Raw genomic sequence first — 56,912 nt, 5'->3', positions numbered from 1 at the left:
CCCGCAGCCGGGCGGCGAAGCCGGGGTCGGTGGAGCGGGCGATCACCACGCCTATCCGCTCGTAGGAGGCGACCACGGTGCCGCCGGCCGCCCTGATCTCGCGCTCGGCCTTCTGGGTCTGGCCGTGGTTGGCCCTGGTGTTGACGACGTAGCTGAGCAGTGGTCCGTCGGCGGTCGCCGCGGCCGCGCCGGCGGTGGGCAGGGCCAGTGCTCCGGCCGTGGCGAGCGCGAGACAGGCCGCGGTGAGTGCGGAACGGCGGATCCGGGGAACGCTCATAGGGGTTGACCCTCCCGAGTGTCGGCGGCGCGATCGTGGGTGATCGATGGCGTCCGAATGGCCGGGAGACTATTCAGCACATATGACAAAAATCAAGAGGGAGTAAAACAATCTCCTCAGAACGGGCGAGTGCCCGGTCCGCTGTCGGTCGGACCGGGCACTCGCGCTCGGGTGACGGCTCGTCAGCCGCCAGGTCGCTCCGCCGACGGCCCGTCAGCCGCCGAACAGCTCGCCGTAGGTCGCCATCGCCGTGGCGATGTCGGCCTGCGCCCAGAACCGGTGGTACGTGAAGGTCGGCGCGGCACCGCCGTTCAGGTACGCCTGGACCTTGGCGAACGACGGGTCGTTCCGGTAGAAGGACCGGATCGACAGGAAGGTGGAGGCGCTGTTGACCGGGTCCCCGTTGGGCATGGTGCCGGTCCAGCCGCTCGGCACCGAGACCGGCTCGTTGAAGCGGCTGTAGTCGGTGCGGGTCTCCGGCACCGAGACGCCCAGCGCGTCCTGGTTGTTGGCCCACATGCCGTCGAGCAGCTTCTGCGCGGCGCCCTTGGCCGCCGCGTTGCCGGACTTGGCCGCGTAGTAGGCCAGCAGCTTGGCGTAGGAGCCGGCCACCCCGACGTCGTTGGTGTAGTCGACCACGCTCACGTGCAGGCCGGTGTTGGCGCCCGGGGAGGCGGCGTTCCAGGTGTCCGGCTTGCCGCTCCAGGCCAGCGTGGACGGGATCTTGTAGCTGCCGTCCGCGGCGAAGGTGGTCTTGGACAGCGCCCAGGTCACCCACTTGTCCAGGATCGCCTTGGCCTTCGGGTCGCCGCTGGAGTAGTAGTACTCGGCCATCCGCTCCAGGCCCCAGGCCTGGAAGCCGAACCACTGGTTGGAGGCCGGGTCGTGGTAGACCGGCGCCTCGTCGTAGAACATCCCGTAGAAGGTCGGGGTGCCGGCCGGCGGGGTCCCGTAGTCGCCCTCCCAGCTGTTGGTCGCGCCGCCCGCGATCGCGCCCTCGCTGGACTGCAGCCACTGGGTGAACTCGACCTGGCGGCCCATCGAGGTGGTCCAGTCGGACTTGCCGGTGGCCGACTTGGGGGCCATCGCCGGGTCGTTGACCAGCGCGTACGCGGCCATCGGGTTCTGGTAGCCGCCGTGCGCCGCGCTGTCGCCGATCCGCCAGGACCAGCCGGCCGAGGTGTCGGTGGCGCCGCCCCAGGCGTAGTACCAGGAGAGCAGGTAGTGCTCGGAGCTCTTGCCGCTGCCGGCCGCGCAGCTGTTCGGGCCGACGCAGTTGCCGATCTGCTTGAAGTACTTGTCGAAGAACGAGTACCGCAGGTAGTCGCCCATCTTGCCGGCCTTGGCCACCGTGGTGGCCACCTTCGCGCCGTTGCCCTGCGCCTTGGCCCAGGTGTCGGCCCAGTACGCGGCCTGGACGGCGCGCGCGTCGGCGTCCGGCGCGTCGGTGTACTTCCACTGCTTGGCGTAGGAGTTGTCCTTGACGAACAGGTCCAGGTACCCGTTCTTGCCGCCGTACCTGAAGTTGTCGCAGGTGGGCTGCGGGATGGTCTCCCACACCGACTCCTGCGCGCCGCGCTGGTAGGTGTTGATGAACGACGGGCCGGTGTCGCTCGGGCCGGCCTCGCACTTGCCGGGCGCGTTGCCGTAGCCGTAGACGTTGTCCACGTCCTGCAGCCAGTGCATGCCGTAGACGTCGTCGGTGCCGTAGGCGCTCTTCAGCTCGCCGGCGATCGGGTCGGCGCCCGCGGTGACCGAGGTGTCCAGCGCCGCCGGGTAGTCGCTCGGCAGCGGACGCTCGGGCGCGTAGGTGGCCGGCTTGGACGCGTTGTAGAACGCGTTGGTCGGCTGGTCGGCGTGGCCCGGGATCATGTACGTCTCCATGAGCGTCCACGCCGCGTTGAACTTCGACCAGTCCTGGGTGACCCGCCCGTACTGGGCCTCCAGCCAGAGCAGGTACGAGTACGCCTCCGAGGTGGTCTCGTGGCCCTGGTCGGGGGCCTCGACCAGCAGGGTCTCCACCGAGTGGTAGGGGATGCCCTCCGGCGAGAAGTAGCCGTTCGCCGGGTCCTTGATCTTGTTGTAGAGCTGGAGGAACCGGTCGTTGTACACGCCCGAGGCGGCGGCCAGCTCGGTCACCGTGACCGCCGAGGAGGTGTACCCGGTGGCGGTGGAGGTGAAGGTCGCCGAGCCGGTGGAGGAGGCGTCGGCGGTGAGCGTGACGGTCTGCGCCGTCGACCAGTTGGCCGGGGTGAAGGTCAGCGTCGCGCCGGAGCTGACGGACAGTCCGGTGTTGCCCGCGGTCCGGGTGGTGGTGACGGTGACGTTGGCGCTCGGCTGGCTGCTGAGCTTGACCGCGAAGCCGCCGGTCTTGCCCTGGTTGACCGAGAGGGTCAGCGGGGTGGCGGTGATCGCCGGGCCGGCCGCCACCGTGATGCCCGCCGGGGTCGACTCGCCGCTCGCGCCCAGGCTGTCGTACGCCTTGGCGTAGATCGAGTGGCTGCCGCTGGCCGCGCCCGTCCAGGTGAAGGCGTACGGGGCACTGGTGGCGGTGCCGATCAGCGTGGTGTTGTCGTAGAACTCGACCTTGCTGATGCTCGCGCCGTCCGCCGCCGCGGCCGTCGCCGCGAGCGGGACGGCCGCCCCCGCCTGGTAGGTGGCACCGGGGGCGGGGCTGGTCAGGGTGGTGGTCGGGGCCGCGTGGGCGCCGGTGCAGCTGGTGCCGTTGACCGCGAAGGCGGTCGGGGCCGCGTTGGTGCCGCTGTAGGAGAAGTTGGCGCCCGCGGTGGCCGAGCCGCCCGCCGGGATGGTGGCCGCCCAGGCCGGGGCGGCGACGGTGACGTTCTTGCCGGACTGGCTCCAGGTGCCGTTCCAGCCGCTGCCCGAGAGCGTCTGGTTGCCGGTGTAGGAGTAGGTCAGCGTCCAGCCGTTGAGCGCCGCGGCGCCCCGGTTGGTGATCGCCACGTTGGCCGTGAAGCCGCTGCCCCAGTCGTTCGTCGTGTAGTCGACGGAGCACTGGACGGCGGCGGCGGAGGCCGGGACGGCGACCGCGGTCGACAGGCCGGCGGCGAGCAGCGTGAGGGCGGCGGTGAGCGCCGGGACCCGGTTGCGGGGGGTGCGAGGTGGAGACATGACGGCTCCTCGGAGGGGGTGGGTGGGGGAGTCCGAAGACGGTCGTCCGCGGGGCGGATCCGCCGGGCCGTTCTGTGGGAGCGCTCCCAAATATCGGGAGGGCCATCCGCACTGTCAAGAGAGTGAGCGCAGCCGGAACGTGTTGGCAACTCCCTTGCCCCTGGCTATGGTTCGGGGCGGGCCTGTGGGAGCGCGCCCATTTTTCCCCTCCTCCGAGGAGTCGGACATGACCGTCCGCACCACCACCACGGCGCTGGTCGCGGCGCTGGCCGCGACCGCTGCGGCCACCCTCGCGCTCACCGGCGCCGGCCCGGCGGCCGCCGCCGGCGTCCGGTGTTCCGTCGACTACACGACGAACGACTGGGGCAGCGGCTTCACCGCGAACGTGAAACTTACCAACGCCGGCACCGCCCCGATCGACAACTGGAGCGTCGGCTATTCCTACACCGGCAACCAGACCCTCTCCGGCTCCGGCTGGAACGGCACCTGGAGCCAGTCCGGCAAGAACGTCACCGTCGCCGCCCCCGCCTGGGCGACCACCCTCGCGGTCGGCGGCTCGATCAGCGCGGGCGCCAACTTCTCCTACAGTGGCACCAACGCGGCCCCGACCTCGTTCACCGTCAACGGCGTGGCCTGCGACGGGGCGGCGAGCCCGTCGCCGTCGCCGTCCGCTTCGGCGTCCCCCTCGTCGTCGCCGTCCCCCTCCCCCTCGCCCTCGTCGTCGCCGTCCCCCTCGTCGCCGCCGTCGCCGTCGCCGTCGGGGAGCACCGGTACCGGTGGCGGCAAGGCCCCGGCGCTGCGCGTCTCCGGCAACCGGCTGGTGGACGCCAACGGCGCGCAGGTGGTGCTGCGCGGCGTGAACCGCTCCGGCATGGAGTTCATGTGCGTCCAGGGCTACGGCTTCGCCGACGGCCCGGTGGACGCCGCCTCGATCGCCGCGATCAAGAGCTGGAAGGCCAACGCCGTCCGCGTCCCGGTCAACGAGGACTGCTGGAACGGCTACGCCAACGTCAAGCCGGAGTACGCGGGTGAGAACTACCGCACCGCGGTGAAGAACTTCGTCTCCGCGCTGCGGGACGCCGGACTCACCCCGATCATCGACCTGCACTGGACGCAGGGCCTCTACACCGGCAACTCCTCGGGCTGCTCGGACACCAACTCGACCTGCCAGAAGCCGATGCCGGGCGCGGGTGCGGCGACCTTCTGGTCCTCCGTCGCCACCGCCTTCAAGAACGACCCGTCGGTGGTCTTCGACCTGTTCAACGAGCCTTACGCGGACCGCGCCGTCTCCGGCCTCGACCAGGCGTGGAACTGCTGGCGGGACGGCGGCAGCGCCTGCCCCGGCATCGGCTACCCGGTCAGCGGCATGCAGACCCTGGTGAACGCGGTCCGCACCGCGGGCGCGAACAACGTCATCCTGCTCGGCGGCCTGGCCTACTCCAACGACCTCGGCCAGTGGCTGGCCCACAAGCCGACCGACCCGGCGGGCAACCTGGCCGCGGCCTGGCACGTGTACAACTTCAACACCTGCTCCAACCAGTCCTGCTGGAACTCGACCGTGGCGCCGCTGGCCGCGCAGGTGCCGGTGGTGATCGGCGAGATCGGCGAGAACGACTGCGCCCACTCCTTCATCGACCAGGTGATGTCCTGGGCCGACGCCGCCAAGGTCTCCTACCTGGGCTGGACCTGGAACACCTGGGACTGCGGCCAGGGCCCGTCGCTGATCTCCGGCTTCGACGGCACCCCGACCGCGTTCGGCCAGGGCCTCAAGAACCACCTGGCCGCCGTGAACTGACCCCGACCCGATCCCGCGCGGCCGCCCGGCTCCCCCCGGGCGGCCGCGCCGTCCCCGGGAGGCGCTTCCCGGAGGGTCGACCCCGGGCCAGGACGACCGGGACGCGGGAGAGGGGCGACCGACAGGTTCCGGCCCGTCGGCGGCAGGACCGCGAGGAGGGGTGCGGCGTGGTGCGGCGCGCGGCTCGGAGTCGGGTGGGGCCGCCGTGGCGGGCGAAGAACTGCTCGGCGAACAGGGCGAACAGGACCACGTCCCGGTGTTCGCCCGCGACGAAGAAGTGCCGGCCCAGTCGGCCCTCCTCGACGAGGCCGAGCCGCCGCTGGAGGGCCGGCGAGGGCGCGTTGCGGGCGAACACCCGGGCGGTGGCCTTGTGGTGGCGGCGCTCCTCGAACCGGTGGCGCAGCACCAGCCGGACGGCCTCGGTCGCGTAGCCCCGGCGGCGGTGCTCGGCGCCGACGGTGGTGCCGTACTCGAACAGCCCGCTGCGGCTGTCGGCCCGGTGCACGGCGATCGTGCCGACCGCGGTACCGGCCGCGCCGCCGTCGGGGAGCGACTCGATGATCAGCCGGTGGGTGCCGGCGGTCGGGTCGGCGGCGGCCTTCTCCCCGGCCAGCGCCGTCCGGCCCTCGGCGGAGCGCGGCGGGTCGAGCGCGTCCCCGAGCCGCTCCTCCTGCGCGGAGAGCCGGGCCGGCAGCGGTCCGCCCTCCGGCTCGACCGCGCGCAGCCGTACCCGTCGGCCCGTCCAGCAGCTCGTCATCGGATCTTCGTACCACGCCCGGCGTCCCGTCGTCCGCCGGGTCTCCCGGCCCGTTCCGGGGCCGCCGCCTACAATCGGTTCGCCCGGCGCGGGCCGAGCACCATCCGGGCGCCCCGGACCGGCGAACCGACCGACTGACGGGCCGTCGGGGCGGCCGACCGGTCGGTCGACGGGCCCGGCGAGGGTGAGGGGTGGAGCGGGTGGCGGCCGAGGAGATACCCGGGGCGCGGGCCGAGCTGCGGCGGCGCGGGGAGCGGCTGTACGCCGAATTCGCGGCTTTACTGGAGGAGTTGGCGCCGGGGCGGGCTCCGGTGGCGGAGTTCCCGGCGTACCCGGACGTCGTCAGCGGGGGCCGTCCGCTCAGCTTCGGGTACTACCGGCAGGTCTCCTTCGCCGATCCGCCGAACCGGCCCGGACTGCGGGAGCGGGCCGAAGTACTGCTCTCCGCCTGGGAGTTGACGGTGAGTCGGAGCGATTCCGGGTCGGTGGTGCTGCACGCCCGGCGGGCGGACGCCAGGATCCGGCTGCACTTCCACCCGCGGCGCGGCCTGACCCTGTGCCGGGCCGACACCGAGCCGATGGCGATCCACCGCCCGGAGGAGCCCGGCGTCGCGGAGCCGGTGGCGCCGCCCGGGCGGCGCTCCTCCGGCGCGGGCCGGGGCGGGGGTCAGTAGCGGTAGCGGACGGCTTCGACGATCTCCTCGGGGGTGCGGTCGGCGAAGCGGGCGATCTCGGCCTCCCGGACGTCGATGACGGCCTGCCAGAGCTGCTCGCCCATGGCGGCCCGCAGCACCGGCGAGGCGCGCAGTGCGGCGACGGCGTGGCCGAGGGTGGCGGGGAGGCGTTCGGCCGTGCCGTCGGGGTCGCCGGTGGTCTCGGGGGGCAGGCGGAGGGCGGCGTCGAGGCCGGCCAGGCCGGCGGCCAGGACGCCGCCGACGGCGAGGTAGGGGTTGGCGGCGGCGTCGAAGCACTTGATCTCGGCGTTGGCCTGCTCGGGGGCGGAGCCGGTGATCAGGCGGAGCGCGGCCTCCCGGTTCTCCAGGCCCCAGCAGCGGTGCGGGCCGGACCAGCGGCCGGGGACCAGGCGCAGGTAGCTGGCGACGGACGGGGCGCCGAGGGCGAGCAGGGCGGGCAGTTCGGCGAGCACCCCGGCCAGGAACGCCTCGGCCTCCCGGGTGAGCCCGTGCGGGCCGGTGCCGCCGTGGCCGAGGTTGCGACCGTCGCGCCACAGGCTGAGGTGCAGGTGGCCGCCGTTGCCGACGCCGTCGGGGGCGGTGACGGGGGCGAAGCTGGCCCGCAGGCCGTGCCGGAGCGAGACGGCCTGCACGGTGTGCCGGACCAGCAGGGCGGTGTCGGCGGCCTCGACCGGGCCCTCGGGGGCGACGGACAGCTCGTACTGGCCCTCGGTGTACTCGGGGTGCAGCTGGAGGACGGTCATCCGCTGCTCGCGCAGGGCGCGCAGCAGGTCGCGCAGGTAGTCGCTGTTGCCGATCAGGCGGCGCATGCCGTACGCGGGCCCGGGTTCGCCGCCGTCGACGATCCACTCGACCTCGATGCCGGCCCGGACGGTCAGGCCGTGTCCGGCGAGCGCCTCGGCGGTGCGGCGGGCGAACTGCCGCTGGCAGCCGGGGTGCGGTTCGCCCTGCTGGGTGCGCCGGTCGCCGGGGGCCCAGGCCCAGCCGGGCTGGGCGGCGAGGCGGTGCAGCGCGGTGAGGTCGGGGACCAGGCGCAGGTCGCCGACGGGGCCGCCGGAGGGGGCGAGCGAGTCGTCGACCAGGAAGGCGTCGAAGCAGGGCGCGGCGCCGACGCCCCAGCGGGCGGCGGACTCCAGGCCGCGGACCGGGACGGCCTTGACCCGGGTGACGCCCGCGTTGTCGACCCAGCCGACGACGACCCCGTCGACGCCCTCGGCCTCGATCCGGGTGGCGGCCGTCCGGGCCTCGGCGGCGTGGTCGGCGGGCGGCGCGGTGATCCTCATGGGCCCATCCTGACCAGGGCCTTCCGGCCGATCGGGGGAACGCGCCGGGAGGTCACCCGTCCGTGGCCGCACCGATGTGACGCAGGTCACATCGGATGGTGAAATTTCCGGGGACGGATTCCCCGTTTAGACATCTGTCCGCAACGAAACGGGGAGATGATCCCCGTATCGGAAACCGCGCCGGAGTCCGCCCGAGGGGCGGTTCCCGGACCCGCCGCCGCTCGAAGGGAGCGCACATGACCGTCGTCGCCGCCGCTCCCGTCCGCCGCGCGGACGCGGCCCGCAACCGGGCCCGCATCGTCTCCGCGGCCCGGGAGGCGTTCGTCGAGTACGGGGCGATGGCCCCGCTGGACGAGATCGCCCGCCGGGCGGGCGTCGGCAACGCCACGCTGTACCGGAACTTCGCCGACCGCCGCGCCCTGATCCACCAGGTGTCGATCGCCGTGATGGAGCGGATCGTGGCGCACGCGCACGCGGCCACCGCGCAGGAGCCCGACTCCTTCGCCGCGTTCAGCCGCTTCGTGCACGCCGCGGCCGAGGAGCGGATCGGCGCGCTCTGCCCCCTGCTGTCCGACCCGATCGACCTGAACGACCCCGAACTCGCCGAAGCCCGCGCCGAGATGAAGCAGGTCACCGAGGACCTCATCGCGCGGGCCCAGGCCGACGGCCTGCTCCGCACCGACGTCGGAGCCGGCGACATCGTCGTCGCCATGGCCCAGCTCACCCGACCGCTCCCCGGCTTCGGCTGCCTCGACCTGGACCCCCACGTCCGGCGTCACCTGCAGTTGCTGCTGGACGGCCTGCGGGCTCCCGCGCCGTCCGTGCTGCCCGGCCGTGCCGCGACCCTGGAGGACCTCACGCCCCGCGTCTGACCCCCCTCGGTCCCGCCCGCGGGCCGACCGGCCTCGCACGCCCCCCGCAAACCTCCCGCAGGAACCGCCCCTCGACGGCGCGACGCCCCTGCACCCCTCCGTACGCTCTCGCACACACAAGTGGGTACCTCCATGTCTGACACCCTCCAGCCGGACCCTCGCCGGTGGAAGGCGCTCGTCTTCATCGCCCTGGCGCAACTGATGGTCGTGCTGGACGCGACCGTGGTGAACATCGCGCTCCCGCACGCGAAGGAAGACCTCGGCTTCGCCGACAGCACCACCCAGTGGGTGATCACCGCCTACGCGCTGGCCTTCGGCAGCCTGCTGCTGTTCGGCGGCCGGGTCGCCGACCTGTGGGGCCGCCGCCGGACCTTCATGGTCGGCCTGGTCGGCTTCGCCGCGGCCTCCGCGCTCGGCGGCGCCGCCGCCAACACCAGCATGCTGCTCGGCGCCCGCGCCCTGCAGGGCGTGTTCGGCGCGCTGCTGGCGCCCGCCGCGCTGTCCCTGCTGGCCGTGATGTTCACCGACGGCAAGGAGCGCGCCAAGGCGTTCGGCATCTACGGTGCGGTGGCCGGCGGTGGCGGCGCGATCGGCCTGATCCTGGGCGGCGCCCTCACCGAGTACCTGAACTGGCGCTGGACCTTCTACGTCAACATCCCGTTCGCCCTGGTCGCCATCGCGGGCGCGGTGCTGGTCATCAGCGAGCCGGCCGTCGGCCACAACCGCAACCGCCTCGACATCCCGGGCGTGCTGCTGGTCACCACCGGCCTGGTCTCCCTGGTGTACGGCTTCACCCGGGCCGAGCAGGAGGGCTGGGGCGACAGCAGCACCATCGGCCTGTTCGTCGCCGCCGCCGTGCTGCTCGCCGCGTTCGCGGTGGTCGAGGGCCGGGTCAAGGCCCCGCTGCTGCCGCTGCGCGTGGTCACCGACCGCAACCGCGGCGGTGTCTACCTCTCGCTCGGCATGGCCGTGATCGGCATGTTCGGCCTGTTCCTCTTCCTCACCCTCTACATGCAGGGCGTGCTGGGCTACAAGCCGCTGGTCAACGGCTTCGCCTTCCTCCCGATGGTGGCCGGCATGATCACCGGCTCCACCCAGATCGGCGCCCGCCTGATGACCCGGGTCCCGGCCCGCTACCTGATGGCGCCCGGCTTCCTGGTCGCCTCGCTCGGCCTGCTGATCCTCACCCAGATCGACGTCGGCACCTCGTACTGGCAGATCCTGCCCGGCCTGATCCTGATGGGCCTCGGCATGGGCACCGCGTTCATGCCCGCGATGAGCCTGGCCACCTACGGCGTGCAGCCGCGGGACGCCGGTGTCGCCTCCGCGATGGTCAACACCTCCCAGCAGGTCGGCGGCGCGATCGGCACCGCCCTGCTGAGCACCGTCGCCCACAGCGCCGGCACCTCCTGGGCCAAGGCCCACGCGGCCACCGCCACCGACCAGCAGCTGTTCCAGCTCCAGGCCCAGGTGCACTCGTACTCGGTGGCCATCTGGTGGGCCTTCGGCATCCTGGTCCTGGCCGGCGTCACCGCCTTCGCCCTGATCAACGCCGGCAAGCCCGAGCACCACACCGAGGGCGCCCCGGCCGAGGACGCCGTCCCGGTCATGGCGCACTGACCCTCCCCGCAGCGCCCACCACGACGGCCCGCCCGGAACCCTCCGGGCGGGCCGTCCGGCGTCTCAGCGGCTGAACTCCTCGAGCTCCTCGGTGTCGAGGCTGACGTTCACCGGCTCCGGCAGCTCCACGACGTGCCCGTAGGTCAGCGTCACGACACTGCGGTAGCGCCCGTCCTCCGGCTCGCTGTGCACCGAGACCGAACCCGCGTCGCGGTCCACCAGCAGGAACACCGGGATACCGGTCTCCGCGTAGGCCCTCGGCTTCTCGACCCGGTCGCGCCGGTCGGCGTCGGCGTCGTACGAGGTCACCTCGACCACCATGAGGACCCCGGCCGGATCGGCCCACTCCCCCTGGCCCGCGAAGTTCCGCCGCGGCGCGAGCGAACCGTCCGGCTTGGCCAGCCCGTTGCGGTGGTTCGCCACCTGCAGGCCCTGCTCGGGGTAGAGCCGGAGATCCGGGCGCTGGGCCAGGCAGCGTTCCAGCAGCCACATGACGATCTCGCCGTGGTCGCCGTCGGGCACCGGCTTGACTCCGATCCTGCCGTTGACGAACTCGAGCACCACGTCTTCCCGCTCGGCCGCTACGGCGATCTCCCTGAACTGCTCGAGTTCCATCTGCGGACGCTCAGTCGTCATGACAGCCGTGGTGTCCTCCTTCGGCAGCTGCGGCCACAGGATGGGCCGGTGCGCGGGGCCGGCGTGCCGCTTCCCCTCTTCCTACCCGTCGGTAGCTGGGCTACAGTGTCGGCACGCGTCAGCGCCGGGCTTCGGGAGCCGCACCGGCAGGGCGCCTTCGCACCGCACCGTGTGCGTGTCGGCGTCGCTTCATGATCTGGCGGAGCGCCTGAGCACCACGGCACCACCCCTCGACGGAACCGGAGCGGACCGGTCCGTACCGCGGGGCGCCGCTGTTCTTCTTCCGTTCCCGTTTCTCCCGCGCCGTCGGCGCACCCTCCCCCGTCACACCCTCCGTCCGGGTTCGCGCTGTCGCGGCCGGGCGGTGGCGGGGGCCGCGGCGCGGGGCCCTGACCAAGGAGTATGGACAATGGAGCGTCCCTTCCCCACTGTCGCCGTCGTCGGCCTGGGCACCATGGGTGCCGGGGTGGCCGTGGCCCTCGCCCGCAGCGGCCGCCGGGTGATCGGCGTGGAGGCCGGTCCGACACAGGCGCTGCGGGCGCTGGACCGGATCGAGGCGTCCACCGCGCGGGCGGTGGAGCGCGAGCGGCTGACCGCCGCGGAGCGGACGGCGCTGCTGGAGCTGATCGAGGTCGGCGACGACCTGGCCGCGGCGGCCGGGGCCGACCTGGTGGTCGAGGAGGTCCCGGAGGACCTGGAGCTCAAGCGCGCGCTGTTCGCCGAGCTGGACCGGATCTGCCCGCCGGAGACGGTGCTGGCGACCGGCACCACCGCGCTGAGCGTGACCCGGATCGCGGCGGCCACCGGCCGCCCGGAGCGGGTGCTGGGCGTGCACTTCTTCAACCCGGTGCACAGCATGCGCCTGGTGGAGGTGGTCCGCACCGTGCTGACCTCCCCCCGGGCGGCCGAGCAGGTCGCCGAGTTGGCCCGCGACCTGGACAAGGAGCCGGTGGCGGCGGGCGACCGGGCCGGGTTCATCGCCAACGGCCTGCTGTTCGCGTACCTGAACCAGGCGGCGGCGATGTTCGAGTCCCGGTACGCGACCCGGGAGGACATCGACGCGGCGATGCGGCTGGGCTGCGGCCTGCCGATGGGCCCGCTGGCGCTGCTGGACCTGATCGGCGTGGACACCGCCCGCACCGTGCTGGAGGCGATGTACGCGCAGTCCCAGGACCGGCTGCACGCCCCGGCGCCGATCCTGGGCCAGCTGGTCGCGGCGGGCCTGCTGGGCCGCAAGTCGGGCCGCGGCTTCTACACCTACGAGGCCCCGGGCTCGTCCAGGGTGGTCGCCGAGGAGACCGCGGCGGCGGAGGCCCGGCCGGCCGGGCGCGCGGTGCGCAGCATCGCGGTGTGCGGCAGCGGGACGATGGCGACCGGCATCGTGGAGGTGTTCGCCAAGGCGGGCTTCCCGGTGCTGCTGGCGGCCCGCAGCCGGGAGAAGGCGGAGCTGGCGAAGGCCCGGCTGGCGGGGTCGCTGGAGCGTTCGGTGGCCAAGGGGCGGCTGACCGGGGAGCAGCGGGACGCGGCGCTGGCGCTGGTCGTCCCGACCGGCTCGTACCGGGACCTGGCGGACGCCGACCTGGTGGTGGAGGCGGTGGCCGAGGACCTGGCGGTCAAGCGCGAGCTGTTCACCGTGCTGGACGGGATCGTCAAGCCGGGCGCGGTGCTGGCCACCACCACCTCCTCGCTGCCGGTGATCTCCTGCGCGACGGCCACCTCGCGGCCGCGGGACGTGGTCGGGATGCACTTCTTCAACCCGGCGCCGGCCATGAAGCTGGTCGAGGTGGTCTCCACGGTGCTGACCGCGGAGGACGTCACGGCGACCGTGCTGGAGCTGTGCGCGAAGGTGCGCAAGCACCCGGTGGAGTGCGGCGACCGGGCCGGGTTCATCGTGAACGCGCTGCTGTTCCCGTACCTGAACGACGCGGTGCGGATGCTCCAGGAGCACTACGCGACGGTGGACGACATCGACACCGCGATGAAGCTGGGCTGCGGCTACCCGATGGGCCCGTTCGAACTGCTGGACGTGGTGGGCCTGGACGTGTCGCTGACCATCGAGCAGGTGCTGCACCACGAGTTCCGCGAGCCGGGGCTGGCGGCGGCGCCGCTGCTGGAGCACCTGGTGGCGGCGGGCTGCCTGGGGCGCAAGACGGGGCGTGGTTTCCGTGACCACGCACGGCGATGACCGGCCGTCCGGTGCCCGCTCCGGGGGGCCGTCCGGTGCCCGGCGGGGGCGTCAACCCGCTTGCGGCGAAGCCTCCTTGGGGCCCGGGCGCGGTCTCCTCGCGGTGGCCGCGGCCCGCCGTGGCGCCGCCCGCGGCCCCGGTGCGCCGGGGCAGGCCGGCCGGGGCCGGGGCGGGTGCGTGTAGCGTTCCGAACATGGATCGCCAGACCTCGCCCCCCCAGCAGCAGCCGCCGGCCGCCGGGCCCGATCAGCCGCGGGCGGGGGTGGAGTCCGGGCCGGGCAGCCGCCGGGCCGCCGCCCAGCGGCTGCAGATGCGCCAGGACCTCACCGCCGCGGCGATGGAGCTGTTCGCCACCCAGGGGTACGAGGAGACGACGGTCGATCAGATCGCGGCCGCCGCCGGGGTCGCCCGGCGGACCTTCTTCCGGTACTTCCGGTCGAAGGAGGAGGCGATCTTCCCGGACCACGACGACACCCTGGTGCGGGTGGCGGACCTGCTGGCCAGCGCCGACGCCGAGGAGCACCCGCTGGACGTGGTGTGCCGCGGCATCAAGGAGGTGCTGCGGATGTACGCCTCCACGCCGGAGATGTCGGTGGCCCGCTACCAGCTGATCCGGCAGGTCCCGGCGCTGCGCGAGCGGGAGATCGCGGTGGTCTCCCGCTACGAGCGGCTGTTCACCCGCTACCTGCTGGGCCGGTTCGACGCGGCCGAGCAGACCCCACCGGGCTGGCAGCGCGGCGGGGACGACGACTCGATGCTGGCCGAGGTGTCGGCGGCGGCGGTGGTCGCGGCGCACAACCACGTGCTGCGGCGCTGGCTGCGGGCCGGCGGCCACGGGGACGTGGAGGCGCAGCTCGACCACTCCTTCGGGGTGATCCGGGGGACGTTCTGGCCGACCCCGCCGAGCGGTGCCCGCCGCCGCGGCACCACGCTGGCACCCGGTGCCAGTGGTGACGGAGCGTCACCGGAGGAGCCCGGGGCGGTGAGCGCACTGAGTGCCAGTCCGAGCGGTGAGGTACTGATCACAGTCGCCCGGACGGACGCACCGCTGGAGGCGGTGGTGGATTCGATCAGAGCCGCCCTGGCCGGGAGAACTCCCGCGTAATCCAGGCGGTTTTCGCAGATCACCGGCACATTCGAAGGCCCGTTCCCGGTTTCGGGGACGGGCCTTCGGCGTTCCCCGACCGGCCGGGCACGGCGTGTCCTGGCTCACGCCACGACTTGGCACCGCGTGTCTTTACGAGTGGCACAGGGTGCCATTACCGTGTTCCCACCGGCTGCGGCGCCGCGGCTCCCCACCTCGGCGCGCCGTCTTCCGGCGTCCCCCACCGAGGGGACGAGCACCAGCACCACCCACGCGACACCACCCACCCGTCGCACCAGCCAAGCACCACCCTCAGACCCCTCAACGCGAAGCCGGTGTCCGCTCCCGGCTCCCCCAGACGCCCTGTGTCCCTCGCACAGGTACGCCTTCGGAGGCAGCCATGCAGGAAATTCTCGACGCGATCCTCAGCGGCGACGCCACGTCCGCCGACTACGCCACCCTGGCGCTGCCCGAGTCCTACCGGGCGGTGACGCTCCACAAGGACGAGGAGCAGATGTTCGCCGGGCTGGCCAGCCGGGACAAGGACCCGCGCAAGTCGCTCCACCTGGATGACGTCCCGCTGCCCGAACTCGGCCCGGGCGAAGCCCTGGTGGCCGTGATGGCCAGCTCGGTCAACTACAACACCGTGTGGAGCTCGATCTTCGAGCCGGTCTCCACCTTCGGTTTCCTGGAGCGCTACGGCCGCCTCTCGCCGCTGACCGCGCGCCACGACCTGCCGTACCACGTGCTCGGCTCCGACCTGGCGGGCGTGGTGCTGCGCACCGGCGCCGGCGTCAACGCCTGGAAGCCCGGCGACGAGGTCGTCGCGCACTGCCTGTCGGTCGAACTCGAGTCCCCCGACGGCCACAACGACACCATGATGGACCCGGAGCAGCGGATCTGGGGCTTCGAGACCAACTTCGGCGGCCTGGCCCAGCTCGCCCTGGTGAAGACCAACCAGCTGCTCCCCAAGCCCAAGCACCTGACCTGGGAGGAGGCCGCCTCCCCGGGCCTGGTCAACTCCACCGCCTACCGCCAGCTGGTCTCCCGCAACGGCGCCGGCATGAAGCAGGGCGACAACGTGCTGATCTGGGGCGCCAGCGGCGGCCTCGGCTCGTACGCCACCCAGTACGCGCTGGCCGGCGGCGCCACCCCGATCTGCGTGGTCTCCAGCCCGCAGAAGGCGGACATCTGCCGGGCGATGGGCGCCGAGGCGATCATCGACCGCTCCGCCGAGGGCTACAAGTTCTGGAAGGACGAGAACAACCAGGACCCGCGCGAGTGGAAGCGCCTGGGCGCGAAGATCCGCGAGTTCACCGGCGGCGAGGACGTGGACATCGTCTTCGAGCACCCGGGCCGGGAGACCTTCGGCGCCTCGGTCTACGTCACCCGCAAGGGCGGCACCATCGTCACCTGCGCCTCCACCTCCGGCTACATGCACCAGTACGACAACCGCTACCTGTGGATGTCGCTCAAGCGCATCGTCGGCTCGCACTTCGCCAACTACCGCGAGGCGTTCGAGGCCAACCGGCTGGTCGCCAAGGGCAAGATCCACCCGACCCTGTCCAAGGTCTACGCGCTGGAGGAGACCGGCCAGGCCGCCCTGGACGTGCACCACAACAAGCACCAGGGCAAGGTCGGCGTCCTCTGCCTGGCCCCGCAGGAGGGTCTGGGCGTGCGCGACACCGAACTGCGCGAGCAGCACCTCACCAAGATCAACGCCTTCCGGAACGTCTGATGGGCGCCCAGGAGCGCGACCGTCCCTGGCTGATGCGGACCTACGCCGGGCACTCCACCGCGAGCGACTCCAACGCGCTGTACCGGCGCAACCTCGCGAAGGGGCAGACCGGTCTGTCGGTGGCGTTCGACCTGCCGACCCAGACCGGCTACGACTCCGACCACGTCCTCGCCCGCGGCGAGGTCGGCCGGGTCGGCGTGCCGGTCGGGCACCTGGGCGACATGCGGACGCTGTTCGACGGCATCCCGCTGGAGCGCACCAACACCTCGATGACGATCAACGCCACCGCGATGTGGCTGCTGGCGCTCTACCAGGTGGTCGCCGAGGAGCAGGGCGCGGACATCGCCGGGCTCACCGGCACCACCCAGAACGACATCGTCAAGGAGTACCTGTCGCGCGGGACGCACGTCTTCCCGCCCGGCCCCTCGGTGCGGCTGATCACCGACATGATCGCCTACACGGTGGCGCACATCCCCAAGTGGAACCCGATCAACATCTGCAGCTACCACCTGCAGGAGGCCGGGGCGACGCCCGTCCAGGAGATCGCCTACTCGATGTGCACCGCGATCGCCGTCCTGGACGCCGTCCGCGACTCCGGGCAGGTCCCGGCCGAGCGGATGGGTGAGGTGGTCGGCCGGATCTCCTTCTTCGTCAACGCGGGCGTCCGCTTCGTCGAGGAGATGTGCAAGATGCGGGCCTTCAACCGGCTCTGGGAGAAGGTCACCCGGGAGCGCTACGGCATCGAGGACGCCAAGCAGCGCCGGTTCCGCTACGGCGTGCAGGTCAACTCGCTCGGCCTGACCGAGGCCCAGCCGGAGAACAACGTCCAGCGGATCGTGCTGGAGATGCTGGCCGTCACGCTCTCCAAGGACGCCCGGGCCCGGGCCGTCCAGCTCCCGGCCTGGAACGAGGCGCTGGGCCTGCCCCGGCCGTGGGACCAGCAGTGGTCGCTGCGGATCCAGCAGGTGCTGGCGTACGAGTCGGACCTGCTGGAGTACGGCGACCTGTTCGACGGCTCGCACGTGGTGGAGGCGAAGACCGCCGAACTGCTGGCCGGCGCCGAGGCGGAGATCGCCAAGGTGCTGGAGATGGGCGGGGTGATCCCGGCCGTCGAGTCCGGCTACCTGAAGTCCAACCTGGTCGCCTCGCACGCCGAGCGGCGGGCCCGGATCGAGGCCGGCCAGGACAAGATCATCGGCGTCAACTGCTTCGACACCACCGAGGAGAACCCGCTCACCGCGGACCTGGACACCGCCGTCATGGTGGTCGACCCGGCCGCCGAGCGCTCGGTGCTGGCCAACCTGGAGTCCTGGCGGGCCGGGCGCGACGAGGCCGCCGTGCGGGACGCGCTGGCCCGGCTCAAGGAGGTGGCCGCCACCGCGGAGAACCTGATGGAGGCCACCCTGGCCTGCGCCCGGGCCGGTGCCACCACCGGCGAGTGGTCGTTCGCGCTGCGCGAGGTGTTCGGCGAGTACCGCGCCCCCACCGGCGTGGGCGGCGCCCCGGTCGCGGTCGCGGCCGAGCCGGGCGGCGAACTCGCCGCCGTGCGCGAGGCGGTGGCCGCCACCGCCGCCGAGCTGGGCGCCGGCAAGCTGCGCCTGCTGGTCGGCAAGCCCGGCCTGGACGGGCACTCCAACGGCGCCGAGCAGATCGCCGTCCGGGCCCGCGACGCCGGGTTCGAGGTGGTCTACCAGGGCATCCGCCTGACGCCCGAGCAGATCGTCTCGGCGGCCGTCGCCGAGGACGTGCACTGCGTGGGCCTGTCCATCCTGTCCGGCGCGCACCCCGAGCTGGTGCCGGACGTCCTGCACCGGCTGCGCCGCGCGGGGGTGGAGGATGTGCCGGTGATCGTGGGTGGCATCATCCCGGCAGCCGACGCGGAGGTCCTGCGGACCGCCGGCGTGGCCGCCGTGTTCACACCCAAGGACTTCGGCATCACCACCATCATCGGCCGGATCGTGGACGAGATCCGGCTGGCCAACAGGCTCCAGCCCTGGGCCGCGACCACCGCCGCGACCAGCTGACCCCGGAAGGAACACCCCTCCTCATGACGACCGTGAACCGCCTCCGTCCGCGCCGTTCCTGCCTGGCCGTGCCCGGCAGCAACCCGCGCTTCCTGGAGAAGGCCCAGGGCCTGCCGGCCGACCAGGTCTTCCTGGACCTGGAGGACGCCTGCGCCCCGCTGGTCAAGGAGAGCGCCCGGCACCACATCGTGGACGCCCTCAACAACGGCGACTGGGGCGGCAAGACCCGGGTCGTCCGGGTCAACGACTGGACCACGCACTGGACCTACCGCGACGTGATCACCGTCGTCGAGGGCGCCGGCCAGAACCTGGACTGCATCATGCTGCCCAAGGTGCAGGACGCCCAGCAGGTGGTCGCCCTGGACCTGCTGCTCACCCAGATCGAGAAGACGGTCGGCCTGGAGGTCGGCAAGATCGGCATCGAGGCGCAGATCGAGAACGCCAAGGGCCTGATCAACGTCGACGCGATCGCCGCGGCCTCGCCCCGGCTGGAGACCGTCATCTTCGGCCCGGCCGACTTCATGGCGTCCATCAACATGAAGTCCCTGGTGGTCGGCGAGCAGCCGCCCGGCTACGGCGCCGACGCCTACCACTACATCCTGATGCGCATCCTGATGGCCGCCCGGGCCAACGACCTGCAGGCGATCGACGGCCCCTACCTGCAGATCCGCAACCAGGAGGGCTACCGCGAGGTGGCCCGCCGCTCGGCCGCGCTGGGCTTCGACGGCAAGTGGGTGCTGCACCCGGACCAGGTCGGCGCCGCGAACGAGATCTACTCGCCCTCCCAGGAGGACTACGACCACGCCGAGCTGATCCTGGACGCCTACGACTGGTGCACCTCCGAGGCCGGCGGCGCCAAGGGCTCGGCGATGCTCGGCGACGAGATGATCGACGAGGCCAGCCGCAAGATGGCCCTGGTCATCGCGGGCAAGGGCCGGGCCGCGGGCATGGAGCGCACCACCAAGTTCGAGATCCCGGAGAGCTGAGCCATGCAGTTCGGACGCACCTACGAGGAGTTCGAGGTCGGCGCGGTCTACAAGCACTGGCCCGGCAAGACGGTCACCGAGTACGACGACCACCTGTTCTGCCTGCTCACCATGAACCACCACCCGCTGCACCTGGACGCCAACTACGCGACCACCACCGTGCAGGGGAAGAACGTCGTGGTCGGCAACTACGTCTACTCGCTGCTGCTCGGCATGTCGGTGCCGGACGTCTCCGGCAAGGCGATCGCCAACCTGGAGATCGAGTCGCTGCGGCACGTCGCGCCGACCTTCCACGGCGACACGCTGTACGGCGAGACCACCGTTCTCGACAAGCGCATGACATCGAAGCCGGATCGCGGCATCGTGTACGTCGAGACCAAGGGCTACAACCAGGACGGCACCGTCGTCTGCACCTTCCGCCGCAAGGTGATGGTGCCGACCGCGACGTACGTGGCGGAGCGCGGCGGCGAACAGCCCGGCCGCCCCGAGCCGCTCGCCTGAGCGCCCTCCAGAGCCCCGGACGGGCGGGCCGCCGTCATCGGCCTTCGCCCCACCCGGTTCCCGGGGGCTCCGCGGCAGCCACGCGCCGCGGAGCCCCCCAACCCCACCCCTCCGCCCTCACACCCTTCCGGAGCCGCACGATGGGACGCCTCGCACAGACCGACGGCCTCACCGAGATCCAGCGGGACATCCTCGCCACCGTGCGGGAGTTCGTCGACAAGGAGATCATCCCGGTCGCCACCGAGCTGGAGCACCGGGACGAGTACCCGACCGCCATCGTCGAGGGGATGAAGCAGCTCGGCCTGTTCGGGCTGACCATCCCCGAGGAGTACGGCGGCCTGGGCGAGTCGCTGCTCACCTACGCCCTGGTGGTGGAGGAGATCGCCCGCGGCTGGATGTCGGTCTCCGGCATCGTCAACACCCACTTCATCGTGGCGCACATGATCAACGCGCACGGCACCCCGGAGCAGAAGGAGCACTTCCTGCCGAGGATGGCGGCCGGCGAGCTGCGCGGCGCCTTCTCGATGTCCGAGCCCGGCCTGGGCTCCGACGTCTCGGCGATCTCCACCAAGGGCGTCCGGGACGGCGACGCGTACGTCCTGAACGGCCAGAAGATGTGGCTGACCAACGGCGGCACCTCCTCGCTGGTCGCGGTGCTCTGCAAGACCGACGAGGGCGGCAGCACCCCCTACAAGAACATGACCACCTTCCTGATCGAGAAGACCCCCGGCTTCGGGGCCAACCCGACCGTGCCCGGCCTGACCGTGCCCGGCAAGATCGAGAAGATGGGCTACAAGGGCGTCGACACCACCGAGTTGGTGCTCCAGGACGTCCGGGTCCCGGCCGACCGGGTCCTCGGCGGCGTCCCCGGCAAGGGCTTCTACCAGATGATGGACGGCGTCGAGGTCGGCCGGGTCAACGTGGCCGCGCGCGGCTGCGGGGTGGCCCGCCGCGCCTTCGAGCTGGGCATCTCCTACGCCCAGCAGCGGGTCACCTTCGGCAAGCGGATCGCCGAGCACCAGGCGATCCAGTTCAAGCTGGCCGAGATGGCCACCAAGGTCGAGGCCGCGCACCAGATGATGGTGATGGCCGCCCGCAAGAAGGACAGCGGGCAGCGCAACGACCTGGAGGCCGGCATGGCGAAGTACCTGGCCTCCGAGTACTGCAAGGAGGTCGTCGAGGACTCCTTCCGGATCCACGGCGGCTACGGCTTCTCCAAGGAGTACGAGATCGAGCGGCTGTACCGGGAGGCCCCGATGCTGCTGATCGGTGAAGGTACGGCGGAGATCCAGAAGATGATCGTGGGACGCCGGCTGCTGGAGGAGTACCGGCTCTCCGACTGAAGACCCTCTCCCGGTACGGACGGTGGGCGTGCGGCCCGCCGTCCGCACCGCGCCGCGCCCGCCCCGGCCTGGTCAGCCGTCCCAGGGGCGGGACCGGCGCTTGAGGCGGGGGGGGGGGGGGGGGGGGGGGGGGGCCGCGCGCCGGCGCCCCCCCCCCCCCCCCCCCCCCCGCCGGGGCGCGGGGTGGGTCAGCCGGTGAAGACGTGGCTGCCGACGCTCTGCACGCCGGCGCCGGCCGGGCCGGCGGCGATCATGCTCTGCTCGTAGCCGGCGCCCGCGGTGCCGTTGTCACCGTCGAAGACGTGCGACTTGACCTGGGACAGGGCGGCGCCGTTGGGGCCCGCCGCCAGGTTGACGGCCTCGAAGCAGGCGCCGTTGCCCGCGCCGCCGACGCCGTTGCCGACCTCGCTGATGATCGACGAGGCGGCCGCACCGGTCGGACCGGCGAACTGCTGGTCCTGGTGGTAGCCGGCGGTGTCGGCGAAGGCGGCACCGGTCAGACCGGCGAGGAACGGAACAGCCATGGTGCCGACAGCGATGACACGGGCGATCTTGCGCATGGAAATGCCTCTCTCGGAAAACGGTCCGCCGGGCGAAGGCCGCCGACGTCTCGTCCATCAAGACACGTGGTGACCAGAAGTGCATGTCGAGATACGCAAAGTGACCGAATTCGGCACAAGGGGTACCCGGACGGGCGAGCGGCTCCCCGGGGCCGCGCCCCGAACGGCCCGGCCTCCGGCGGGCGGGGCGGGCGTCAGGCGCCGGAGGGGACCGGCTCCCGGACGGGGGCGGGGGCGGGGCGCTGGCCCTGGCTGACCGCGTCGAGGTACTCGGCGACCGAGTCGCGGTTGCGGATCAGGCAGTTGATGCGCTCGGTCATCCGGTCCCGTTCGCGGCGCAGGGTGGCCAGCATCTCGGGGGTGGCGTCCGGGAAGTGGATGGTTCGGGGCTTGTCCAGGCAGGGCAGAATCTGTTTGATGATCCTGACGGGCAGCCCGGCGTCGAGCAGCCCGCGGATCTGCAGGACCCGGTCGACGAAGCGCTCGTCGTACTCCCGGTAGCCGTTCGGCATCCGGGCGGAGACGATCAGCTGCTGTTCCTCGTAGTAGCGGAGCAGGCGGCGGGAGGTGTTGGTGCGTTCCGACAGCTCTCCGATGCGCATGTGACCCACCTCACATCAGGATTGATTGACCCTCACATATATGTGAGGGTTCAAACATAGCCGCCATGAGCACACAGTCGCCACCGGACATCCAGAACCCGACCGACGACGGCGCGCAGCCGGAGAGCCGCAAACTGCCCCTCCTGGCGCTGTTGGCCCTGACCACCGCGGTCTTCATCACCTCCCTGACCGAGACCCTCCCGGCGGGCGTGCTGCCCGCGATGAGCGCCGACCTCAAGGTCAGCGAGTCGGCGATGGGGCAGTCGGTGACGATCTACGCGATCGCCACCGCGCTCACCGCGATCCCGCTGACCGTGGCCACCGCCGCCTGGCGGCGCAAGCGGCTGCTGCTGACCGCGATGGTGGCGTTCGTGGTGGCCAACACCGTCACCGCGCTGTCGACCGACTACGTGCTGACCATGGCGGGCCGGTTCGTCGCGGGCGTGGCGGCCGGTCTGGCGTGGGCGCTGCTGGCCGGGTACGCCCGCCGGATGGCGCCGGTGCCGCTGCAGGGCAAGGCGATCGCGATCGTGATGACCGGCATCCCGGTCGCGCTGTCGCTGGGCGTGCCGGCCGGCACCTTCGTCGGCCGGGTGTTCGACTGGTGGGTGGCGTTCCTGGCGATGTCGGTGCTGGCCGTGATCGTCATCGGGTGGATCGCGGCGACCGTGCCGGACTACCCGGGGCAGCGCCCCGAGGGCCGCACCCGCATCCTGGGCGCGCTCTCCGTGCCCGGCGTGACGCCGGTGCTGTTCGTGACCCTGGTCTTCGTGCTGGCCCACACCATCCTGTACGCGTACGTCGCGACCTACCTCGACCACCTCGGCATGGGCGACTCCACCGACCGGGTGCTGCTGGTCTTCGGCATCACCTCGATGCTGAGCATCTGGATCGTCGGCGCCCGGATCCACCGCCAGCTGCGGGTCCTGACCATCGCCAGCACCCTGCTGGTCGCGGTCGCGGCGGCGGTGCTCGGCCTGCTGTCCGGCACCCACGCGCTGGTGTACGTCGCGGCGGCGCTCTGGGGCCTGGGCTGGGGCGGCGTGCCGACCCTGCTGCAGACCGCGGTGGGCGACGCGGGCGGCGAGCAGGCGGACGGCGCGCAGGCGATGCTGGTCACCCTGTGGAACGTGGCGATGGCCGCGGGCGGCATCATCGGCGGCCTGCTGCTGGACGGGATCGGCGCCGAGTCCTTCCCGTGGACGGTGCTGATCCTGCTGGTCCCGGTGCTGGGCGTGGTGGTCTCCGCCCGGGCGCACGGCTTCCCGGTCCGGCGCGGGTGACCGGCCGTCAGGTGGTCCGGGGCGCGGGACGGTTGCCGTCCCGCGCCTGCGGGCCGCGCCGCGCCGTGGCGGGGCTGGGCTGTTGCGGGCGGCCCGCCGCCGCCGACCCGGACCGAATACCCCGCTGAACCAGCGCACACCGCACCAGGAGAACGTTCGCCGTGCCAGTGAAACAGATCCACCTCGCCGCCCAACTCCCCAGCGTCCAGCACACCGTGATCTGGTCGGACCCGGCCGCCGGGAGCCAGATCGCCTTCGACTCCTTCGCCCGGCTCGCCCGGACCGCCGAACGCGGCAAGTTCGACTTCTTCTTCCTCTCCGAGGGCCTGCGGCTGCGCGAGCACAAGGGCCGGGTCCTCGACCTCGACGTGGCGGGCCGCCCCGAGGCGCTGACCGTGCTGAGCGCGCTCTCCGCCGTCACCACCCACCTCGGGCTGGCCGCGACCGTCAACTCCACCTTCAACGAGCCCTACGACGTGGCCCGGCGGGTGGCCACCCTGGACCACCTGAGCGGGGGCCGGGCCGCCTGGAACGTGGTGACCAGCTACGACGCGTTCACCGGCGAGAACTTCCGGCGCGGCGGCTTCCTGGACGAGGCCGACCGCTACACCCGGGCCGCCGAGTTCCTGCACACCGCCCGGGAGCTGTGGGACAGCTGGCGGCCGGGCGACTTCCGGCCCGACGCCGCCACCGGCGAGTTCATCCGGCCCGGGGCCGGCCGGTTCGCCCACCGGGGGCAGCACTTCGACATATCCGGCCGGTTCAGCACCCCGTCCGGCCCGCAGGGCCACCCGGTGATCATCCAGGCGGGCGACTCGCCCGAGGGCCGCGAGTTCGCCGCCGCCGACGCCGACGTCATCTTCAGCCGGCACAGCGACCTGGCGGCCGGGCAGGCCGCCTACCGGGACGTCAAGGCGCGGCTGGCCAAGTACGGCCGCTCCCCGGAGGACCTGAAGATCATCCCGTCGGTCAGCTACGTCCTGGGCGACACCCCGGAGGAGGCCGCCGAGCGGGCCGAGGAGGTCGCCCGCGCCCAGGTGAGCCCGCAGACCGCGCTGATGCTGATGGAGGCGGCCTGGGGCCGCGACCTGTCCGGCTACGACCCGGACGGCCCGCTGCCGGACGTCGACCCCGTCCCGGAGAACGTCGTCACCAAGGGCCACAACCTGTACCGCAGCCGGGGACGCGAGGAGACCGTCCGGCACTGGCGCAAGACCGCCGAGGAGCGCGGGCTGAGCATCCGGGAGCTGATCGTCGAGGTCACCGCGCGGCCCACCTTCGTCGGCACGCCGCGCCAGGTCGCCGACGCGATGAACGAGTTCGTGCAGAGCGACGCCGCCGACGGCTTCGTCTTCTCCCCGAACGTGGTGCCCGGCGGGCTGGACGAGCTGGTCGACCGGGTGGTGCCGCTGCTCCAGGAGATGGGCGTGCACCGCGCCGACTACACCGGCCCCACGCTCCGCGACCACCTCGGCCTGAAGCCCGCCCGCCGCCACTTCGAGGAGACCCCGTGACCCACCTGCACCTCGCGGTCGCCCTGGACGGCACCGGCTGGCACCCCGCCGCCTGGCGCGAGCCCGACGCCCGGCCCGCCGAGATCCTCACCGCCCGCTACTGGGCCGACCTGGTCACCGAGGCCGAACAGGGCCTGCTCGACTTCGTCACCATCGAGGACACCCTCGGCCTGCAGACCTCGGCCTTCCACCTGCCCGACGACCGCACCGACCACGTCCGGGGCCGGCTGGACGCCGTCCTGCTGGCCGCCGCGCTCGCCCCGCTGACCTCGCACATCGGGCTGGTCCCGACCACCAACGTCACCCACACCGAGCCGTTCCACCTCGCCATCGGGATCGCCTCGCTCGACCACGCCAGCCTGGGCCGGGCCGGCTGGCGCCCGCAGATCACCTCCCGGGCCGCCGACGCCGCGCACTTCGGCCGCCGCACCACCCCGCAGCTGACCGACGAGGACGTCCGGGACTCCGAGCTGATCGCCGCCCGGCTGCGCGAACTCTTCGGCGAGGCCCACGAGGTGGTCGAGGCCGTCCGCCGGCTCTGGGACAGCTGGGAGGACGACGCGGAGATCCGCGACACCGCCACCGGCCGCTACCTCGACGGCGACAAGGTGCACCACGTCGACTTCACCGGCGAGCACTTCTCCGTCCGCGGCCCCTCGATCACCCCGCGCCCGCCGCAGGGCCAGCCGGTGGTGGCCGTCCTCGCCCACGCCAGCACCCCGTACGAGCTGGCCGCCGCCGGGGCGGACGTCGTCTTCGTCACCCCGCAGTCCCGCGCGGACGCCGTCACCAGGCTCGGCGAGTTCGACCGGGCCCGGCAGCGCTTCGAGCGGCCCGCCGAGGAGCCGATCCGGACCTTCGCCGACCTGGTGGTCTTCCTCGACGAGGAGCCGGGCCGGGCCGCCGAGCGCAAGCGGCGGCTGGACGAGACCGACGGCAGCGTCTTCGGCTCGGACGCCCTGGTCTTCACCGGCACCCCCGCCGAACTCGCCGACCTGCTGCTGGACTGGCGGGAGACCGGCCTGGACGGCTTCCGGCTGCGGCCCGGCGCCCTGCCGCACGACCTGACCGCGATCACCCGCGCCCTGGTGCCGGAGCTCCAGCGCCGCGGCGCGTTCCGCACCGCCTACGCGGCGGACACCCTGCGCGGGCTGCTCGGCCTGCCCCGTCCGGTCAGCCGCTACGCCCGGGCCGGTGCCCCGGCCGGCGCCGCCGGCTGAGGCCCGGAGGAGCGGCGGAATAAGGAGGAGCTGTTTCAAACATTTCCGGTGAGACAGCCGGATGAACGATTCCGGAAGCGACCCGCCGGACAATTACTGTCCGCGACGCAGACCGCCGCGGAGCACACGCGCAGTGAGGATTCGCGGCGGGGACGCTATCGCCGGGATCGGGGCGCGGCCCCCCGGGGTCCGAGGGTGGAAACCCCCGGCCTTCGGGGGGCCGCGCCCGCTTCCATTGCCGCTGTGTGAAATCCGGAGCGGGTCCTTCGGCTCGAATCGGTACCAATTTGGACAGATTCCCTGGAGAGCCGGCCCGTCCGCGCGCGGCGGGCTTCGGCATATGCTTGCCCTCGGCGGCACGGGGTGTCAGGATATGGGCGAATCGCACTCGGAACGGACGGAATTCGCACGGGCGTCTTCCACCACTCCAGCCCCGTCCGCACCGGTGCCGGAAGCCGTTCGAATCCTCAGGGGAGCAGGTCGGATGCAGAGCCGTCGCGAACCGGCCGCCGCGCCCACCGTACGATGTCGCGCCGGTCGGTGACCTGACTCCCGGCCCCTGCCGGCCGCCCCGACCCGTCCCTCCGGGACGCGCCGGGGCCCCTCCGTGCCGTTTTCGCCCCGGGACCGGGCGACCGGGACGGGACGTCGTGATGCGACCGTTTATGGAGAGGACGAGGAAACATGGTACGCGTGCTGTTGGTCGGGGAGCATTCTACCGTGGCCGAATCTGTTCTCTACAGCCTTTTGCGAAAGGGGTACGAGGCCAAGATCGCCGGCACCGGCCGGGAGGCCCTGGAAATGATCCCCGACGTCGATCTGGTGCTGCTCGACCTCGATCTCCCCGATATCGAAGGGCTCGAAGCGTGCAGACTCCTGCGATCCTCCGGCAGCACGCCGGTCATTGCCTTCGCGGCCAGGGACCGGGAGTCCGACCGGGTGCTCGCCCTGCAGGCCGGGGCGGACGACTGCGTGACCAAATCTTGCCCCCCGCAGGAAATCGTGGCCCGCATCGAGGCGGTCATGCGCCGCACCCGGGCCCCCGCCCCCGACCCCGAGCCCGCGGTGAAGGACATCTCGCTGCGCCCGCTGCACATCAACGGCCGCACCCGCGAGGTGCAGGTGGACGGCCGGGTGGTCAACGTCACCGCGAAGGAGTTCGAGCTGCTCTACGTGCTGGCCTCCAACCCCGGATCGGTGCTGTCCCGCAAGGAGCTCATGGCGAAGGTCTGGGAGTGCGACTGGACCGAGTCCAGCCGGACCATCGACACCCACGTCAGCAGCCTGCGCAGCAAGCTCGGCGGCAACAAGTGGATCATCACGGTGCGGGGCGTCGGCTACCGGATCGGCAGCGGTTGAAGCCCGGGCCCGGCCCGCGCGGAGCGGCCGGACCCGGGGGCGGCCGACTCAGGCCGCGACGGCCCGGCGCGCCAGCCGGCGCAGCAGCGGGTGGTCGCCCGCCGCCTCGCCGGGCCGCCCGCCCGCCGCGCGCAGCGCCCACCAGACACTGGCCAGGTTGGAGCTGAGCAGCACCCGGTCCGGGTCGCCGTCGAGTTCCGCCAGGGCGTCCAGGGTGAACATCCCGGTGCCGGTGAAGAGCAGCGTCGCGTCCTCGGGCACGTCCTGCCGCCGCAGCTGGGCGAGCAGCCCGCCGGTGGTCACGGTGTACGGGTCGAACCGGCCGTCGGTGGACACCTGCACGACCCGCTCGACGGTCAGCCCGGCCCGCTCCCAGTAGGAGCGGGAGAGCTCGGTCAGCCACGGCTCGTAGGGGGAGACCAGGGTCAGCCGGGTCAGGCCGAGGGCCTGGAGGGCGTCCAGGGTGGCCAGCGCGGAGGAGCGCACCGGGAAGCCGGTCCGCTCGGACAGCTCCGCGCAGAACTCCCGGTCCCCGTCCGGCGCGTGCAGGTAGTGCGAGGCGCTGCAGGCCACCACCGCGGCGTCCAGCGGCAGTCGGCCGAACCCGGCCAGCACGTCCGGCAGCACCTCGTTGTAGGTGTCCAGCATTTCCCGCAGGGTGCTGTCCGGGGTGGTCGGGAAACGGGTCGTGTGGAATGTCGGGCCGCGGCCCAGGAGCTGGGTGTACTCCGGCTCCGCATTGGGGTTCTCCGGAGGAACGACCAGCCCTATCCGGGGTGCGGAAGGAATGCCCATGGCGATCTCACCCATCGGTCGGAGGTATTCCTCCCAGGCTATTGTCGACCGACCGTGCGGACACTACGGGAAACCGTAGCGGCGGGTGTTCAGGCGATTTGTTCCGGCAGTCCGCCCGTATTTACCCGGCCGTTCAACGCGAGGGCGAGTTGGGCCCGGCGCCGAATGGCGAGCTTCCGGTAGATACGGGTCATCTGGAGTTCCACCGCGCGGGTGGAGACCGACAGCGCCGCGGCGATCGCCCGGTTCGTCATGCCCGCCACCGCCATCGCCGCGACCCGCTCCTCGTGCGGGGTCAGCGCCCCGGCCGCGGCGGCCGGCCGCCCGGCCCGCCGCGCGACCGGCGGGGCGGCGGGCGTGGACGGGGCGGCGGGCGCGGGTGGTGCCGACAGGTCTCCGGCCGGCTGCCAGGCCCGCACCGTGTACCTGGTCACGGTGCGAAAGCGCAGGTAGGGGTCCTGTTCGAGCAGGCGCAGCACGGCGGCCCGGTCCGGGGCGCGGCACAGCAGCAGCTCCCCGGAGCCGTCCTGCCAGGGGCCGCCGGCGATCAGCACGCCCTCCCCGGCCAGGCCGTCCCAGTACGCCCGGTGCTCCCGCAGCCCGCGCGGAGCGCCGCCCGCGCCCGCGGGCAGGACCAGCTCGACCGCGAAGATCACCCGATTCCCCCCGTCCCCGTGCCCCGGCGTTCCCGCATTCCGGCGGGCCGGCCGCCGGGCTCCGGGAACTCTATCCCGGAATCCCGGCGGACGCACCGGTTCCCGGCGTGAGCGGGAACACGCCGCCCGGTCCGGCGGATTCCGCGGCCCTGACATCGGCCTGACATTCGCCTGAGGAATATTGACACAGCTCTGACACGGCGGATCTTGACCCCGGATCGGGCGAGCGGCGAGGCTTGACCCCGGCTTCACCGCACCGCGTCGCACTGATTCCGTACGATTCATGACGGTCAATGAGGAGTGAATGCAATGGCACCTCCGGAGAACGTCGAAATACCCCCGGGAGAACTCCCCCGGATATCCGACGCCACCCTGCGCGACTCGGCCCACATGGCCGGCGTCGAGTTCGACGCCAAGGACGCCGCCACCATCGCCGACCTGCTGGTGAGGACCGGCGTGGAGCTGGTCGAGGTCGGCATGGTGTCCGGCCCGAACTCCGGTGACGCGGACCTCGTCCTGGCCGCCCACGAGGCGGTCGGGCCCGAGCGCAGCCTGACCCTGGTCATGGTCCGCGACCGCCAGCAGGTGGTGAAGGCGCTGGACGAGGCGCTGCGGCTCGGCGTGCGGTCGGTGATGTTCTCGATCCCGACCTCCGAGGAGCACGCCCGGCTCAAGCTGGCCTCGCCGAGCACCAAGTACCTGATCTCGCTGGCCCGCACCGCCATCGAGGAGGCCAAGGACCGCGGCTTCCACGTCACCTTCAGCGGCGAGGACGGCGCGCGCACCCCCAAGGAGCGCCTGGTCCCCTACGTCACGGCCGGCTTCGAGGCGGGCGCCGACCGGTTCCGGCTCGCCGAGACGGTCGCCTGCCTGTCGCCCTGGCAGATGGAGTCGGTGATCGGGGAGATCACCGCGATCGACGGCTCCGAGATCGAGATCCACTCGCACAACATGCTGGGCATGGCGGTCGCCAACTCGCTCGCCGCCTACCGGGCCGGCGCGCGCTGGATCTCCGCCACGGCCGGCGGCATCGGCGAACGCGGCGGCAACGCCCCGCTCGCCGAACTGCTCACCTCGCTGCGGGTGGTGTACGGCGACACCCGCTTCGACCTCAGCCACCTCACCGAGCTGACCAACGCCGCCCTGCGCGGCGCCCGGCTCGGCCACGCCTTCCAGTCCGGCCCGACCGCCCCGCACGCGTTCGCGTACGAGCTGCCCGGCCAGCTGACCCACCCCGAGGCGTACGAGACGCTCCCGCCCGAGGTGGTGGGCAACGCCCGCGGACTGCGGGTGCGCACCCGGCTCACCGCCCCGCTCGTCCGGTGGGCGCTCGGCGACACCGCCGACTCCCTCGACCTGGCGGCCTTCACCACCTGGCTCACCGAACGCCAGGCGCACGGCGAGGAACTGCTCGACCGGGACGCGATCCGCGCCGCGGCCGACCGGTACCAGGCCGCCTGAGCCGCCCCCGCCGCCCTTCCCGTCCCCTTCCCACCCCCGCTTCCGGTCCACCGACCCGAACCGATCACGGAGAACACCATGTCTGTAGCCACGCTCACCGGCCTGTGCCCCGAGTGCGAGACCGACCTCACCACCCCGCCGCTGGTGCAGGGCGAGACCATCGCCTGCCCCGAGTGCCTGCTGACCCTGCGGGTGGAGGACATCGAGGACGGCCGGCTGAGCCTGCAGGCCGTCGAGGTCCAGCTGCGCGACTGGGGCCAGTGAGCCGATGACACGCACCGTCGCCCTCATCGCCGACCGGGTCGGCTGGGAAGAACGCCGACTGATCGACACCGCCGCGGGCCTCGGCCTGCGGATCGAATGGGTCAACGACGAGTCGCTGGCCCTGGGGGACCGCGACGCGGCCTCGCTGCGCGAGCACGCCGCCGTCCTGGTCCGCAGCCGCAGCTACACCCGGGGCGGCCTGATCGCCACCCTCACCGAGGCGGCCCGCATCCGCACCCTGAACACCGCCCCGGCCATCCACGCCTGCGAGAACAAGCTCACCCTGCGCGCCCAACTGCGGGCCGCGGGCGTGCCGGTGCCCGACTTCCGCCTGGTCCTCTCCCGGCGCGACTTCGAGAAGGCGCTGACCGAACTCCCGCCGCCCGTGGTGCTCAAGCCGGTCTTCGGCGGCATGGGCAAGCGGGTCACCCTGCTGCGCGACGCCGACAGCGCGCAGTCCGTCTACGACTACGTCGAGGACCTCGGGCACGGCTTCGAACAGGCCAGCCTGGTCGAGCCCTACCTGGCCTCCGGCACCTCGCTGCGCTGCTTCACCGTCGGCCGCGAGACCGTGGCCATCGCCGAGTTCCGCAGCGCCGGCACCGACTGGCGCAGCAACGCGGCGCTCGGCAACCGCAACCGGGCCGTCGACCCGGACCCCGAGGTCCGCAAGACCGTCGAGGGGGTGCTGGACGTGCTCGGCCCCGGCATCTACGGGATCGACCTGTTCGCCACCCCGAACGGCTACGTCGTCAACGAGGTCAACCACGCCCCGGCCTTCCGGGCGGTCGCCTCGGCCACCGGGGTGGACATCGCCGCCGCCGTCGCCCGCTACGTCCAGGAGGAGACCGGATGATCCGGGTCGGCATCGTCGGGGCCTCCGGGCTGGCCGGCGGCGAACTGATCAGACTGGTGCTCCAGCACCCCGAACTGGAACTGACCTTCCTCGGCGGCTCCTCCAGCGCCGGCCGGCGCCCGTCCGAGCTGCACCCCGGGCTGCGCCTCGACCTCGGCCTGACCATCGAGGCGCTCCCGGACAGCCTGGCCGACCGCTGCGACGTGGTCTTCCTGGCCACCCCCGCGCCCGCCTCGGCGGCGCTCGCCGCCCGACTGGCCGACCAGGTGCCCTGCGTGGTCGACCTCAGCGGCGCCTTCCGGATCCGCGACCCCGAGCTGCACCGGCGCTGGTACCCCAAGGTGCCGCGGACGGACGACCTGGCCGACCGCTTCGTCTACGGCGTCCCCGAGCTGGTCGGCGACCAGCTCGTCGGGGCCGCGCTGATCTCGCTGCCCGGCTGCTTCGCCACCGCGATCACCCTCGGGCTCGCCCCGCTGGTGCTCTCCCTCGGCCTCAACCTGAAGACCGTGGTGGTGGACGGCAAGACCGGCTCCAGCGGCGGCGGCCTCGAACTGCGCACCGCCAACCTGCACCCGCTGCGCAACGGCGCCATCGCCCCGTACGCCCCGTCCGGGCACCGGCACGCCGCGGAGGTCAAGGACTTCCTGGACCGCGGCAAGCCGGGCGGCGTCGAATCGCTCAGCATGTCGGCGTACGGCGTCTCGCACGTGCGCGGACTGATGGCCAGCAGCTACGTGTTCACCGACGACCCGGTGGACGCGCGCACCCTGCAACGCGCCTACCTGCGGTTCTACAAGGACCACCCGTTCGTCCGGGTGCGCCGCTCCAACGAGACGCTGATCCCGGTGCCCGACCCGCAGGCCGTGCTCGGCTCCAACTACTGCGACGTGACCGCCCTGCACGACGAGGAGGGCGGGCGGATCGTCGTGCTGGCCGCCCTGGACAACATGGTCAAGGGCGCGGCCGGCCAGGCGATCCAGGTGACCAACATCCGATTCGGCCTGCCGGTCCAGACCGGCCTGACCATGCAGCCGGTGATGCCCGCATGAGCGCGACGACACCCGAGTCCACCCCCACCGTGGTCAAGCTCGGCGGCAGCACCGTCGACGACCTGGCCGACGCCTGGTGGGACGACCTCGCCGCGTACGCCCGGCAGCGGCCGTTGGTCCTGGTGCACGGCTGGTCCAAGCCGCTGAAGAACCTCGGCGCCCGCTACCGCGACCCGTCCGCGATCCTGCGCGACCGGTACGGCAACCAGAGCCGCTGGACCACGCCCGAGGTGATCGGGGACATCAAGCAGGTCAGCGCCGAACTCGCCGCGGACGTCCTGGCCCGGCTGGAGCGGCGCGGCGTCACCGGCGAGCGGCTGCTCGGCAGCGACGGCCTGGTCACCGCCGGCGAGGGCGAGCGCTGGTGGTGGAAGGACAAGCAGCTCGTCGAGCTGGAGAACCTGGTCGGCCCGATCACCGGCGTCGACCCGGCCCCGCTCAAGGCGGTGCGCCCCGGCCACGTCCACCTGGTCACCCCGCTGGCCCGCAACACCGCCGGCCAGGAGGTCAACACCGACGCCGACCGGGCCGCCGCCGCCGTCGCCGGGGGCATCGGGGCCGGGCAGCTGGTGCTCGTCACCGACGTCGCCCACCTGCTGATCGACGACCGGCCGGTGCGCCGGATCACCGCCGAGGCCGCCGCGAAGTTCCGCGACAAGGGCGCCACCGGCGGCATGCGCAAGAAGCTGCGGGCCGCCGGCGAGGCCCTGGACGGCGGCGTGGAGCGCGTCGTCATCGGCAGCGCCCCCGTCACCGACCTGGTCGCCGAACGCACCGGCACCGTCATCACCCGAACCTGAGCAGCGAGGAGCACCGCACGTGGCGAAATCCCGAGTGCTGGTCGTCAACAACGGGACGCTGTCCCTGAAACAGCTCCGCAGCCGCTTCGAGGAGCTCGGCTCGGAGACCGAGGTGGCCGCCGCCGCCGAGCTGCCCGCCCGGCTGGACGGCCGCTACCAGGCGATCGTGCTCAGCGGCACCAAGGTCCGCGCCTACGACGGCGAGTTCTACAAGCCGCTGATCGACCTGGTCAACGAGGCGGACGTCCCGGTCTTCGGGATCTGCGGCGGCATGCAGGTCATCGCCGTCGCGGCCGGCGGGCGGCTCGCCGAGGGCCCGCAGCGGGTCGGCGGCCACCGGGCGCAGGTCGACAAGGAGGAACCGCTCTTCGCGCACGTCGGCCCGGAGGTGACGGTCTTCCACCGGCACACCCTCTACCTCCAGGAGGCGCCCGCGGGCTTCCGCTCGATCGGCCGCTCCGAGCACGCGCCGGTGGAGTTCATCCGCTCCGACGACGGCCGCATCCTCGGCTCCCAGGCCCACCTGGAGTTCCGCAGCGACGGCCGGGAGATCCTGCGCGGCTTCGCCCAGCTCTACCAGTGACCCCCGTCCGGCCCGCCGAGGCGGCACACGACCCCGAACCGTCCGTGTACTGGAGGACCCCGCAATGACTTCGACAGACCCGCAGCCGCCCGCCTTCACCACCCACCTCAACGGCAGCGGCGGCACCCTCAAGGGCTGGGTGGTGGTCGACTCCCTGGTCGACGGCCTCGCCATGGGCGGCACCCGGATGACCCCCGGCGTCACCGAGGAGGAGGTCGCCGGACTGGCCCGCGACATGACCGAGAAGTTCACCCTGGCCGGGCTGCGGATCGGCGGCGCCAAGGCCGGCATCGTCTCCGACGGCAGCGACCGCGAGCAGACCTTCCGCACCTTCGGACGCACCGTCAAGCCGCTGCTGCACGGCGGCATCCACCTCGGCATCGACATGGGCGTCACCCCCGCCGACCGGGCGGTGTTCTTCGAGGAGGCCGGGTACGACCCGCGCTACCGGCTCGGCGCCCCCGACATGCCGATCGACTGGCGCACCTACTACGAGCCGCTGATCGACTGCACCGGCCACGGCGTCGGCGTCGCCGCCGTCACCGCCCTGGAGGCCGACGGCCGCACCGGCCCGGCCCGGGTGGTGGTCCAGGGCTTCGGCGCGGTGGGCCGCGCGGTCGCCCAGTTCCTGGAGGACCGCGGCCACCTGATCGTCGGCGTCGCCGACATCGGCGGCACCATCAGCGCCGACCGGCTGCCGGTCGCCGACCTGATCGACATCACCGACGAGTTCGGCCGGATCGACCGCGCCCGCCTCCCGCAGGGCGTCACCCTCTCCGGCGAGCCCGACGCCTGGCTCGACGTCGACGCCGACCTGCTGGTCCTCGCCGCCCAGAAGTACGCGCTCAACGCCGAGAACGCCCACCGGCTGCGGGCCCGCCTGGTGGTCGAGGGCGCCAACCTCGCCTCCACCGCCGAGGCCAAGGAGAAGATCGCCGCCGCCGGAGCCGTCCTCGTCCCCGGCGTCATCGCCAACATCGGCGGCGCCGGATCGGCCGCCCTCGCCGTCACCCGGGCCGTCCCCTTCCACCTGCCCGCGCAGGCCCGCAAGCAGTGGGTCTTCGACTGGGTCGGCGGCCGGGTCCGGCAGAACACCCGCGACCTGCTGGAGATCGCCGCCGGCCGGGCCGGCAACCCGCTGCCCGAGCTGCTCGACGTGCGCCGCAAGGAGCGCGGATGACCGCCGCCGAGACCGTCACGACCGCCCCCGCCGGGACCGCGGCGACCGACCGGACCCCGTCGGAGGCAACGGACTTCGCGCCGAGCCCCGAACTCGCCGCCGCGTACCTGCGGCGCGGCTGGTGGCGCCGGGAGACCTTCCTGGACGACCTGCACCGGCAGGCCCGGCTGCGCCCGCGCAAGCTCGCCATCGCCGCCCGCCGGGTCGGGGAGTCGCGCACCGACACCCTCGACTACGCCGAACTCGCCCGGCTGACCGACCGGTTCGCCGTCGCCCTGCTCGAACTCGGGGTCCGGCGCGGCGACTTCGTCGCCGTCCAGCTCCCCAACCGCTGGGAGTCGGTGCCGCTGCTGTTCGCCGCGATCCGGATCGGCGCGGTGACCTGCCCGATCGACCCGGTCTGCCAGGAGGACGAGCTGCGCCACCGGCTCGAACTGACCGGCGCCCGGGTCTGCGTCACCGTCCCGGAGTGGAACGGCTACCCGCTGGCCGCGCACCTCGCCGCCCTCAAGGCCGACCTGCCGCTGGAGCACGTGGTGGTGGTCGGCGGGCGCAGCCCCGGCACCCTCTCCTTCGAGGACCACTTCGTGGCCACCTCCTGGGAGGAGGGCCGCACCGGCGACCTGGACGGCCTCGCACTCACCCCCGACGAACCGTTCGTGGTGCTGTTCACCTCCGGCACCACCGGCCTGCCCAAGGGCGTCCTGCACAGCCAGAACACCGTCCACGCGGCGGTCCGCGGCTACGCCGACACCTTCCTGCTCGACGACAGCCTGGTGGCGGCCGTCACCACCCCGCTGGTGCACTACTCCGGCTTCGGCCAGGGCGTGCTGACCGGTGTCATGGTCGGCGGCACCGTCGCCTTCCAGGACCTCCGGCGCAACGACGTCCTGCTCGACCTGGTCGAACGGTACGGCGCCACGCTGATCTACGGCCCGCCGAGCACCTTCGCCGACGTCATCCGCGCCCAGCGGGCCGAACCGCGCGACGTCTCCACCCTGCGGCACGCCATCACCGGCTCCGCGCCCGTCCTCCAGGACCTGGTCGACGACGTCCGCGAGACGCTCGGCGCCCGCACCTACTCGGTGTGGGGGATGTCCGAGTTCGGGCCGGTCACCATCACCCGGCTCGACTACGACGCGGACCGGGCCGCCCACAGCAACGGCGGACCGATCGACGCGATGGAACTGCGCGTGGACGACCCCGACCGCCCCGGCACCCGGGCCGACGTCGGCCGGCTGCGGGTGCGCGGCGCGGCCCGCGCGCTCGGCTACCACCGGCGCGCGGACGCCTTCGCCGCCGAACTCGACGCCGACGGCTGGTTCGACACCGGCGACCTCGCCCGCACCGACGGCCGGGGCGGCATCCGGATCCTCGGCCGGGCCCGGGACGCCCTGCTCCGGGACGGCGCGGTCGTCCCGACCACCGAACTGGAGGCGATCGTCTCCCGCCACCCCGACGTCGCCGAGACCGCCCTGGTCGGCACCACCGGCCGCCCCGACGACCCGATCCTCGCCGTCGTCGTGCCCAGCGGGCCCGCCCGCCCCGACCTGGACGGCATCCTGGCCCACCTGCGCGCGGCCGGCCAGGAGGAGCGCTTCCTCCCCGACCGCCTGGTGCTGGTCGACGCCCTGCCCAAGACGCTCACCGGCAAGGTCCGCAAGGCCGAACTGCGCCGCAGCCATGGCGGGCAGTGACCCCGCTCCCGCCGGGGGCCCCGCCCCGGCGGGGCCCCCGGGACCTGCCGGGCTCGCGGGCGCCGCGGGGCCTGCGGGGCCTGCGGGCGCCGCGGGGCCTGCGGGGCCGGGGCGCGGCGGTGCCACGGCGGGCGGCGCCCCCGTCCGGCCCGCCGGCCGCCCTCCCGTCCGACCCGAACCGACCCGTGGAGTCCGCCCATGACCGAGCCCGCCCCGGTGACCCTGTCGGCGACGCTGGCCGCCGACGAGGCACTCGCCCGCCGACGCGCCGCCGGCGAGCAGGTCCTGATGATGGCCAGCGGGGAGATCGGCCTGCCCGTCCTCCCCGAACTGCGGGAGCGGCTGGCCGCCGCCGTCGGCGAGGCGACCTACGGCCCGGTGGCGGGCAGCCCCGCGCTGCGCGCCGCCGCCGCCGGGTACTGGCGGCGGCGCGGCCTGGCCGCCGAGCCGGACGCGGTGGTCGCCGGGCCCGGCAGCAAGTCCCTGCTGTTCGCCGCGGTCAAGGCGATCGGCGGCGACGTGGTGGTGCCCCGGCCCAGCTGGGTCAGCTACGCGGCCCAGGCCGCGCTGGCCGGGGCCACCGCCCTGCGGGTCCCCGTCCGGCCCGGCGAGGGCGGCGTGCCGGACCCGGACGCGCTGCGCGAGGCCGTCCGGGCCGCCCGCGCCGCCGGACGCGACCCGCGCTCGGTCGTGGTCACCCTGCCGGACAACCCCACCGGCAACGTCGCCTCGCCCGACACCGTGCGGCAACTGGCCGAGGCCGCCCGGGAACTGGACCTGACCGTCATCTCCGACGAGATCTACACCGACCTGGTCTTCGACCCGGACACCCCGGCCGCCTCCCCGGCCCTGTTCGCCCCCGAACGCACCGTCGTCACCGGCGGACTGACCAAGAACCTGGCGGTCGGCGGCTGGCGCACCGGCGTCGCCCTGCTGCCCTCCGGCCCGGCCGGCCGACAGCTGCGCGAGCGGCTGGTCGCCGTCGCCAGCCAGATCTGGTCCAGCCCGCCGGCCCCCGTCCAGGCCGCCGCCGCCTACGCCTTCGACGAACCGCCGGAGGTCACCGCCCGGGTGGCCGCCGCCCGCCGGCTGCACGGGCGGGTCGTCCGCGCCGTCGCCGAGCGGTTCACCGCCGCCGGTGCCCTGCTCGACCCCGTCCGCGCCACCTGCTACCTCTACCCGGACTTCGAGCCGCTGCGCGAGCCGCTCGCCGCCCACGGCGTGCACACCGGCACGGCGCTGGCCCGGCTGCTCACCGACCGCCACGGCCTCGGCGTGCTGGCCGCCGAGGAGTTCGGCGAGGACCCCGGGCCGCTGCGGCTGCGCGCCGCCACCAGCCGGCTCTACGGCGACACCGCCGAACGGCAGGAGGCCGCGCTGGCCGCCGCCGACCCGCTCGACCTGCCCTGGATCAGGGCGTCCGTCGACCGGATCGAGGAGGTCCTGGCCGACCTCGCCACCCCGCCCGTCACCGCATCCGCCCCCGCACCCGTCACCGCGCGCACCACCCCGCCCGTCACCGCACGCACCACCCCACCCGTCACCGCACGCACCGTCCGGCCCGCGCCGGACCGCACGCACCAACGAGCTCAGGAGGAACCGGAGATGGCCGTACTCTTCGAATGCGAATACCAGGGCCAGCGGTACGCGGGCTTCGAGAAGCCCGTCCCCGGCGCCCCGCTGACCCTCTACCGGGTCAACGACGGCCGGCTGCAGGCCGAGTTCATCGCCGCCGAGAACCCCGAGGACGTCATCGCCGCGATCAAGGCCGAGGCCGATCCGGTCGTCGTCGAGGGCGGCGAGCAGGAGATCCGCTACCTGCCGCCGCTGCTGCCCGAGGCCACCGGCAACGCCCTGCTCAGCGGCTTCATGCGCACCCACCGCTCGAAGTTCGAGAAGGAGCCGGTCGAGGGCGAGGAGTTCGTGGCGCCGAACTGGTTCTTCAAGGGCTTCGGCTCCTGGCTGCGGCTGCCCGGCGACCCGCTGGTCGCGCCCAAGCGCTCCGTCGCGCTGATCGAGGAGCCCGAGGTGGCCCTGGTCTACGTCAACGACGACGCGGGCAACCCGCGGTACGCCGGGTACACCTTCGGCAACGACCTGTGCGACATCGGCCTGCACATCCGCAACCCCGGCTGGAACCCGTACTGCAAGCTGGTCGACACCTCCATCGCGCCCTGGCTCTTCCTCGGCGAGCCGCCCTCCTCGGTCACCGGCCGGGTCACCATCGAGCGGGACGGCGCCACCGCCTGGGAGGGCCCGTTCGACTGCGGCGAGGACGCGCTGTACTTCAAGGTCCAGGCGATGGTGGACAACCTCTTCGAGTACCCGGCGCTGCGCCGCCCCGGGCTGGTCCACTACCTGCTGCTCGGCGCGGACCAGGCCAGCTACCACGACGGGTTCCGGATCGCGGACGGGGACCGGATCACCATCGACGTCAGCAGCCACGGGGTGGTGCTCTCCAACCAGGTGGTGTTCGGCCTGCCGGACTCCGCGTCCTGACGGCCCGTCAACTGCTCGCCCCGAGCGCCCTCTTGGGAGCGCCCCGACCCGGACCACCGGGCCGGGGCGCTCCCGTGCGGCCCCTTCTGAGTACGGATGCTCAGGCGGACCGTCCGCGTACGGCCCTAGCGTGGCGGGCGGAGGACTCGGGCGGGGCGCGGCGGGCCGGGGCGTGATGTGCCGGTGCCGTGGTGCGTGGTGCGCGGTGCGTGGTGCGCGGCCGGGGCCTCTCCGACAGCCCGACCCAGGGGGGAAGAGCACCGTGCGCAAGAGCGTGAAGACCGCCATCGCCACCGTCCTCACGGCCGTGGTGACCGTGGCCGGCTACGGCGTCTACAACCTCGCCACCGCCCTGACCGGCGGGTCCGGCCGGTCCGGCGGGGCGGCCGCGGCCGGGGCGCGGCCCGCGGTGACCGGGCCGCCGACCGCCGAGCAGGCGGCCGGTGCCGCCCGGGCGTTCCTCGCGGCCTGGGCCGGGGGCGACCTGTCGGGCGCCGCCGCGGCCACCGACGACCCCGCCGCGGCGACCACCGCGCTGACCGCGTTCCAGCGCCAGGTGGGGCCGAGCGCGATCCACCTGACCGCGGTCGGGCCCGCGGCCGGCCCCGCCCCCTCGGCGCCGGGCTCCATCCCGTCCGCCGCCCCGTCCGCCGCCCCGTCCGCCCCGTCCGCCCCGTCCGCCGCCCCGGCGACGGACACCGCGCTCTCGCTGCCGTTCAGCGCGAGCGTGGAGTTCGCCGGGACCGGCACGCCGTGGACCTACGACGGCGTGCTCGGCCTGGTGCGGACCCGCGACGGCCGGACCGTCGTGCACTGGACGCCGCACGTGATCCACCCGCACCTGGACGCCGGGGAGAGCATCGCGGTGCGCCCGGTCGCCGGGACACCCGCCGGCATCACCGACCGCAACGGCAAGCCGCTGACCGGCTTCCCCTCGCTGGCCGGGTCCCTGGAGCAGTTCACGGCGCTGGTCCCGCAGGGCGGCACCGCGGACGACGGCTCCGCCGTGCTGATCACCAAGGACTCCGACGGCACGGCGGAGAAGCTGTTCACCGTCACGGAACCCCGGCCGATCCCCGCCCTGAAGCTCACCCTGGACGCCCGCCTCCAGGAGGCCGCCGAAGCCGCCGTCGCGAAGCAGTCCGCGGGCGGCACCCGGGCCGCCTCGTTGGTCGCGATCGAGCCCAGCACCGGCCACGTCCTGGCCTACGCCTTCTCCCCGTCCACCGGCCCGAACCGGGCCTTCACCGGCATCACCCCGCCCGGCTCGACGATGAAGGTGGTCACCGCCGCCGCCCTGCTGGAGGCCGGGGTCACCCCGTCCACCCCGGTGCCCTGCCCGGCCACCACCCTGGTCACCGGCCTCCCGGTGGCCAACGACTTCGCGGACGCCCGGCCCGGCAACACCTTCGCCGACGACTTCGCCCAGTCCTGCAACACCGCCTTCCTCGAGAAGGGCCGGGAGGTGCTGAAACCCGACAGCCTGCCGAACACCGCCAAGGAGGTGTTCGGCCTCGGCCTGGAGTGGCGGACCGGCCTGACCGACTTCGACACCAGGATCCCGACCGAGTCGAACATGGCCGCCGCCGCCCCCGAGTTCATCGGCCAGGGCCGGGTGCAGACCAACCCGCTCGCCATGGCCTCGGTCGCGGCGACCGTCCAGAGCGGCACCTTCCGGATGCCGATCCTGCTGCCCGGCCTGCCGCAGCAGCCCGCCGCCCGGCGGCTCTCCAAGGGCGTGCTGAACGACCTGCGCGCCCTGATGACCCGGACCGCGCAGAGCGGCACCGCCGCCGGACCGATGGCCGGCATCCCCGGCGCCGCCGCCAAGACCGGCACCGCCGAGGTCGGCGGCGGCAAGCCCACGAACAGCTGGTTCACCGCCTACCGGGGCGACCTGGCCGTGGCCGCCGAGGTCGAGGGCGGCCTGCACGGCGCCCGGTCGGCCGGCCCGGCCGTCGCCGAGCTGCTGCGGATCGGCAACGGCTGAACCACGGCAGTCCGGCGACGGCCTGCCGTCCCGGGCGGGCGGTGTCCGGTCCGGACGGTCCGGACGGTTCGGACGGTCCGGACGGTTCGGACGGTTCGGCGCGGTCCACTCGGCTGCCGGCGGTTTCGCCCGAGGGCCCCCGCCGGACGCGGGCGGCGCGGCCCGTCCGAAACCCCGCCCGGACCGCCGTCAGCCGAACGGATGAATCCGCCGACGGCTGCGCCCCGTACGACCCTCCCGTCCGCTCCGCCGCCCACCCCGGCGTCCGCACCGGCCCGGCCACCGATCGGGCAACGGCCGGGCAACGGCCGGGCAACGGCCCTCGAACAGGCCCGTGCCGCCCGCGAGTCGGGAGCCGGGAGCGCGCGCCGACCGCCGGACGCCGCGCCGGACGGCTACGTCGGGGTGCTCGAAAACGCCCCGTTCGACCCGGGCGCGCCCGGGGACGGCCCACTTGAACGGAGCGCGTCCGATCCCCGACGATCGGATGCCCAACCCGACCTGGAGCGACGGGACTTGTCGTTCCGACCAGGCGGGCCTCGCCCACTCGTGAGACCGGATACGGAGCCTCGATTGCCAGTCACCAGCACGGAGGTCGACGCCGTCACCCGCGCCTACCTGGACCGCCACCCCGCCGAACGGGCCCGCCTCCGGCCGTTGTTGGACCTGCCGGCCACCGCGTCCGAGCCGACCGGCCGCGCCACGTCGCCCGCGCACGTCACCTGTAGCGGAGTCGTCCTCGACCGCGACCTGCGGGTCCTGCACGTCCGCCACCGGGCCACCGGGCTGCTGCGGTGCCCGGGCGGCCGCGCCGAAGCCGGGGACGGGAGCCTGCTCGCGACCGCGATCCGCGAGGTCGGGGCGGAGACCGGCATCCCGGCCGGGGCGCTCCGCCTCGCCCCGCAGCTGCTCGACGCGCCCGTCGACATCGACGTCGACATCGACGACATCGGCCCGGACCCTGACCAGGGCGAAGTCGCCCACCGGCACTACGACTTCCGCTTCGTCCTTCACCTCGTGGACGACGGCGCGCCGCCACGGACGGCGGAGGCTCCCGGGTCCAAGTGGTGCCCGCTCGCCGAGGTCGCCCCGCCCGGGCTGCGCGCCAGACTCCTCGCCGCGGGCCTGACCGGCCGGACCGAGCCGGTGAACGCCTCCGCCGTCGTCCACAACGGCCGCGGCGCGTACCTGCTCCACCTGCGCGACAACTTCCCCGGCATCTGGGCACCCGGGGAGTGGAGCCTGCTCGGCGGCGGACGCGAACCCGGCGACGCCACCATCGAGGCCACGCTGCGCCGCGAACTCGCCGAAGAGGTCCCCGGGTTGCGCCTCGGCGAGGTCGAACCGCTGACCGTCGAGTGGACGACCGACCGGCACGGCCTGGCCGTCCCGATCCAGGTCTTCACCGCCCACTGGGACGGCCACCCCGACACCGCGGACCTGCGCGAGGGCGTCCTCGTCCACTGGTTCCGCCCCGACGACCTGCACCGCCTCAACCTGCGCGACTCCACCCGCCGCCTCATCCAGGACCACGCCGCCACCCGCACCGGCGAACCGGCCCCCCACGGAAGGAACCCCCGGTGATCGTCTGGCTCAACGGCCCCTTCGGCGGCGGGAAGACCACCCTCGCCGCCACCCTGCGGAGCGAGCTGCCCGGGGCCGTCCTGGTCGACCCGGAGGAGGTCGGCTTCCTGCTGCGCCAGGTCTTCCCCGGCAAGTACGCCGACTTCCAGGACAACCCGGCCTGGCGCCCCCTCGTCGCCGAACTCGCCGTCCGCTGCCACCGGGAGAACGACGGTGGGCCGGTGATCGTCCCGATGACGCTGCTGCGCCGGGACTACGCCGCCGAGATCCACCACGCCGTCCGCGCCGCCGGCGTCCCGCTGCACCACCTGCTGCTGCACGCCGACCCGGACACGGTCCGGGCCCGCATCGACGCCGGTGCCGAGTTCCCCGGGGACGAGGAGCGCAGCGAGAGGGTCCGCGTCTTCCGGCGCGGCAGGCTGCCCCGCTACGCCGAGGCGTACCGGGGGTGGCTGGCCGCCGCCGCCGACGTCATCGACACCACCCGCCGCACGCCCCGTCAGGTCGCCGACCGGGCCCTGGAGATCCTCGGGGCGTTGCCCGGCCGTGCGCCACAGCCCCGGGAGGAGTCGGCATGATCGACGGATGGACCACGCTCTCGTCGACCGTCCAGTACCGGGGAGTGCGGCTGGTGGTGCGCCGTGACGCGGTCCGGCGGGCCGATCGGAGCACGGGGACCTACGAGTTCACGGAGTCCGTCGACGGGGTGCGGGTCGTGGCGCTCGACGGGTGGGGGCGGGTCGCACTGGTGGAGGAGGACGTCTACGCGTGCGGGCAGCGGTTGCTGATGTGTCCCGGGGGAGGGTGCGAGCCGGGGGAGGAGCCTGCGGCGGCGGCGCGGCGGGAGCTGGCGGAGGAGGCCGGCGTCCGGGCCGACCGGGTCGAGCCGTTGACGGCGATGTGGCGGATGCCCGCCGGTGCGCGCACCCGGGAGCACCTGTACCTCGCCACTGGTCTGACCGTCGGGGAGCACCGCCGGGAGGCGAGCGAGGCCGACATGGAGTTGCGCTGGGTGCCCCTGCCGGAGGCGGTGGCCATGTGCGCGGACGGCCGGATCACCGAGGCGGGCACGCTCGCCGCCGTCCTGCTGACGTCGCGGCGCACGGCCGCCCCCGGCTCGCCCGCCGGTGGCGCGGCTCGGGGGTGACGGCGGCGCGGGGCGAGGGGGCGCGGATGCCCTGGACTTACCAGGACGCCCGACTATAGGGTCGAAGGCAGGTCCGCGGTGTCAGGGAAGCCGGTGCGAGTCCGGCACGGTCCCGCCACTGTGACCGGGGAGTCCGTCCTCGTGGGCGAGGGCCACTGGCAGCCAGCCGGGAAGGCCGGGGGGCGGGCGTCGATCCGGGAGTCAGGATACCGGCCGCGGGTGATCCGTGTTTTCCACGAGGATGGAGACGACACGCCATGACCCCGGGCTGCTCCCGCACCACCGGTGCGCCACCCGGCCACGTGCCGAAGTCCGTCGGGGCCCAGATCCCCTGACGGAGTGTCAGGCCGCCGCGTCCGCGCGGTGGCCGCACCGCCGCGCGCCCACCCCCGCCGGCGGCCTCCACTCCTCCCCTCCGCACCACCCGGGACGGGAGAAGGAGCCGATGGTACGAGAACTCACCCCCCGCGTGGCCGGCAAGCCGGTCGCCGGCACCCCCGGGGACCTCCGGCGCGGCCTGGAGGCGGTGGGGTTCGCCGTCGCCGTCCCGGCCGAACTCGGCCGCCGGGCCGCCGAGTTCGGCCGCCGACTTCGCCCGGGGCGAGGCCGCCGGACCGGACTTCTCCGCGATCATCCACGCCCTCCGGAGGGACGGCCCGCCTGACGCGCGGGGCAGCGTACGGAGCAGAGCAGGCAGAGCAGGAAGAGGGACACGTCGCACCATGGCACCACCCGTCGGGCGCAAGGTCTTCGCCCACGCGAAACTGCGGCGGCTGCGCCGCGAGCACGGCATGAACCAGGTCGAGCTGGCGCACGAGCTGGGCCTCTCGACCAGCTACCTCAACCAGATCGAGCACAGCCGGCGGCCCCTCACCGCCGCGGTGCTGCTGCGGATCTCCGAAGTCTTCGGCGTGGAGCCGGAGTTCTTCTCCGAGGCGGAGGAGGAACGGCTCGCCACCGACCTGCGGGCCGCCCTCGCCGACGAGGCGTGCGGCCTCGCGGTCGCGGCGGAGGAGGTGGTGGAGGCGAGCCGGAACCATCCGGACGTCGCCCGGGCGCTGGTCGCGCTGCACCGCCGCTACCGGGAGGCCGTCACCCGGGTCGCCGCACTCGACCACCCGGGGGGTGCCGCCGCGGCGCTGGTGCCCGCCGAACCCCACGACCAGGTACGGGACTTCTTCTACGCGCACCACAACCACATCGCGGTCCTCGACGCGGAGGCCGAACGCACCGCCGCCGCCCTCGCCGCGGACCCGACCGGCCGCACGGCCGCGCTGGTGGCCAGGTTCGGCGCCCGCCACGGGGTGCGGGTGCTGGACGCCGACCCGGGCGACCGGGCCGAGATGCGCCGGTTCGACCCGGCCGGCGGCACCCTGCGCCTGTCGCCCTGGCTGGCGGACGGCCAGCGGGCCTTCCAACTCGCCACCCAGCTCGCGCTGCTGGAACACCGCCCGCTGCTCGACGCCCTGGTCGCGGCGGCCGAACCGGCCTTCACCTCCGCGCAGGCCGCCGACCTGGCCAGGATCGGCCTCGCCAACTACTTCGCGGGCGCCCTGCTGATGCCGTACTCCGCCTTCCACACCGCCGCGGAGGAACTGCGCTACGACGTCGAACTGCTCCAGGCGCGCTTCGGCGTCGGCTTCGAGACGGTCTGCCACCGGCTGTCCACCCTCCAGCGCACCGGCCGGCGCGGCGTGCCGTTCTCGTTCCTGCGCGCCGACCGGGCGGGCAACATCTCCAAGCGGCAGTCGGCGACCGACTTCCACTTCTCCCGGCTCGGCGGCACCTGCCCGCTCTGGACCGTCTACGAGGCGTTCTCCGCACCCGGGCGCATCCTCACCCAGGTCGCCGAGATGCCCGACGGCAAGCGCTACCTCTGGATCGCCCGGACGGTGACCCACGGCGGCCACGGCCACCGCGCGCCCCGCAGCGAGTTCGCCGTCGCCCTCGGCTGCGAACTGCGCCACGCCCACCGCCTGGTCTACTCCGAGGGGATCGCCCTCGACCGGGGGCGGGCCGCCACCCCGATCGGCCTGGGCTGCCGGATCTGCGAACGGACCGACTGCGCCCAGCGGGCCCGCCCCCCGGCCGCCGGTCGGCTCGTGGTGGACCCGGACCGGCGCACCCGGGTGCCCTACCCGGTGACCGGCACCGTCCGGCGGCCCGGACCGTCGTAGCGGGCGAGCGGGCGGATCAGCGCGTTGTGGGCGAGCTGCTCGGTGATGTGGGCGGTCCAGCCGGTGATCCGGCTCATCACGAAGATCGGCGTGAAGGCGGGAGTGTCGAAGCCCATCAGGTGGTAGGCGAGGCCCGCCGGGTAGTCCAGGTTGGGGTGGATGCCCTTGCGCTCCAGCACCGCCTCGCGCAGGGCGGTGTGCAGGGCGGCCAGCCGGACGGCCCGGGGGTCCGCCGAGCCCTCGACCAGCCGGTCGAGGGCCGCCTGCATGATCGGGACGCGGGAGTCGCCGTCCTTGTAGACCCGGTGGCCGAAGCCCATGATCTTCCGTTCGGAGGCGAGTGCCCGGTCGAGCCAGTCCGCGGCCCGGGCCGGGTCGCCGATCTCCTCCAGCATGTGCATCACCGCCTCGTTGGCGCCGCCGTGCAGCGGGCCCTTGAGGGCGCCGATCGCGGCGGTGACGGCGCTGTAGAGGTCGGAGAGGGTGGAGGTGACCACCCGGGCGGTGAAGGTGGAGGCGTTGAAGCTGTGTTCGGCGTACAGCACCAGGGAGACCTCGAAGCAGCGCACCACCTCGGGGGAGGGGACGGTGCCGAAGCACATGTGGAAGAAGTTCTCGGCGTACCCCAGGTCCGGGTCCGGCGCGATGGGGGCCAGGCCGCGGCGGCGGCGCTGGTCGGCGGCGACCACGGTCGGCAGCTTCGCCAGCAGGTTCAGCGACTTGGCGAGGGCGGGGGCCGGACGGCCGTCGTCCTCGGTGGGGTCCTCCGCGCCGAAGAAGCTGACCGCGGTGCGCAGCACGTCCATCGGGTGGCAGGTCTCGGGCAGCTTGGCCAGCAGTTCGGCGGTGGTGCGGTCGAGCGGGCGCAGCGCGCGCTCGCGGGCCCGGAACTCGCGCAGCTGGGCCGGGTCGGGGAGTTCGCCGCGCCAGAGCAGGTGGGCGGTCTCCTCGAAGGAGCGGTGCGCCGCCAGCTCCTGGACGGGGTAGCCGCGGTAGGTGAGGGAGTTGGTCTCCGGGAGGACGGTGGAGATCCCGGTGGTGTCGACGACGACACCGGCGAGGCCGCGGTGGACCCCGGGCGTGGTGGCGGGCATGGGTGAACCTCCGGTGCGTCAGGTGCCGGGCGGCAGGGTGAAGTCGAAGACGGCCGAGTCGAAGGCCGCGTACTCCCGGTAGCCGAGCAGCTCGTACAGCCGGGAGCGGGTCTGCATCCGGGGCAGCAGGGACTCCTGGGTGCCCTCGGCGGCGATGGTCCGCAGGCCGTCCTCGATCGCGCCCATCGCCAGGCGCAGCAGGGTGACGGGGTAGAGGGCGATGTTGTAGCCGAGGTCCGTCAGGGTGCGGGTGTCCAGCAGCGGGGTCCTGCCGAACTCGGTGAGGTTGGCCAGCAGCGGCACGTCCACCGCCGCGCGGAACGCCTCGTACTCGGAGAGGTCGGCCAGCGCCTCGGGGAAGACCGCGTCGGCGCCCGCGTCGACGTACGCCTTCGCCCGGTCGATCGCCGCGCCGAGCCCCTCGACCGCGCGGGCGTCGGTGCGGGCCATCAGCAGGAAGTCGGGGTCGCGGCGGGCGTCGACGGCGGCCCGGACCCGGCGGACCATCTCCTCCCGGGAGGTGACGGCCTTGCCGTCGAGGTGGCCGCAGCGCTTCGGGTTGACCTGGTCCTCCAGGTGGAGCCCGGCCAGCCCGGCGTCCTCCAGCAGTTGGACGGTGCGGGCGGCGTTCACGGGCTCGCCGAAGCCGGTGTCGGCGTCGATCAGCACCGGCAGGTCGGTGGCGCGGGTGGTCTGCTGGGCGCGCTGGGCGATCTCGGTGACGGTGGTGAGGCCGATGTCGGGCAGGCCGAGGTCGGCGGCGAGCACCGCGCCGGACAGGTACGCGGCCTCGAAGCCCAGGTCCTGGATCAGGCGGGCGGAGAGCGGGTTGATCGCGCCGGGCAGGCGCAGCAGCCGGCCGGAGGCGAGCTGTTCGCGGAAGGCCCGGCGGCGCTGGGCGGGGGTGGTGCGGGTGTGCAGCATCAGAACAGGCCCTTCGGCAGGGTCGCGTCGAAGGCGCGCACCGCTTCGGCGTCCACGGCCGGGAACAGCTCGCCGAGGTCGGCGGCCCCGAGTTCGGCGAGGCCGGCCGCGGCGGCGAGGAAGCGCTCCTGGTCGGCCGGGGCGACGATCCCCTCGGCGAGGGTGCGGAACTTGCCCTCGTAGGCGGGCCGGTCGAAGGGCCGGGCGCCGGCCGGGTGGGCGTCGGCCACGCCCAGCTCGTCCTCGACGACCGAGCCGTCGTCCAGCGTGATCACCACGCGTCCGCCGAAGGCCCGGCGTTCCGGGTCGGGGTCGTGGTAGCGGCGGGTCCACTCCGGGTCCTCGACGGTGGTGACCTTCCGCCACAGCGCGACGGTCTCCGGGCGTCCGGCCCGCTCGGGGGCGTAGGAGCGCTCGTGGTGCCAGCCGCCGTCCTCCAGGGCGACGGCCAGGATGTACGGGATCGAGTGGTCGAGCGTCTCGCGGCTCGCGGCGGGGTCGTACTTCTGCGGGTCGTTCGCGCCGGAGCCGATCACGTGGTGGGTGTGGTGGCTGGTGTGCAGGACGACCGAGCGGACCCGCTCCAGCGGGCCGGCCTTCCCGCGCAGCCGCCGGGCCAGGTCGATGACCGCCTGGGCCTGGTACTCGGCCGAGTACTCCTTGGTGTAGGTGTCCAGGATCGCGCGGCGCGGCTCGTCCGGCCCCGGCAGCAGCACCCCGTAGTCGGCGGACGGGCCGTCCAGCATCCAGGCCAGGAAGCCGTCCTCGCCCTCGTAGACCGGCGACGGCGAGGTCTCGCCGCGCATCGCCCGGTCCACCGCCTCGACCGCCGCCTTCCCGGCGAACGCGGGGGCGTACGCCTTCCAGCTGGAGATCTCGCCCTTGCGGGACTGCCGGGTGGCGGTGGTGGTGTGCACCGCCTGCTGGACGGCCTGGTAGGTGACCTCGGTCGGCAGCCGCAGCAGCGCCCCGAGGCCGCAGGCGGTGGCCGCGCTCAGGTGCGCGACGTGGTCGATCCGGTGCGCGTGCAGGCAGATGCCCTTGACCAGGGCGACGTGCACCTCGTACGCCGCGACGACGCCCCGTAGCAGGTCCGCGCCGGTGCGGCCGGTGTGCTGGGCGACGGCCAGCAGCGGCGGGACGTTGTCGCCGGGGTGCGAGTAGTCGGCGGCCAGGTAGGTGTCGTGGAAGTCGAGTTCGCGCACGGCGGTGCCGTTGGCCCAGGCCGCCCACTCCGGGGAGACCCGGGTGCCGCTGCCGAACACCGAGGCGCCCGGGAGCGCGGCCCGGTGCGCGGTGGCCTGGGCGCGGGCGACGGCGACCGGGCGGCGCAGCAGCGAGGCGACGGCCACCGCGGCGTTGTCGATCACCCGGTTGACGGCCGTGTCCGCGCAGGCCGCCTCCGGTTGCTCGGTGCCGGCGGCCACCTCGGCGAGCTTCCAGGCGAGTTGGTCCTCGCGCGGGAGGCGGTCGGCGCTGGGGTGGACACGGACGCGGTGCTCGATCACGGGACTCCTCGGAGGCGTCGGCGGCTGGGGTGCGCATGATCGAGACTGCCGGTCGGACCGCGGGCGGTCCAGCAGGCCGAGCTGCGGAATCCGCACCCGGCGGACCGGTGAATCGGCGAATCCTGCGAAGAACCGGAGGCGCAGCGCCGACCGGGACGTCCGTCGGCGGGACGCGCGCGCCCTTGACCCGGCCTCCGGCGCCTCGCCATGATGGGCCGTCATGTTTCCCGACTCCGCCGTCGGGGGAAGTCCGGTCCGAATCCGGCGCTGACCCGCAACGGTAGGCCGTCGACGGCTGTCGACGGCGAGCCCGATCACCCGGTGGCGGAGGTGTACGTCCACTCCTCCCGTCGTGGTCTGCGGGCCGGAGCTCCGAGGGCTGAGCCGCCGCGCGCCACCTCCTCCGGGCCCCGCGCGCAGGTTCGGAAAGGCTCTCCATGACCGTGCTCCGCCGCCCCCTGCGCCTGCTCGCGATACCGGCGCTCGCCCTCGCGGCCACGCTCCCCGCGGCCGTCCCCGCCCGGGCCGCCCCCGCCCAGGCCGCCCCCGCCCGGGCCGTCCCGCTCCCCGCCGGCACCGCCACCCTCCGGCCGGACGCCGCCGCCGCGGGCTGGCTGGCCCGCCAACTCGTCGACGGCGACCACTTCGAGACCGTCTTCGACGGCACCGCCTACCCCGACCAGGGGCTGACCGCCGACGCCGTCCTGGCCTTCGCCGCCGCCCACGGCTCCGACACGGCCGCCGCCCGCGCCACCGCCTGGCTCGCCAGGCCGGAGAACACCGCCGGCTACCTGGGCGACGGCACCACCGAGGCGTACGCCGGAGCCACCGCCAAACTGCTGCTCACCGCCGAGGTCCGCGGCGAGAACCCGGCCGCCTTCGGCGGCGTCGACCTCCCGGCCCGCCTGCGCTCCCTCCGGACGGCCGCCGGCCGCTTCTCCGACCGCTCCCAGTGGGGCGACTACAGCAACTCCTTCGGCCAGTCCCTGGCCGTCATCGCCCTCACCCGCACCCCCGCCGGGGCCCCGGCCGCCGCCGTCGACTTCCTGGCCGGCAGCCAGTGCGCGGACGGCGGGTTCCCGGCCTCCTTCGGCCAGGCCACCTGCACCGCCGACCCGGACGCCACCGCGCTCGCCGTCCAGGCCCTCGCCGCCACCGGACGCGCCGCGAAGGCCGCCGCCGGACTGAACTGGCTGAGCGCGCACCAGAACGCCGACGGCGGGTTCGCCGCGGCCGGGGCCACCGCCTCCAACGCCAACAGCACCGGACTGGCCACCCAGACCCTGCTGTCCACCGGACGCCCCGTGGCCGGGCTCAAGGGCTGGAGCGCCCTGGTCGAGCTCCGGCAGGGCTGCGCCGCCGACCCGGCCGTCCGGGGCGCGGTCGCCTACGACGCCACCGGCTTCGACCCGGGCAGCGCCGCCCGCGCCACCGCCCAGGCGGTCCTCGGGCTGAGCGGCACCCCGCTGGTCGCCCTCTCCGCCCACGGCGCCCGCCCCGCCGCGCCCGCCCTCGCCTGCCCGGCCCGCTGAACGCCCTGACCGACTGGCCCCCGAAACCAAGGAGCACCCGCATGAGCGACACCCTCGCCCCCGCCCGTCCGGCCCGCCGCGTCCTCGGCTCGATCGCCGCCGCGACGGCGCTGACCGCCGGCCTGCTCGGCGTCTCCGCCGTCCAGGCCCCCCAGGCGCAGGCGGCGGCCTGCTCCGGCACCACCGGCGTCACCGTCGTGGTCGACTTCACCGCCCTCGGCGGCGGCATCCAGACCGGCTGCGCCCCGGGCGACCCGGCCAGCGGCCTGGCGGCGCTCACCGGCGCCGGGTTCTCGTACGCGTTCCACCCGCGCTACCCCGGCTTCGTCTGCACGGTCAACAGCCTGCCGACGACCTGCACCAACCCCAGCGGCAGCGCGTACTGGTCGTACTGGCACGCCCAGCACGGCACCGCCTGGACCTACAGCAGCCTCGGCGCCGGAAGCTACAACCCGGCGCCCGGCGAGGTCGAGGGCTGGTCCTTCGGCGCCGGTGCGCAGCCGGGCATCACCGCGCCCTGAGCGGCGGAACGCCGGCGCCCCGACCCCGGACACGGGGCCGGGGACGGGGTGCCGGACCGATCAGGGTGCGCTGGTCCGCCGCCGCCGCCGTCCGACCAGCCGGTCGGCGAGCAGCCGGTCGGCGCGCACGACCGCGACCGAGGCGTCGAGCAGGCACTGCGGAACGCGTCGGCCCCCGGCCGGGGCCGGGCACACGTCGAGCACCGCCTGGCCGACCTCGCCGCCGTGGCCCTCGACCGACTCGAAGCCCCCGTCCGCAACCGGCTCCAGCACCCGCGGTACCGACCCGGCATCCTCGACGGTTCCACGGCCGGCACCGGCCCGAACCCCGACACCCCGAGCTCCCCTGACGGACCGAAGTCGGTCACGCCCGTGCAGGACCGAGCCTTCAGCCCACTCGTACCTGACGCTCGGGGCGGCCGGTCTCCGGGTCGAGGGCCACCACGAACACCTCGCCGCCCTCGGTGGTCAGCTTGATCCGGTCGGGTCCGTCCCACTGCGCCGAGGCCAGCGCGTTGTCGGGGGCGTCGCCGTTGAAGTAGCCGACCCGCCACCGCCGTGCGGTCAGGCCGGAGCCGGCGTCCACCGAGACCCACCAGAGCGGATCGATCACCGCGGTGCCCTCGTGGATCACCAGGCTGCGGTCGGACCGGCCGGGAGCCGGCCGGTCCGCGGTCTTGTGCGGCGTGCTGCCGAAGCCGAGCAGTGCGAAGGGCGAGGCCAACAGGGTGCAGCCGAGGATCGGGACCAGCAGCAGTCTCCTGGTCTCTCGGGAACGGAACCCGATCAGGACGGCGAGGACGATCAGCACCAGCACTGCGGCACCGTACGCCGGCGGGTGGTGGAAGACCTCGACGAGCACCACCAGTCCGCCGTCCCGGGCGGCTTGAGCTGCGGCGTAGGCCAGTGCGACGAGCAGCATCGCCAGCGTGATCAGTCCGAGCGCGATCGGCCGTCGCCTGCGCCGCCACCAGCATGGCCGACCCGGGGGCACGCGCACCTGCGGAGGCGGTGCGGGCCGTGGAGGGTGGGGCGGCGCCGTGGTCTGCGGGGGAGGGGGAGGCGGACCCACTGCCCTCTGTGCCGCCTTGCCCTCGGACACCGGTGGCTCGGGGACCGGGTCCCTCGTTGCTCGACCGCTCTCGTCCACAGCCCCGCCCCCGGTCATGACACCCCGCCGAGTTGATCAACCTAGGGGGACAGGCTACGGCTCGGACCCGCCGATCCAACAGGGCTGACTTCGGTTCGTCAGGGGAGCTTGGGGCACGGGGGTTCGGGCCGGTGCCGGCCATGAAGCCGTCGAGGGCGTCGGGTCGGTACCGCGGGTGCTCGAGCCGGTTGCGGACGAGGGGCTGATCTGCCGTTCCGTCCTCGTCGCGGGCCCCTTTTCGCCGCCTGCGGCGTGCTGGTGGGCGGCCGCCGCCCGGGTCGCGCGGGTCGGCTTTCGCTCGGGGTGCGCGGTCGGCGGGCATGCGGACTCGGGGTGCCGGAGAGCCCCGCACCGCTGCGCGTCAGCCCCGGATTCGCGCCGGGTTCCCCCGCGCGGCCAGCCGGGACGCTACCGCGCCGCACCCCGGTCCGCGAGCTGGCGCGGGCGACATGACGCCCCGTTGACTCCCCGTCGCGCACCATGGTCTGATGAACGGGTTTTTCACCCTCGGCAGTCAGGGGAAGCCGGTCCGAATCCGGCGCTGACCCGCAACCGTAGATCCGCCCCCACCGGGACGGATGAGCCGGAATGCCTGCGCCGAGGGGTTCGTCAGCAACAGATGCGTCGTCGCGGACTACGACGCGGTGCAGAGCGGCTTCCCCCTCCGGGCCCGGCTGCCACGCCGCCGTACTCCCGCCTCGGCCTACCACGGGGAGAGTCGCCGGTGAGGGTCAGCAACACGCTTACGAGCCACGGCCGCGGAGGCCGGCGGCGGACGGCCCTGGCCCTCACCTCCGCCCTCGCGGTCACCGCCGGCGCCACGCTCGTCCTCGGCCAACCCGGTCGGGCCGCGGCCGACCCGATCGAGGACTGCACGGCCACCACCGGCGCGATCGTCGCCGTCGACTCCGGCCACTGGGACGGCGGCGCCGTGCGCGGCTGCGACGCCCACCCCGCCACCGGCACGAACCCGCTGCACAACGCCGGGTCCACCACCACCGGCACCCGGCACGACGGCCCCGCCTCCGTCTGCCGCCTCGGCAGCAGCACCTTCGGCAACGGCGCCCAGTACCCGACCCCGGCCGAGGAGCCCTGCGCCGACGCTCCGCAGGCCGTCGCCCGGCAGAACGCGGACGCCGGCTTCGCCCCCGACGAGTGGACCCACGACTCCGACCCGGTCGCCACCGAACAGGCGATCCCCGGCCCGGCCACGCCGAGCCCCCGGCCCGGCCGGACGCCCGACCTCGCCAAGGGCGGCGCCTACCTCACCGACCCCGTCCGCCTGCTGGACGGGCACTACTACGAGGCCTTCCCCGACTCCGGGTTCGCCGACTTCGGCCTCACCGTCGACGCCGCCTACGCGCTCGCCGCCACCGGCACCGACGACGCGGCGCTGCGCCGCATCGTCGACTTCCTCGACCGGCAGGGCAAGGACGGCAGCGAACGCACCGTCAACGACTGGACGGCCGTCGGCACCGAGTACGTCGGCGGCGGCTCCGTCGGCAAGGAGGCGCTGCTCGCCGAGATCGTCGGCCGCGACCCGCGCGCCTTCGGCGGCCACGACCTGATCGCCGCCCTCGACCAGGCCGTCTGCGACCACGCCGACACCGACAACGGCTGCGCCGCGCAGGGCAATTACCTCTGGGCCACCTCGGTCTTCTCCCAGTCGCTCGGCATCCTGGCCCAGTTGAGAGCCGACGACACCGAGCACGCCGCCGCGCCCGTCGCCTACCTGAAGGGCCTCCAGGCCGCCGACGGCTCCTGGCCCAGCCTGATCCCCGCCTCCGGCGACTCCGACGTGGACAGCACCGCGATGGCCGTCATGGCGCTCGCGCTCGTCCCCGGCGAAGAGGCGGCCCGGGCCGTCGACCGGGGCCTGGCCTGGCTGGCCGCCCAGCAGCTCCCGGACGGCGGCTTCCCCGGTGCGGCCGGCGACTCGACCAACTCCGCCGCCCTCGCCGCCCAGGGGCTGACGCTCCGCCAGTCCGCCTACGCCGAACGGATCGCCAGGGCCGTCGAGTTCCTCGCGGCCGAGCAGAACGCCGACGGCGGCTTCAACGTCGCCTCCACCGGACAGCAGGGCTCCGACGTCCGGGCCTCCACCCAGGCGCTCGGCGGCGCGACCGGCCTCTCCTTCGGGACGCTCCACCGCGACCTCGACGGCACCGCGCCGACCGGCTCGCCGTCGCCGTCGCCGTCCCGCTCGGGACCGGCATCGCCGTCGGAATCGGCGTCCGCGTCCCCGTCCCCGTCGTCGCTGTCGCCGTCGCCGTCGCCGTCGTCCTCGACGCCTGAGCGCCCGTCCGGGTCGGTTCCGGTCTCCGAGGTCCCCTCGTCCGGCACCGGCACCGGCACCGGCGCGGGCGGCCTCCCGGTGGGCACCGGCGTCCCGGCGGGCGGCACCGGCCCGGACGGGCTGGCCTTCACCGGTACCGACGTCCTGGAACTGGCCGTTCCCGGCCTGCTGTTCGCCGCCGCGGGCGGTGCCGTCCTGGTCGCCACCCGCCGGCGCAACGCCCCGGCCGCGGGCAGGCACCGGTGATCCGCCGCCTCGCCGCGCGCGCCGCGTCCGTCTGCGCCGCCCTCGCCCTGGTCGGCTCGGGGCCGGGGGCGACCCCGGCCGCCGCCACGGCGCTGCCGATCGAGCAGTGCACCACCACCTCGGGCGTGGTGCTGGCGGTCGACTTCAGCCACTGGGGCGGTCCGCTGCTGCGCTCCTGCGGCACCACGCCGACCACCGGCTACCAGCTGCTCAACCAGGGCGGCTGGAAGACCACCGGCACCCAGCACGACGGCCCGGCCTTCATCTGCCGGATCGGCTACAGCGGCCACCAGGGCGGCACGCAGTACCCGACCCCGGCCCAGGAGAAGTGCGTCCTCACCCCGCCCGCCACCGCGTACTGGTCGTACTGGCACGCCGACCCGGGGCAGAACACCTGGTCCTACAGCCAGTTGGGGGCGATGAGCCACCACCCGGCGCCGGGCAGCGTCGACCTGTGGATCTTCGGCGGCACCGACCTCGACGGCACCGAGGGCCGCCCGGCCTTCTCGCCCGACACCGTCCGCGCCCACAACACCGCCCCCGGCGGCACCACCCGGACCGCCGCCCCCGAGCCGACCCCGCCCGTGGCCGGCGGCAGCAGCGGGGGCGGTAGTACCGGGGGCGGCAGTACGGGCGGCGGGACCGGAAACGGGACCGGGACCGGCGGGACGTCGGGCGGCGGGACGGCCGCCTCCCGGCCGTCCGCCGACGGGCCCGGCGCCGAGCAGCCGGGGGCCCAGGCGAGTCCTGCCGCGCCGTCAGCCACCGCCCCGGACAGCGCCGCCGCGCCCCGGCCGCCCGCCGACTCGCCTCCGCCGCCCTCCGGGGCCCCCTCGGCGGAGAGCGGCCGACCCGTCGCGGTGGACGCCGCACCCGCGGCCGACGCCCCGCACCCCTCCTCCGGTTCGATCGCCCCCGCGGTCACCGGCGCCGCCCTCGTGGTCGCCCTCGGTGCCGCCACGGCGGTCACCGCGCTGCGCCGACGCCGACGGGCGGAGTGATCCGGTGCCGAAGCTCGACCCGGCCGGTCCCGGCGGCGTACCGGGCGACCGCCGTATCCCGCGCGGCCGTATCCCGCGCGACCTGCACCCGTTCGCGTGGTGGATCTGGGCGCTCGCCATGGCCACCGCCGCCAGCCGCACCACCAACCCGCTGCTGCTGTTCCTGGTGCTCGCCGTGCTCGGCCACGTCGTCACCGCCCGCCGGACCGAGGCGCCCTGGGCGCGCGGCTTCACGTACTACCTGTGGCTGGCGCTGACCGTGGTGGCGATCCGGGTGGCCTTCCGCTGCGTCTTCGCCACCGGCGTCACCCCGGACGACCACCTGATCCTCACCCTGCCGCACCTCCCCACCCCCGCCTGGTACGCGGGCATCCGGATCGGCGGCCCGGTCTCGCTGGAGGCCGTGCTGTCCGCCGCCACCGACGGGCTGCG

At 73.9% G+C, this 56,912-nt stretch carries 48 protein-coding genes and 4 riboswitches (2 of these 52 only partly in view); of the genes, 34 read left to right on the top strand and 14 right to left on the bottom strand.

Annotated features, from left to right (window positions below):
• Window positions 1-277, bottom strand: the beginning of a protein-coding gene (locus ACIQVD_RS26250) for a S8 family peptidase (RefSeq protein ID WP_402291903.1). Its footprint begins 1,205 nt before the window's first position; only the first 277 of its 1,482 coding nucleotides appear in the window; the start codon lies at window positions 275-277; its stop codon lies off the left edge, out of view.
• Between the two features lie 213 nt (window positions 278-490).
• A complete protein-coding gene (locus ACIQVD_RS26245; protein ID WP_402291902.1) occupies window positions 491-3,409 on the bottom strand; it encodes a glycoside hydrolase family 48 protein in 2,919 nt (972 codons plus the stop codon).
• 226 nt (window positions 3,410-3,635) lie between these two features.
• Here ACIQVD_RS26245 and ACIQVD_RS26240 point away from each other — a divergent pair, with 226 nt between their 5' ends.
• Complete coding sequence (locus ACIQVD_RS26240) at window positions 3,636-5,204, top strand: cellulase family glycosylhydrolase (RefSeq protein WP_402291901.1); 1,569 nt, start codon at window positions 3,636-3,638, stop codon at window positions 5,202-5,204.
• Here the strand turns inward: ACIQVD_RS26240 and ACIQVD_RS26235 are convergent.
• A complete protein-coding gene (locus tag ACIQVD_RS26235) occupies window positions 5,176-5,961 on the bottom strand; it encodes a GNAT family N-acetyltransferase (RefSeq protein ID WP_402291900.1) in 786 nt (261 codons plus the stop codon). The genes ACIQVD_RS26240 and ACIQVD_RS26235 overlap by 29 nt on opposite strands.
• 191 nt (window positions 5,962-6,152) lie before the next feature.
• Between ACIQVD_RS26235 and ACIQVD_RS26230 the strand changes: the two genes are divergently transcribed.
• Window positions 6,153-6,635 carry a hypothetical protein gene (locus ACIQVD_RS26230; protein WP_400690101.1) on the top strand — a complete coding sequence of 161 codons (483 nt, stop codon included), beginning with the start codon at window positions 6,153-6,155 and terminating at the stop codon, window positions 6,633-6,635.
• On the opposite strand, the gene ACIQVD_RS26225 is transcribed toward ACIQVD_RS26230, so the two are convergent.
• Window positions 6,629-7,939, bottom strand: coding sequence for a glutamine synthetase (locus ACIQVD_RS26225; RefSeq protein ID WP_400690098.1), 1,311 nt, complete (start codon window positions 7,937-7,939; stop codon window positions 6,629-6,631). The genes ACIQVD_RS26230 and ACIQVD_RS26225 overlap by 7 nt on opposite strands.
• Before the next feature lie 236 nt (window positions 7,940-8,175).
• Here ACIQVD_RS26225 and ACIQVD_RS26220 point away from each other — a divergent pair, with 236 nt between their 5' ends.
• On the top strand, window positions 8,176-8,811 hold the full coding sequence (locus tag ACIQVD_RS26220; protein ID WP_400690095.1) for a TetR/AcrR family transcriptional regulator: 636 nt from the start codon (window positions 8,176-8,178) through the stop codon (window positions 8,809-8,811).
• 132 nt (window positions 8,812-8,943) lie between these two features.
• Entirely contained in the window at window positions 8,944-10,431 is a 1,488-nt protein-coding gene (locus ACIQVD_RS26215) for an MFS transporter (RefSeq protein WP_100840175.1), read from the top strand.
• A gap of 63 nt (window positions 10,432-10,494) precedes the next feature.
• On the opposite strand, the gene ACIQVD_RS26210 is transcribed toward ACIQVD_RS26215, so the two are convergent.
• Complete coding sequence (locus ACIQVD_RS26210; RefSeq protein ID WP_402291899.1) at window positions 10,495-11,067, bottom strand: Uma2 family endonuclease; 573 nt, start codon at window positions 11,065-11,067, stop codon at window positions 10,495-10,497.
• A gap of 409 nt (window positions 11,068-11,476) precedes the next feature.
• Between ACIQVD_RS26210 and ACIQVD_RS26205 the strand changes: the two genes are divergently transcribed.
• The 7 genes from ACIQVD_RS26205 to ACIQVD_RS26175 all read left to right on the top strand — a co-directional run bounded on the left by ACIQVD_RS26205 (window position 11,477) and on the right by ACIQVD_RS26175 (window position 20,929).
• Window positions 11,477-13,252 (top strand): 3-hydroxyacyl-CoA dehydrogenase family protein, encoded by a 1,776-nt coding sequence (locus ACIQVD_RS26205; protein WP_400690088.1) that lies wholly within the window; start codon window positions 11,477-11,479, stop codon window positions 13,250-13,252.
• Window positions 13,253-13,446: 194 nt separating this feature from the next.
• Window positions 13,447-14,358, top strand: a complete 912-nt coding sequence (locus ACIQVD_RS26200) for a TetR family transcriptional regulator (protein ID WP_402291898.1) — start codon at window positions 13,447-13,449, stop codon at window positions 14,356-14,358.
• A 379-nt stretch (window positions 14,359-14,737) separates the two neighbouring features.
• A complete protein-coding gene (gene ccrA / locus ACIQVD_RS26195) occupies window positions 14,738-16,075 on the top strand; it encodes a crotonyl-CoA carboxylase/reductase (RefSeq protein WP_402291897.1) in 1,338 nt (445 codons plus the stop codon).
• Window positions 16,075-18,099, top strand: coding sequence for a protein meaA (locus ACIQVD_RS26190; protein ID WP_402291896.1), 2,025 nt, complete (start codon window positions 16,075-16,077; stop codon window positions 18,097-18,099). The genes ccrA and ACIQVD_RS26190 overlap by 1 nt, the downstream gene beginning before the upstream one ends.
• 23 nt (window positions 18,100-18,122) lie before the next feature.
• The gene (locus ACIQVD_RS26185) at window positions 18,123-19,085 is read left to right on the top strand and encodes an HpcH/HpaI aldolase/citrate lyase family protein (protein ID WP_400690076.1); all 963 of its coding nucleotides are present in this window, start codon (window positions 18,123-18,125) and stop codon (window positions 19,083-19,085) included.
• A gap of 3 nt (window positions 19,086-19,088) precedes the next feature.
• On the top strand, window positions 19,089-19,586 hold the full coding sequence (locus ACIQVD_RS26180) for a MaoC family dehydratase (protein WP_100840182.1): 498 nt from the start codon (window positions 19,089-19,091) through the stop codon (window positions 19,584-19,586).
• Window positions 19,587-19,726: 140 nt separating this feature from the next.
• On the top strand, window positions 19,727-20,929 hold the full coding sequence (locus ACIQVD_RS26175; RefSeq protein ID WP_402291895.1) for an acyl-CoA dehydrogenase family protein: 1,203 nt from the start codon (window positions 19,727-19,729) through the stop codon (window positions 20,927-20,929).
• A gap of 188 nt (window positions 20,930-21,117) precedes the next feature.
• Here the strand turns inward: ACIQVD_RS26175 and ACIQVD_RS26170 are convergent, their stop codons facing one another.
• Both ACIQVD_RS26170 and ACIQVD_RS26165 read right to left on the bottom strand, forming a co-directional pair.
• On the bottom strand, window positions 21,118-21,453 hold the full coding sequence (locus ACIQVD_RS26170) for a hypothetical protein (protein WP_402291894.1): 336 nt from the start codon (window positions 21,451-21,453) through the stop codon (window positions 21,118-21,120).
• Window positions 21,454-21,683: 230 nt separating this feature from the next.
• The gene (locus ACIQVD_RS26165; RefSeq protein WP_400680671.1) at window positions 21,684-22,091 is read right to left on the bottom strand and encodes a MerR family transcriptional regulator; all 408 of its coding nucleotides are present in this window, start codon (window positions 22,089-22,091) and stop codon (window positions 21,684-21,686) included.
• Window positions 22,092-22,156: 65 nt separating this feature from the next.
• Here ACIQVD_RS26165 and ACIQVD_RS26160 point away from each other — a divergent pair, with 65 nt between their 5' ends.
• From ACIQVD_RS26160 to ACIQVD_RS26145, 4 genes are all read left to right on the top strand, one after another.
• Window positions 22,157-23,374 (top strand): MFS transporter, encoded by a 1,218-nt coding sequence (locus ACIQVD_RS26160; protein ID WP_400680674.1) that lies wholly within the window; start codon window positions 22,157-22,159, stop codon window positions 23,372-23,374.
• 167 nt (window positions 23,375-23,541) lie between these two features.
• Window positions 23,542-24,888 (top strand): NtaA/DmoA family FMN-dependent monooxygenase, encoded by a 1,347-nt coding sequence (locus tag ACIQVD_RS26155; protein WP_400681552.1) that lies wholly within the window; start codon window positions 23,542-23,544, stop codon window positions 24,886-24,888.
• A complete protein-coding gene (locus ACIQVD_RS26150; RefSeq protein ID WP_400680675.1) occupies window positions 24,885-26,108 on the top strand; it encodes an LLM class flavin-dependent oxidoreductase in 1,224 nt (407 codons plus the stop codon). The genes ACIQVD_RS26155 and ACIQVD_RS26150 overlap by 4 nt, the downstream gene beginning before the upstream one ends.
• A 684-nt stretch (window positions 26,109-26,792) precedes the next feature.
• On the top strand, window positions 26,793-27,467 hold the full coding sequence (locus tag ACIQVD_RS26145; RefSeq protein ID WP_402291893.1) for a response regulator transcription factor: 675 nt from the start codon (window positions 26,793-26,795) through the stop codon (window positions 27,465-27,467).
• A gap of 48 nt (window positions 27,468-27,515) precedes the next feature.
• On the opposite strand, the gene ACIQVD_RS26140 is transcribed toward ACIQVD_RS26145, so the two are convergent.
• Window positions 27,516-28,277: an arylmalonate decarboxylase gene (locus ACIQVD_RS26140; RefSeq protein WP_402291892.1), complete on the bottom strand. Its 762-nt coding sequence runs from the start codon at window positions 28,275-28,277 to the stop codon at window positions 27,516-27,518.
• A 74-nt stretch (window positions 28,278-28,351) separates the two neighbouring features.
• On the bottom strand, window positions 28,352-28,918 hold the full coding sequence (locus ACIQVD_RS26135; protein ID WP_402291891.1) for a LuxR C-terminal-related transcriptional regulator: 567 nt from the start codon (window positions 28,916-28,918) through the stop codon (window positions 28,352-28,354).
• Window positions 28,919-29,227: 309 nt separating this feature from the next.
• On the opposite strand from ACIQVD_RS26135, the gene ACIQVD_RS26130 reads away from it, so the two are divergent.
• The 14 genes from ACIQVD_RS26130 (at window position 29,228) to ACIQVD_RS26065 (ending at window position 46,208) form a co-directional block, all read left to right on the top strand.
• Window positions 29,228-30,379 carry an isopropylmalate synthase gene (locus ACIQVD_RS26130; protein ID WP_402291890.1) on the top strand — a complete coding sequence of 384 codons (1,152 nt, stop codon included), beginning with the start codon at window positions 29,228-29,230 and terminating at the stop codon, window positions 30,377-30,379.
• Between the two features lie 78 nt (window positions 30,380-30,457).
• Window positions 30,458-30,643: a lysine biosynthesis protein LysW gene (locus ACIQVD_RS26125; protein ID WP_100834662.1), complete on the top strand. Its 186-nt coding sequence runs from the start codon at window positions 30,458-30,460 to the stop codon at window positions 30,641-30,643.
• A gap of 4 nt (window positions 30,644-30,647) precedes the next feature.
• Window positions 30,648-31,499, top strand: coding sequence for a RimK family alpha-L-glutamate ligase (locus ACIQVD_RS26120; protein WP_402291889.1), 852 nt, complete (start codon window positions 30,648-30,650; stop codon window positions 31,497-31,499).
• Window positions 31,496-32,551 carry an N-acetyl-gamma-glutamyl-phosphate reductase gene (gene argC / locus ACIQVD_RS26115; RefSeq protein WP_100834660.1) on the top strand — a complete coding sequence of 352 codons (1,056 nt, stop codon included), beginning with the start codon at window positions 31,496-31,498 and terminating at the stop codon, window positions 32,549-32,551. The genes ACIQVD_RS26120 and argC overlap by 4 nt, the downstream gene beginning before the upstream one ends.
• Complete coding sequence (locus tag ACIQVD_RS26110; RefSeq protein ID WP_400680684.1) at window positions 32,548-33,351, top strand: acetylglutamate kinase; 804 nt, start codon at window positions 32,548-32,550, stop codon at window positions 33,349-33,351. The genes argC and ACIQVD_RS26110 overlap by 4 nt, the downstream gene beginning before the upstream one ends.
• A gap of 19 nt (window positions 33,352-33,370) precedes the next feature.
• Window positions 33,371-33,934, top strand: a complete 564-nt coding sequence (locus ACIQVD_RS26105; RefSeq protein WP_100834658.1) for a type 1 glutamine amidotransferase — start codon at window positions 33,371-33,373, stop codon at window positions 33,932-33,934.
• A gap of 64 nt (window positions 33,935-33,998) precedes the next feature.
• Complete coding sequence (locus ACIQVD_RS26100; protein WP_400680687.1) at window positions 33,999-35,114, top strand: Glu/Leu/Phe/Val dehydrogenase dimerization domain-containing protein; 1,116 nt, start codon at window positions 33,999-34,001, stop codon at window positions 35,112-35,114.
• Window positions 35,111-36,811 (top strand): AMP-binding protein, encoded by a 1,701-nt coding sequence (locus ACIQVD_RS26095; RefSeq protein ID WP_402291888.1) that lies wholly within the window; start codon window positions 35,111-35,113, stop codon window positions 36,809-36,811. The genes ACIQVD_RS26100 and ACIQVD_RS26095 overlap by 4 nt, the downstream gene beginning before the upstream one ends.
• Window positions 36,812-37,009: 198 nt before the next feature.
• Window positions 37,010-39,310, top strand: coding sequence for an aminotransferase class I/II-fold pyridoxal phosphate-dependent enzyme (locus tag ACIQVD_RS26090; RefSeq protein ID WP_402291887.1), 2,301 nt, complete (start codon window positions 37,010-37,012; stop codon window positions 39,308-39,310).
• Between the two features lie 262 nt (window positions 39,311-39,572).
• Window positions 39,573-41,300 carry a penicillin-binding transpeptidase domain-containing protein gene (locus ACIQVD_RS26085; RefSeq protein WP_402291886.1) on the top strand — a complete coding sequence of 576 codons (1,728 nt, stop codon included), beginning with the start codon at window positions 39,573-39,575 and terminating at the stop codon, window positions 41,298-41,300.
• Between the two features lie 573 nt (window positions 41,301-41,873).
• Entirely contained in the window at window positions 41,874-42,884 is a 1,011-nt protein-coding gene (locus tag ACIQVD_RS26080) for an NUDIX domain-containing protein (RefSeq protein ID WP_402291885.1), read from the top strand.
• Window positions 42,881-43,462 (top strand): AAA family ATPase, encoded by a 582-nt coding sequence (locus tag ACIQVD_RS26075; protein WP_402291884.1) that lies wholly within the window; start codon window positions 42,881-42,883, stop codon window positions 43,460-43,462. The genes ACIQVD_RS26080 and ACIQVD_RS26075 overlap by 4 nt, the downstream gene beginning before the upstream one ends.
• Entirely contained in the window at window positions 43,459-44,031 is a 573-nt protein-coding gene (locus ACIQVD_RS26070; protein ID WP_400680702.1) for an NUDIX domain-containing protein, read from the top strand. The genes ACIQVD_RS26075 and ACIQVD_RS26070 overlap by 4 nt, the downstream gene beginning before the upstream one ends.
• A 59-nt stretch (window positions 44,032-44,090) precedes the next feature.
• Window positions 44,091-44,264, top strand: a riboswitch (cobalamin riboswitch).
• 489 nt (window positions 44,265-44,753) lie between these two features.
• The gene (locus ACIQVD_RS26065) at window positions 44,754-46,208 is read left to right on the top strand and encodes a short-chain fatty acyl-CoA regulator family protein (RefSeq protein WP_402291883.1); all 1,455 of its coding nucleotides are present in this window, start codon (window positions 44,754-44,756) and stop codon (window positions 46,206-46,208) included.
• Here the strand turns inward: ACIQVD_RS26065 and ACIQVD_RS26060 are convergent.
• From ACIQVD_RS26060 to ACIQVD_RS26050, 3 genes are read right to left on the bottom strand one after another with little or no spacing between them, the layout of a single operon-like run.
• A complete protein-coding gene (locus tag ACIQVD_RS26060) occupies window positions 46,166-47,302 on the bottom strand; it encodes a bifunctional 2-methylcitrate synthase/citrate synthase (RefSeq protein WP_402291882.1) in 1,137 nt (378 codons plus the stop codon). The genes ACIQVD_RS26065 and ACIQVD_RS26060 overlap by 43 nt on opposite strands.
• Window positions 47,303-47,320: 18 nt before the next feature.
• Window positions 47,321-48,226: a methylisocitrate lyase gene (gene prpB, locus ACIQVD_RS26055; protein ID WP_402291881.1), complete on the bottom strand. Its 906-nt coding sequence runs from the start codon at window positions 48,224-48,226 to the stop codon at window positions 47,321-47,323.
• The gene (locus tag ACIQVD_RS26050) at window positions 48,226-49,734 is read right to left on the bottom strand and encodes an MmgE/PrpD family protein (RefSeq protein WP_402291880.1); all 1,509 of its coding nucleotides are present in this window, start codon (window positions 49,732-49,734) and stop codon (window positions 48,226-48,228) included. The genes prpB and ACIQVD_RS26050 overlap by 1 nt, the downstream gene beginning before the upstream one ends.
• 207 nt (window positions 49,735-49,941) lie before the next feature.
• A riboswitch (cobalamin riboswitch) is annotated at window positions 49,942-50,075 on the top strand.
• Between the two features lie 96 nt (window positions 50,076-50,171).
• On the opposite strand from ACIQVD_RS26050, the gene ACIQVD_RS26045 reads away from it, so the two are divergent.
• Both ACIQVD_RS26045 and ACIQVD_RS26040 read left to right on the top strand, forming a co-directional pair.
• A complete protein-coding gene (locus ACIQVD_RS26045) occupies window positions 50,172-51,266 on the top strand; it encodes a prenyltransferase/squalene oxidase repeat-containing protein (protein ID WP_402291879.1) in 1,095 nt (364 codons plus the stop codon).
• Window positions 51,267-51,307: 41 nt separating this feature from the next.
• Window positions 51,308-51,787 carry a flagellar hook-length control protein FliK gene (locus ACIQVD_RS26040; protein ID WP_402291878.1) on the top strand — a complete coding sequence of 160 codons (480 nt, stop codon included), beginning with the start codon at window positions 51,308-51,310 and terminating at the stop codon, window positions 51,785-51,787.
• A 60-nt stretch (window positions 51,788-51,847) separates the two neighbouring features.
• Here ACIQVD_RS26040 and ACIQVD_RS26035 read toward each other — a convergent pair whose 3' ends face one another.
• Both ACIQVD_RS26035 and ACIQVD_RS26030 read right to left on the bottom strand, forming a co-directional pair.
• Window positions 51,848-52,060, bottom strand: a complete 213-nt coding sequence (locus ACIQVD_RS26035) for a hypothetical protein (RefSeq protein ID WP_402291877.1) — start codon at window positions 52,058-52,060, stop codon at window positions 51,848-51,850.
• A gap of 115 nt (window positions 52,061-52,175) precedes the next feature.
• Complete coding sequence (locus ACIQVD_RS26030; protein ID WP_400680715.1) at window positions 52,176-52,709, bottom strand: hypothetical protein; 534 nt, start codon at window positions 52,707-52,709, stop codon at window positions 52,176-52,178.
• 544 nt (window positions 52,710-53,253) lie between these two features.
• Window positions 53,254-53,326, bottom strand: a riboswitch (cobalamin riboswitch).
• An 88-nt stretch (window positions 53,327-53,414) separates the two neighbouring features.
• A riboswitch (cobalamin riboswitch) is annotated at window positions 53,415-53,553 on the top strand.
• A gap of 108 nt (window positions 53,554-53,661) precedes the next feature.
• On the opposite strand from ACIQVD_RS26030, the gene ACIQVD_RS26025 reads away from it, so the two are divergent.
• The 3 genes in view from ACIQVD_RS26025 to ACIQVD_RS26015 are tightly spaced (at most 55 nt apart) and all read left to right on the top strand, a layout consistent with a single transcriptional unit that may run on beyond the window.
• Window positions 53,662-55,479, top strand: a complete 1,818-nt coding sequence (locus tag ACIQVD_RS26025; protein ID WP_402291876.1) for a prenyltransferase/squalene oxidase repeat-containing protein — start codon at window positions 53,662-53,664, stop codon at window positions 55,477-55,479.
• The gene (locus ACIQVD_RS26020) at window positions 55,476-56,480 is read left to right on the top strand and encodes a hypothetical protein (protein WP_402291875.1); all 1,005 of its coding nucleotides are present in this window, start codon (window positions 55,476-55,478) and stop codon (window positions 56,478-56,480) included. Before ACIQVD_RS26025 ends, ACIQVD_RS26020 begins: the two co-directional genes overlap by 4 nt.
• A 55-nt stretch (window positions 56,481-56,535) precedes the next feature.
• Window positions 56,536-56,912, top strand: the 5' portion of a protein-coding gene (locus ACIQVD_RS26015) for an energy-coupling factor transporter transmembrane component T (protein WP_400681555.1). The gene runs 790 nt beyond the window's last position; 377 of the gene's 1,167 nt are visible here — the first part of the coding sequence; it begins with the start codon at window positions 56,536-56,538; its stop codon lies beyond the right edge, outside the window.

The organism is Kitasatospora sp. NPDC090308 (genome assembly GCF_044769485.1).
Classification (GTDB): Bacteria; Actinomycetota; Actinomycetes; order Streptomycetales; family Streptomycetaceae; genus Kitasatospora; species Kitasatospora fiedleri.
Note: the sequence above shows the minus strand (reverse complement) of the source record. Positions and strands in the feature narration are given on the sequence as shown.

Coding starts and splice junctions, on each gene's coding strand:
- ACIQVD_RS26245 (WP_402291902.1), bottom strand. CDS start 3,409: ATGTCTCCACCTCGCACCCCCCGCAACCGGGTCCCGGCGCTCACCGCC.
- ACIQVD_RS26240 (WP_402291901.1), top strand. CDS start 3,636: ATGACCGTCCGCACCACCACCACGGCGCTGGTCGCGGCGCTGGCCGCG.
- ACIQVD_RS26235 (WP_402291900.1), bottom strand. CDS start 5,961: ATGACGAGCTGCTGGACGGGCCGACGGGTACGGCTGCGCGCGGTCGAG.
- ACIQVD_RS26225 (WP_400690098.1), bottom strand. CDS start 7,939: ATGAGGATCACCGCGCCGCCCGCCGACCACGCCGCCGAGGCCCGGACG.
- ACIQVD_RS26220 (WP_400690095.1), top strand. CDS start 8,176: ATGACCGTCGTCGCCGCCGCTCCCGTCCGCCGCGCGGACGCGGCCCGC.
- ACIQVD_RS26215 (WP_100840175.1), top strand. CDS start 8,944: ATGTCTGACACCCTCCAGCCGGACCCTCGCCGGTGGAAGGCGCTCGTC.
- ACIQVD_RS26210 (WP_402291899.1), bottom strand. CDS start 11,067: ATGACGACTGAGCGTCCGCAGATGGAACTCGAGCAGTTCAGGGAGATC.
- ACIQVD_RS26205 (WP_400690088.1), top strand. CDS start 11,477: ATGGAGCGTCCCTTCCCCACTGTCGCCGTCGTCGGCCTGGGCACCATG.
- ACIQVD_RS26200 (WP_402291898.1), top strand. CDS start 13,447: ATGGATCGCCAGACCTCGCCCCCCCAGCAGCAGCCGCCGGCCGCCGGG.
- ccrA (WP_402291897.1), top strand. CDS start 14,738: ATGCAGGAAATTCTCGACGCGATCCTCAGCGGCGACGCCACGTCCGCC.
- ACIQVD_RS26190 (WP_402291896.1), top strand. CDS start 16,075: ATGGGCGCCCAGGAGCGCGACCGTCCCTGGCTGATGCGGACCTACGCC.
- ACIQVD_RS26185 (WP_400690076.1), top strand. CDS start 18,123: ATGACGACCGTGAACCGCCTCCGTCCGCGCCGTTCCTGCCTGGCCGTG.
- ACIQVD_RS26180 (WP_100840182.1), top strand. CDS start 19,089: ATGCAGTTCGGACGCACCTACGAGGAGTTCGAGGTCGGCGCGGTCTAC.
- ACIQVD_RS26175 (WP_402291895.1), top strand. CDS start 19,727: ATGGGACGCCTCGCACAGACCGACGGCCTCACCGAGATCCAGCGGGAC.
- ACIQVD_RS26170 (WP_402291894.1), bottom strand. CDS start 21,453: ATGGCTGTTCCGTTCCTCGCCGGTCTGACCGGTGCCGCCTTCGCCGAC.
- ACIQVD_RS26165 (WP_400680671.1), bottom strand. CDS start 22,091: ATGCGCATCGGAGAGCTGTCGGAACGCACCAACACCTCCCGCCGCCTG.
- ACIQVD_RS26160 (WP_400680674.1), top strand. CDS start 22,157: ATGAGCACACAGTCGCCACCGGACATCCAGAACCCGACCGACGACGGC.
- ACIQVD_RS26145 (WP_402291893.1), top strand. CDS start 26,793: ATGGTACGCGTGCTGTTGGTCGGGGAGCATTCTACCGTGGCCGAATCT.
- ACIQVD_RS26140 (WP_402291892.1), bottom strand. CDS start 28,277: ATGGGTGAGATCGCCATGGGCATTCCTTCCGCACCCCGGATAGGGCTG.
- ACIQVD_RS26130 (WP_402291890.1), top strand. CDS start 29,228: ATGGCACCTCCGGAGAACGTCGAAATACCCCCGGGAGAACTCCCCCGG.
- ACIQVD_RS26125 (WP_100834662.1), top strand. CDS start 30,458: ATGTCTGTAGCCACGCTCACCGGCCTGTGCCCCGAGTGCGAGACCGAC.
- ACIQVD_RS26120 (WP_402291889.1), top strand. CDS start 30,648: ATGACACGCACCGTCGCCCTCATCGCCGACCGGGTCGGCTGGGAAGAA.
- argC (WP_100834660.1), top strand. CDS start 31,496: ATGATCCGGGTCGGCATCGTCGGGGCCTCCGGGCTGGCCGGCGGCGAA.
- ACIQVD_RS26110 (WP_400680684.1), top strand. CDS start 32,548: ATGAGCGCGACGACACCCGAGTCCACCCCCACCGTGGTCAAGCTCGGC.
- ACIQVD_RS26100 (WP_400680687.1), top strand. CDS start 33,999: ATGACTTCGACAGACCCGCAGCCGCCCGCCTTCACCACCCACCTCAAC.
- ACIQVD_RS26095 (WP_402291888.1), top strand. CDS start 35,111: ATGACCGCCGCCGAGACCGTCACGACCGCCCCCGCCGGGACCGCGGCG.
- ACIQVD_RS26090 (WP_402291887.1), top strand. CDS start 37,010: ATGACCGAGCCCGCCCCGGTGACCCTGTCGGCGACGCTGGCCGCCGAC.
- ACIQVD_RS26070 (WP_400680702.1), top strand. CDS start 43,459: ATGATCGACGGATGGACCACGCTCTCGTCGACCGTCCAGTACCGGGGA.
- ACIQVD_RS26065 (WP_402291883.1), top strand. CDS start 44,754: ATGGCACCACCCGTCGGGCGCAAGGTCTTCGCCCACGCGAAACTGCGG.
- ACIQVD_RS26060 (WP_402291882.1), bottom strand. CDS start 47,302: ATGCCCGCCACCACGCCCGGGGTCCACCGCGGCCTCGCCGGTGTCGTC.
- prpB (WP_402291881.1), bottom strand. CDS start 48,226: ATGCTGCACACCCGCACCACCCCCGCCCAGCGCCGCCGGGCCTTCCGC.
- ACIQVD_RS26045 (WP_402291879.1), top strand. CDS start 50,172: ATGACCGTGCTCCGCCGCCCCCTGCGCCTGCTCGCGATACCGGCGCTC.
- ACIQVD_RS26040 (WP_402291878.1), top strand. CDS start 51,308: ATGAGCGACACCCTCGCCCCCGCCCGTCCGGCCCGCCGCGTCCTCGGC.
- ACIQVD_RS26030 (WP_400680715.1), bottom strand. CDS start 52,709: ATGCTGCTCGTCGCACTGGCCTACGCCGCAGCTCAAGCCGCCCGGGAC.